Origin of the sequence: Nonomuraea sp. WAC 01424, assembly GCF_003947315.1 — a bacterium.
Lineage (GTDB): Bacteria > Actinomycetota > Actinomycetes > Streptosporangiales > Streptosporangiaceae > Nonomuraea > Nonomuraea spiralis.
Window position 1 is genome coordinate 338,601 of sequence record NZ_QHHZ01000002.1, and the last position, 55,274, is coordinate 393,874.

Annotated in this window: 55 protein-coding genes and 1 pseudogene (2 of these 56 cut by a window edge); 37 read left to right on the top strand and 19 right to left on the bottom strand. The window is 71.3% G+C overall.

What is annotated here, in order from left to right:
- Positions 1–646 carry the 3' portion of an SAM-dependent methyltransferase gene (locus DMB42_RS06910; protein ID WP_125631789.1) on the top strand. The gene continues 161 nt to the left of window position 1, outside the view, so 646 of the gene's 807 nt are visible here — the last part of the coding sequence; its start codon lies beyond the left edge, outside the window; it ends in the stop codon at positions 644–646.
- 9 nt (positions 647–655) lie between these two features.
- Complete coding sequence (locus DMB42_RS06915; RefSeq protein WP_125631791.1) at positions 656–1,555, top strand: TIGR03619 family F420-dependent LLM class oxidoreductase; 900 nt, start codon at positions 656–658, stop codon at positions 1,553–1,555.
- A gap of 30 nt (positions 1,556–1,585) precedes the next feature.
- On the opposite strand, the gene tpx is transcribed toward DMB42_RS06915, so the two are convergent.
- Complete coding sequence (gene tpx / locus DMB42_RS06920) at positions 1,586–2,086, bottom strand: thiol peroxidase (RefSeq protein WP_125631793.1); 501 nt, start codon at positions 2,084–2,086, stop codon at positions 1,586–1,588.
- Positions 2,087–2,272: 186 nt separating this feature from the next.
- Between tpx and DMB42_RS06925 the strand changes: the two genes are divergently transcribed.
- Positions 2,273–2,599, top strand: coding sequence for a hypothetical protein (locus DMB42_RS06925; protein WP_125631795.1), 327 nt, complete (start codon positions 2,273–2,275; stop codon positions 2,597–2,599).
- A gap of 77 nt (positions 2,600–2,676) precedes the next feature.
- Here DMB42_RS06925 and DMB42_RS06930 read toward each other — a convergent pair whose 3' ends face one another.
- The gene (locus DMB42_RS06930; RefSeq protein ID WP_125631797.1) at positions 2,677–3,516 is read right to left on the bottom strand and encodes a LysR family transcriptional regulator; all 840 of its coding nucleotides are present in this window, start codon (positions 3,514–3,516) and stop codon (positions 2,677–2,679) included.
- A 105-nt stretch (positions 3,517–3,621) separates the two neighbouring features.
- Here DMB42_RS06930 and DMB42_RS06935 point away from each other — a divergent pair, with 105 nt between their 5' ends.
- Positions 3,622–4,347, top strand: a complete 726-nt coding sequence (locus tag DMB42_RS06935) for an SDR family NAD(P)-dependent oxidoreductase (RefSeq protein ID WP_125631799.1) — start codon at positions 3,622–3,624, stop codon at positions 4,345–4,347.
- A gap of 154 nt (positions 4,348–4,501) precedes the next feature.
- Here DMB42_RS06935 and icmF read toward each other — a convergent pair whose 3' ends face one another.
- Positions 4,502–7,708, bottom strand: a complete 3,207-nt coding sequence (gene icmF / locus DMB42_RS06940; RefSeq protein ID WP_125631801.1) for a fused isobutyryl-CoA mutase/GTPase IcmF — start codon at positions 7,706–7,708, stop codon at positions 4,502–4,504.
- A 124-nt stretch (positions 7,709–7,832) separates the two neighbouring features.
- Between icmF and DMB42_RS06945 the strand changes: the two genes are divergently transcribed.
- On the top strand, positions 7,833–8,885 hold the full coding sequence (locus DMB42_RS06945; RefSeq protein WP_125631803.1) for a glucose 1-dehydrogenase: 1,053 nt from the start codon (positions 7,833–7,835) through the stop codon (positions 8,883–8,885).
- Positions 8,886–9,034: 149 nt separating this feature from the next.
- Here the strand turns inward: DMB42_RS06945 and DMB42_RS06950 are convergent, their stop codons facing one another.
- A complete protein-coding gene (locus DMB42_RS06950) occupies positions 9,035–10,030 on the bottom strand; it encodes a CHAP domain-containing protein (RefSeq protein WP_125631805.1) in 996 nt (331 codons plus the stop codon).
- A gap of 123 nt (positions 10,031–10,153) precedes the next feature.
- A complete protein-coding gene (locus DMB42_RS06955) occupies positions 10,154–10,924 on the bottom strand; it encodes a PP2C family serine/threonine-protein phosphatase (RefSeq protein ID WP_125631807.1) in 771 nt (256 codons plus the stop codon).
- 76 nt (positions 10,925–11,000) lie between these two features.
- On the opposite strand from DMB42_RS06955, the gene DMB42_RS06960 reads away from it, so the two are divergent.
- The 8 genes from DMB42_RS06960 (at position 11,001) to DMB42_RS06995 (ending at position 20,276) form a co-directional block, all read left to right on the top strand.
- Positions 11,001–12,839 (top strand): class I SAM-dependent DNA methyltransferase, encoded by a 1,839-nt coding sequence (locus tag DMB42_RS06960; protein ID WP_125631809.1) that lies wholly within the window; start codon positions 11,001–11,003, stop codon positions 12,837–12,839.
- A 39-nt stretch (positions 12,840–12,878) separates the two neighbouring features.
- On the top strand, positions 12,879–13,769 hold the full coding sequence (locus DMB42_RS06965; RefSeq protein ID WP_125631811.1) for a serine/threonine-protein kinase: 891 nt from the start codon (positions 12,879–12,881) through the stop codon (positions 13,767–13,769).
- A 180-nt stretch (positions 13,770–13,949) separates the two neighbouring features.
- Positions 13,950–15,242: an ABC transporter substrate-binding protein gene (locus DMB42_RS06970; RefSeq protein WP_125631813.1), complete on the top strand. Its 1,293-nt coding sequence runs from the start codon at positions 13,950–13,952 to the stop codon at positions 15,240–15,242.
- Positions 15,239–16,198 (top strand): carbohydrate ABC transporter permease, encoded by a 960-nt coding sequence (locus DMB42_RS06975; RefSeq protein ID WP_125631815.1) that lies wholly within the window; start codon positions 15,239–15,241, stop codon positions 16,196–16,198. Before DMB42_RS06970 ends, DMB42_RS06975 begins: the two co-directional genes overlap by 4 nt.
- Positions 16,195–16,998 carry a carbohydrate ABC transporter permease gene (locus tag DMB42_RS06980; RefSeq protein WP_125631817.1) on the top strand — a complete coding sequence of 268 codons (804 nt, stop codon included), beginning with the start codon at positions 16,195–16,197 and terminating at the stop codon, positions 16,996–16,998. The genes DMB42_RS06975 and DMB42_RS06980 overlap by 4 nt, the downstream gene beginning before the upstream one ends.
- Complete coding sequence (locus DMB42_RS06985; protein WP_125631819.1) at positions 16,995–18,365, top strand: GH1 family beta-glucosidase; 1,371 nt, start codon at positions 16,995–16,997, stop codon at positions 18,363–18,365. The genes DMB42_RS06980 and DMB42_RS06985 overlap by 4 nt, the downstream gene beginning before the upstream one ends.
- 32 nt (positions 18,366–18,397) lie before the next feature.
- On the top strand, positions 18,398–19,393 hold the full coding sequence (locus tag DMB42_RS06990) for a LacI family DNA-binding transcriptional regulator (protein ID WP_125631821.1): 996 nt from the start codon (positions 18,398–18,400) through the stop codon (positions 19,391–19,393).
- A complete protein-coding gene (locus tag DMB42_RS06995) occupies positions 19,380–20,276 on the top strand; it encodes an aminoglycoside phosphotransferase family protein (protein WP_125631823.1) in 897 nt (298 codons plus the stop codon). Before DMB42_RS06990 ends, DMB42_RS06995 begins: the two co-directional genes overlap by 14 nt.
- A gap of 28 nt (positions 20,277–20,304) precedes the next feature.
- Here the strand turns inward: DMB42_RS06995 and DMB42_RS07000 are convergent, their stop codons facing one another.
- Positions 20,305–20,619: an SDR family NAD(P)-dependent oxidoreductase gene (locus DMB42_RS07000; protein ID WP_125631825.1), complete on the bottom strand. Its 315-nt coding sequence runs from the start codon at positions 20,617–20,619 to the stop codon at positions 20,305–20,307.
- Positions 20,620–20,750: 131 nt separating this feature from the next.
- Between DMB42_RS07000 and DMB42_RS54125 the strand changes: the two are divergent.
- Positions 20,751–20,849: pseudogene (locus tag DMB42_RS54125) on the top strand (LysR family transcriptional regulator); the annotation flags it as partial.
- A 280-nt stretch (positions 20,850–21,129) separates the two neighbouring features.
- Here the strand turns inward: DMB42_RS54125 and DMB42_RS07010 are convergent.
- The 3 genes from DMB42_RS07010 to DMB42_RS07020 all read right to left on the bottom strand — a co-directional run bounded on the left by DMB42_RS07010 (position 21,130) and on the right by DMB42_RS07020 (position 23,877).
- Positions 21,130–21,765 carry a tetratricopeptide repeat protein gene (locus DMB42_RS07010; RefSeq protein WP_125631827.1) on the bottom strand — a complete coding sequence of 212 codons (636 nt, stop codon included), beginning with the start codon at positions 21,763–21,765 and terminating at the stop codon, positions 21,130–21,132.
- Between the two features lie 59 nt (positions 21,766–21,824).
- Positions 21,825–22,814 carry a LacI family DNA-binding transcriptional regulator gene (locus DMB42_RS07015; RefSeq protein WP_125631829.1) on the bottom strand — a complete coding sequence of 330 codons (990 nt, stop codon included), beginning with the start codon at positions 22,812–22,814 and terminating at the stop codon, positions 21,825–21,827.
- A gap of 190 nt (positions 22,815–23,004) precedes the next feature.
- Positions 23,005–23,877: a sugar kinase gene (locus DMB42_RS07020; RefSeq protein ID WP_125631831.1), complete on the bottom strand. Its 873-nt coding sequence runs from the start codon at positions 23,875–23,877 to the stop codon at positions 23,005–23,007.
- Positions 23,878–24,067: 190 nt separating this feature from the next.
- Between DMB42_RS07020 and DMB42_RS07025 the strand changes: the two genes are divergently transcribed.
- The 4 genes from DMB42_RS07025 (at position 24,068) to DMB42_RS07040 (ending at position 26,638) form a co-directional block, all read left to right on the top strand.
- Complete coding sequence (locus DMB42_RS07025) at positions 24,068–24,805, top strand: hypothetical protein (protein WP_125631833.1); 738 nt, start codon at positions 24,068–24,070, stop codon at positions 24,803–24,805.
- A 170-nt stretch (positions 24,806–24,975) separates the two neighbouring features.
- Positions 24,976–25,659: a DUF4344 domain-containing metallopeptidase gene (locus DMB42_RS07030; protein ID WP_185844497.1), complete on the top strand. Its 684-nt coding sequence runs from the start codon at positions 24,976–24,978 to the stop codon at positions 25,657–25,659.
- A gap of 16 nt (positions 25,660–25,675) precedes the next feature.
- Positions 25,676–26,377 (top strand): maleylpyruvate isomerase N-terminal domain-containing protein, encoded by a 702-nt coding sequence (locus DMB42_RS07035; protein ID WP_125631837.1) that lies wholly within the window; start codon positions 25,676–25,678, stop codon positions 26,375–26,377.
- A 12-nt stretch (positions 26,378–26,389) separates the two neighbouring features.
- Complete coding sequence (locus DMB42_RS07040; protein WP_125631839.1) at positions 26,390–26,638, top strand: DUF6343 family protein; 249 nt, start codon at positions 26,390–26,392, stop codon at positions 26,636–26,638.
- 31 nt (positions 26,639–26,669) lie between these two features.
- On the opposite strand, the gene DMB42_RS07045 is transcribed toward DMB42_RS07040, so the two are convergent.
- From DMB42_RS07045 to DMB42_RS07055, 3 genes are all read right to left on the bottom strand, one after another.
- Positions 26,670–26,909, bottom strand: a complete 240-nt coding sequence (locus DMB42_RS07045; RefSeq protein WP_125631840.1) for a DUF3040 domain-containing protein — start codon at positions 26,907–26,909, stop codon at positions 26,670–26,672.
- 165 nt (positions 26,910–27,074) lie between these two features.
- On the bottom strand, positions 27,075–27,320 hold the full coding sequence (locus DMB42_RS07050; protein ID WP_125631842.1) for a type B 50S ribosomal protein L31: 246 nt from the start codon (positions 27,318–27,320) through the stop codon (positions 27,075–27,077).
- A gap of 28 nt (positions 27,321–27,348) precedes the next feature.
- On the bottom strand, positions 27,349–28,110 hold the full coding sequence (locus tag DMB42_RS07055; RefSeq protein WP_125631844.1) for an SDR family NAD(P)-dependent oxidoreductase: 762 nt from the start codon (positions 28,108–28,110) through the stop codon (positions 27,349–27,351).
- Positions 28,111–28,162: 52 nt separating this feature from the next.
- Between DMB42_RS07055 and DMB42_RS07060 the strand changes: the two genes are divergently transcribed.
- Positions 28,163–29,404 carry an MFS transporter gene (locus tag DMB42_RS07060; RefSeq protein WP_185844550.1) on the top strand — a complete coding sequence of 414 codons (1,242 nt, stop codon included), beginning with the start codon at positions 28,163–28,165 and terminating at the stop codon, positions 29,402–29,404.
- 64 nt (positions 29,405–29,468) lie between these two features.
- On the top strand, positions 29,469–31,310 hold the full coding sequence (gene recQ, locus DMB42_RS07065) for a DNA helicase RecQ (protein WP_125631846.1): 1,842 nt from the start codon (positions 29,469–29,471) through the stop codon (positions 31,308–31,310).
- Between the two features lie 246 nt (positions 31,311–31,556).
- On the opposite strand, the gene DMB42_RS07070 is transcribed toward recQ, so the two are convergent.
- A complete protein-coding gene (locus tag DMB42_RS07070) occupies positions 31,557–32,177 on the bottom strand; it encodes a TIGR03086 family metal-binding protein (RefSeq protein WP_125631848.1) in 621 nt (206 codons plus the stop codon).
- A gap of 715 nt (positions 32,178–32,892) precedes the next feature.
- Between DMB42_RS07070 and DMB42_RS07075 the strand changes: the two genes are divergently transcribed.
- Positions 32,893–33,105, top strand: a complete 213-nt coding sequence (locus tag DMB42_RS07075; RefSeq protein WP_125631850.1) for a hypothetical protein — start codon at positions 32,893–32,895, stop codon at positions 33,103–33,105.
- Here DMB42_RS07075 and DMB42_RS07080 read toward each other — a convergent pair.
- Positions 33,102–33,941 (bottom strand): alpha/beta hydrolase, encoded by an 840-nt coding sequence (locus tag DMB42_RS07080; protein ID WP_260477539.1) that lies wholly within the window; start codon positions 33,939–33,941, stop codon positions 33,102–33,104. The two genes, DMB42_RS07075 and DMB42_RS07080, sit on opposite strands and share 4 nt — an antisense overlap.
- Before the next feature lie 50 nt (positions 33,942–33,991).
- On the opposite strand from DMB42_RS07080, the gene DMB42_RS07085 reads away from it, so the two are divergent.
- The 4 genes from DMB42_RS07085 to DMB42_RS07105 are packed head-to-tail and all read left to right on the top strand — an operon-like array spanning position 33,992 to position 36,517.
- On the top strand, positions 33,992–34,483 hold the full coding sequence (locus tag DMB42_RS07085; RefSeq protein ID WP_125631852.1) for a methylated-DNA--[protein]-cysteine S-methyltransferase: 492 nt from the start codon (positions 33,992–33,994) through the stop codon (positions 34,481–34,483).
- Positions 34,480–35,184 carry a 2OG-Fe(II) oxygenase gene (locus DMB42_RS07090; protein ID WP_125631853.1) on the top strand — a complete coding sequence of 235 codons (705 nt, stop codon included), beginning with the start codon at positions 34,480–34,482 and terminating at the stop codon, positions 35,182–35,184. The genes DMB42_RS07085 and DMB42_RS07090 overlap by 4 nt, the downstream gene beginning before the upstream one ends.
- Positions 35,181–35,879, top strand: a complete 699-nt coding sequence (locus DMB42_RS54810; RefSeq protein WP_260477540.1) for an Ada metal-binding domain-containing protein — start codon at positions 35,181–35,183, stop codon at positions 35,877–35,879. The genes DMB42_RS07090 and DMB42_RS54810 overlap by 4 nt, the downstream gene beginning before the upstream one ends.
- Positions 35,880–35,890: 11 nt before the next feature.
- On the top strand, positions 35,891–36,517 hold the full coding sequence (locus DMB42_RS07105; protein ID WP_125632666.1) for an alpha-ketoglutarate-dependent dioxygenase AlkB: 627 nt from the start codon (positions 35,891–35,893) through the stop codon (positions 36,515–36,517).
- Here DMB42_RS07105 and DMB42_RS07110 read toward each other — a convergent pair.
- Positions 36,489–37,181 carry a helix-turn-helix domain-containing protein gene (locus tag DMB42_RS07110; protein ID WP_260477541.1) on the bottom strand — a complete coding sequence of 231 codons (693 nt, stop codon included), beginning with the start codon at positions 37,179–37,181 and terminating at the stop codon, positions 36,489–36,491. The two genes, DMB42_RS07105 and DMB42_RS07110, sit on opposite strands and share 29 nt — an antisense overlap.
- A 72-nt stretch (positions 37,182–37,253) precedes the next feature.
- A complete protein-coding gene (locus DMB42_RS07115; RefSeq protein WP_125631855.1) occupies positions 37,254–38,468 on the bottom strand; it encodes an amidohydrolase family protein in 1,215 nt (404 codons plus the stop codon).
- A 59-nt stretch (positions 38,469–38,527) separates the two neighbouring features.
- Here DMB42_RS07115 and DMB42_RS07120 point away from each other — a divergent pair, with 59 nt between their 5' ends.
- From DMB42_RS07120 to DMB42_RS07130, 3 genes are read left to right on the top strand one after another with little or no spacing between them, the layout of a single operon-like run.
- Positions 38,528–39,295: a bifunctional 2-polyprenyl-6-hydroxyphenol methylase/3-demethylubiquinol 3-O-methyltransferase UbiG gene (locus DMB42_RS07120; protein ID WP_185844498.1), complete on the top strand. Its 768-nt coding sequence runs from the start codon at positions 38,528–38,530 to the stop codon at positions 39,293–39,295.
- A 36-nt stretch (positions 39,296–39,331) separates the two neighbouring features.
- Complete coding sequence (locus DMB42_RS07125; RefSeq protein WP_125631859.1) at positions 39,332–40,507, top strand: MFS transporter; 1,176 nt, start codon at positions 39,332–39,334, stop codon at positions 40,505–40,507.
- Between the two features lie 37 nt (positions 40,508–40,544).
- Positions 40,545–40,997, top strand: coding sequence for an SRPBCC domain-containing protein (locus DMB42_RS07130; protein ID WP_125631861.1), 453 nt, complete (start codon positions 40,545–40,547; stop codon positions 40,995–40,997).
- A gap of 4 nt (positions 40,998–41,001) precedes the next feature.
- On the opposite strand, the gene DMB42_RS07135 is transcribed toward DMB42_RS07130, so the two are convergent.
- Positions 41,002–44,127, bottom strand: coding sequence for a BTAD domain-containing putative transcriptional regulator (locus DMB42_RS07135; protein ID WP_125631863.1), 3,126 nt, complete (start codon positions 44,125–44,127; stop codon positions 41,002–41,004).
- Positions 44,128–44,216: 89 nt separating this feature from the next.
- On the opposite strand from DMB42_RS07135, the gene DMB42_RS07140 reads away from it, so the two are divergent.
- A complete protein-coding gene (locus DMB42_RS07140) occupies positions 44,217–45,695 on the top strand; it encodes an MFS transporter (protein WP_125631865.1) in 1,479 nt (492 codons plus the stop codon).
- A gap of 104 nt (positions 45,696–45,799) precedes the next feature.
- Here the strand turns inward: DMB42_RS07140 and DMB42_RS07145 are convergent, their stop codons facing one another.
- Entirely contained in the window at positions 45,800–46,153 is a 354-nt protein-coding gene (locus DMB42_RS07145) for a nucleotide pyrophosphohydrolase (protein ID WP_260477542.1), read from the bottom strand.
- A 71-nt stretch (positions 46,154–46,224) separates the two neighbouring features.
- Here DMB42_RS07145 and DMB42_RS07150 point away from each other — a divergent pair, with 71 nt between their 5' ends.
- The 3 genes from DMB42_RS07150 to DMB42_RS07160 all read left to right on the top strand — a co-directional run bounded on the left by DMB42_RS07150 (position 46,225) and on the right by DMB42_RS07160 (position 48,443).
- Entirely contained in the window at positions 46,225–47,565 is a 1,341-nt protein-coding gene (locus tag DMB42_RS07150; protein WP_125631867.1) for an FAD-binding oxidoreductase, read from the top strand.
- Between the two features lie 216 nt (positions 47,566–47,781).
- Positions 47,782–48,021 (top strand): hypothetical protein, encoded by a 240-nt coding sequence (locus tag DMB42_RS07155; protein WP_125631869.1) that lies wholly within the window; start codon positions 47,782–47,784, stop codon positions 48,019–48,021.
- Complete coding sequence (locus DMB42_RS07160; protein ID WP_125631871.1) at positions 48,018–48,443, top strand: type II toxin-antitoxin system VapC family toxin; 426 nt, start codon at positions 48,018–48,020, stop codon at positions 48,441–48,443. Before DMB42_RS07155 ends, DMB42_RS07160 begins: the two co-directional genes overlap by 4 nt.
- Before the next feature lie 277 nt (positions 48,444–48,720).
- Here DMB42_RS07160 and DMB42_RS07165 read toward each other — a convergent pair whose 3' ends face one another.
- Complete coding sequence (locus DMB42_RS07165) at positions 48,721–49,731, bottom strand: LacI family DNA-binding transcriptional regulator (RefSeq protein ID WP_125631873.1); 1,011 nt, start codon at positions 49,729–49,731, stop codon at positions 48,721–48,723.
- 152 nt (positions 49,732–49,883) lie between these two features.
- On the opposite strand from DMB42_RS07165, the gene DMB42_RS07170 reads away from it, so the two are divergent.
- The 5 genes from DMB42_RS07170 to efeU all read left to right on the top strand — a co-directional run.
- The gene (locus tag DMB42_RS07170; RefSeq protein WP_125631875.1) at positions 49,884–51,158 is read left to right on the top strand and encodes an extracellular solute-binding protein; all 1,275 of its coding nucleotides are present in this window, start codon (positions 49,884–49,886) and stop codon (positions 51,156–51,158) included.
- On the top strand, positions 51,155–52,114 hold the full coding sequence (locus tag DMB42_RS07175) for a carbohydrate ABC transporter permease (RefSeq protein ID WP_125631877.1): 960 nt from the start codon (positions 51,155–51,157) through the stop codon (positions 52,112–52,114). The genes DMB42_RS07170 and DMB42_RS07175 overlap by 4 nt, the downstream gene beginning before the upstream one ends.
- Entirely contained in the window at positions 52,111–52,956 is an 846-nt protein-coding gene (locus tag DMB42_RS07180; protein ID WP_125631879.1) for a carbohydrate ABC transporter permease, read from the top strand. Before DMB42_RS07175 ends, DMB42_RS07180 begins: the two co-directional genes overlap by 4 nt.
- A 2-nt stretch (positions 52,957–52,958) precedes the next feature.
- On the top strand, positions 52,959–54,326 hold the full coding sequence (locus DMB42_RS07185; RefSeq protein ID WP_125631881.1) for a glycoside hydrolase family 5 protein: 1,368 nt from the start codon (positions 52,959–52,961) through the stop codon (positions 54,324–54,326).
- Between the two features lie 123 nt (positions 54,327–54,449).
- Positions 54,450–55,274: the 5' portion of an iron uptake transporter permease EfeU gene (gene efeU, locus DMB42_RS07190; protein WP_125631883.1), read on the top strand. 9 nt of this gene lie beyond the right edge of the window; the window shows 825 of its 834 coding nt (coding positions 1–825); it begins with the start codon at positions 54,450–54,452; its stop codon lies off the right edge, out of view.

Below are 55,274 nucleotides of genomic sequence, written 5' to 3' on the forward strand. Positions count from 1 at the left end.
CGCCTTCCTCGGTCGTGCCGTACGCCACCTCGCCGAGTCCGGGATCAGGCAGTTCCTCGACATCGGCACGGGGCTGCCGACCCAGGGGAACGTGCACGAGGTGGCCGCCAAGATCGCCCCGGGGGCCCGGGTCGTCTACGTCGACCGTGACCCCGTGGTGCTGGTGCACGCCAGGGCGCTGCTCACCGGCCACGGCGAGGACACGACGGTGGTCGAGGGCGATCTGCGCAACCCGGGCGACATCCTGCGTGATCCCGAGGTGCTGCGGACCATCGACTTCAGCCGGCCGGTCGCCGTGCTGCTGGTGGCGATCATGCACTTCGTCGAGGAGTCCGACAATCCGGAGGAGATCCTCAAGACCCTGCGTGAAGCCATGGCACCGGGTAGTTACCTGGTCATGTCCCACGGCACCAGCGACGCCCGTCCCGACGCGGTCAGCACGGGCACCGAGGTCTACCGCAACGCCACCGCGCGCCTCGCGCTGCGCAGCCGGGCCAGGATCAGGGAGCTGTTCGAGGGGTTCGAGCTGGTGGAGCCCGGTCTGGTGTGGCTGCCCGAGTGGCATCCCGACCAGGCGGACACGATCGACTTCATGGACCGCCCCGAGTCGTCGCTCATCGTGTGCGGCATGGGCAGGAAGATCTAGGACGCGTTCATGGACCTCGGCCTCGCCGTCCCGCAGTACGGCAGGTTCGCCGCGCTGTCCAGCGTGACCCGGGTGGCCCGCGAGGCCGAGGCGACGGGGTTCGCGAGCCTGTGGGCGGGCGACCGGCTGCTGACGCCGTTGCGGCCGAAGGATCGCTATCCCGGCGGCGACGGCAGCGTGCCGGAGGCGCACCGGGTGTTCCTGGACCCGTTCGCGGTGCTGACGGTGGCCGCGTCCGTGACCTCGTCCGTACGGCTGGGCACCAGCGCGCTCAACGCCTGCTGGTACCCGCCGCCGCTGCTGGCCGAGTCGCTCACCACGCTCGACCACCTGAGCGGCGGCCGGCTGGCCGCCGGGCTCGGCCTCGGCTGGTCCTCCGACGAGTACGCCGCCGTCGGCGTGCCCTGGAAGAGCCGAGCCGAGCGGTACGAGGCCACCCTCGACGCCCTGGAGGCCATCTGGGGCGGCGACCCGGTGACGTTCGAGCACGAGCTGTGGACGATCGCGCCCAGCCACATCGACCCCAAGCCCGTACGCCGCCCGCCGCTGCTGCTGGCCGGGTTCGCCCCGGAGGCGCTGGGCAGGATCGGCCGCAGGGGCGACGGCTGGCTGACGGCCACCCTGCCGATCCCGGCGCTCACGTCGATGTGGCAGACGATCAGGCAGAGCGCCGAGCAGGCCGGACGCGACCCGGACGCCCTGCGCATGATCCTGCGCTCCAACCCGGTCGTCACCGGGAACGGCACCCCGCCGCGCAGCGGCACGGTGGCCGAGATCGCGGAGTATCTGTCGCGGGCGGCGGAGGCCGGCGTCCACGAGATCATCCTGGACCTCCAGCACACCGCCGCCGACGACGACCACCTGCTGGAGCTGGCCGCCGAGTTCGCGGAACGCCTCGGCGCCGGTTGAGCCCCGGCGCCCCGGTCGCTTGGGCGCCGGTTACTTGAGCGCGGAGAGCGCGCCCTCGTAGTCGGGCTCCTGGGTGATCTCGGGCACCAGCTCGGAGTAGACCACGTTGTCGTCGCCGTCGAGCACCACGACCGCGCGGGCGGCCAGGCCGGCCAGCGGGCCGGACTCCTGGGCCACGCCGTAGTCGGCGAGGAACTCACGGCCGCGCATGAGCGACAACATGGTCACCTTGTCGAGGCCCTCGGCGCCGCAGAACCGGTTCTGGGCGAAGGGCAGGTCGGCCGAGACGCAGAGCACGACCACGTCGGGGTGCTCGGCGGCCACCTCGTTGAAGCGGCGCACGGAGGCCGCGCAGACGCCGGTGTCGACGCTCGGGAAGATGTTGAGCACCTTGGTCTTGCCGGCGAAGTCGGCCAGCGTACGGTCGGCCAGGTCGGTGCCGACCAGCTTGAAGGCGGGCGCGGCGTCGCCGGGCTTCGGGAAGGCGCCGCCCACGGTGATCGGGTTGCCCTTGAAACTGACGTCGGACATGAATGCCTCCTGATAGCGATGTTCCCCGACCAGCGATCCTAGCGGCGCGATCTCCCCCGGCAGTTGGCGGCTCGGGACGGGCCACGCCGGGCCGGCCCGTCCCGCCCAACGGATCCTCAACAAAGGCTCAACCCGCGCCGCCCTACGGTCTGGTCAACAGCTCCGCACGACGAGAGGAACGGGAACATGACCAGCATCATCCGTACGTCGCTCGCCGGCATCACGCTCGCCGGCATCACCTCGCTCGGGCTGATCGCGCCGGGTGCGGCCCCGGCCGGCGCCTCGACCTCCACCACGCTCGGGAACGTCCCCGGCTGCGTCGCCGTGTGGCGGACCACCGGCTGGGTCCGCCAGACGGGACACGCCCGCAACGACTGCGGCTCCCGCATCCGCATGCGCATCGACTGGGCCTTCGGCCCCGACGGCTCGTGCCGCACGGTGGACCCCGGCCGGACGCTGACCAGCCGGGTGCCCAAGGCGCCGCGCCGCTTCAACGGCGCCGTGTACTGCTAGCGCCGGGAGAACCTCGGATCGGCCGGGCGCTCCGGAGCGGTCGGCGCCGCGTACGGCGGTGTCGCAGCGGGTATCGGCTACAGGCGTGTCGCGGTGCGGACGAGGTCGGCGACGGCTTTGGACGTGCTGTGTGGCGGCCAGGCGATGACGGCCGTGACGGCCGGCGCGTCCGGCACCGGCACGATGGCGTGGTCGTCGCGTAGCTGGTCCCGGAGCGACTCGGGTACGACGGCGCAGGCCAGTCCGAGCGCGATCAGTTGGAACAGTTGGGTATGGTCGCGCACCTGCGGACCGGGGCCGTCCGGATGGCCGCCGTCCCGTCCGGGCCAGCGCGGCAGGGGCAGGTCCGTCTGGGCGTTGACCTCGGCCAACGACAGATGCGCCCGGTCGGCGAGGGGGTGCCCCTTGGGCAGGACCACGACCTGCTGTTCGGTGTGCAGATCCTCGGTGTCGAATCCGGCTGTCGTGTCGTAGGGCTGGTGGAGCAGAGCGACGTCGGCAATCCCGGTGCGCAGCAGACTTTCCGGCTCGCCCGGCCCGCACAGCATCACCTCGACGGCCACCGAGCCCGGTTCGGCGGCGTAGGCGTGCAGAAGCTTCGACAAGAGTTCCCTGGACGCTCCGGCCTTGGTGGCCAGGACCACACCGGGCTGGTCGGCCGCGCGGCGGCGGGTGCGGCGCTCGGCGGCTTCGACCGCGTCGAGCACGAGCCGGGCCTCCCGCAGCAGCACCGACCCGGCCTCGGTCAAGGTGACGGCGCGAGCGGTGCGGTGCAGCAGAACGACTCCGAGCCGCCGTTCCAGCTGCTGGATCGCCCGCGACAGTGGTGGTTGCGCCATCGTGAGCCGTTGTGCCGCCCGCCCGAAGTGCAACTCCTCGGCGACGGCGACGAAGTATCGCAACTCCCGCGTCTCCACCGGCTCATCGTATTCAGCGCTGACCACGACCGATACCCGTGCGGTATCGCCGCCCACCTGACCGGTCTTGGACGCCCCACCCGGCCCCGCAACATGATCGACCGCATGAGTGAACGGACGATCGCGCTGGTGACCGGCGCGAACAAGGGAATCGGATACGAGATCGCCGCAGGCCTGGGCGCCCTCGGCTGGCGAATCGGTGTGGGCGCGAGGGATCGGCAACGCCGCGACACCGCGGTCGGGAAGCTGCGCGCGGCCGGGACCGACGCGTTCGGCGTGCCGCTCGACGTCACCGACGACGCAAGTGTCGCCGCCGCGGCCGAGCTGATCGCCGGCCATGCCGGAGGGCTCGACGTCCTGGTCAACAATGCCGCGATCACCGGCGGTACGCCACAGACACCGACCACGGTCGGGCCCGCGACCGTGCGAGCTGTCGTGGAGACCAACGTGATCGGCGTCATCCGGGTCACCAACGCGATGCTGCCGATGCTGCGCGACTCGGCATCACCGCGGATCGTCAACATGTCCAGCAGCGTCGGCTCGCTCGCCCTGCAAACCACACCGGGCATCGACATGGGCCCGGTTCCCGCCGCCTACTTGGCCTCGAAGACCTTCCTCAACGCCCTCACCATCCAATACGTCAAGGAACTGAGCGACACCCACATCCTGGTCAACTCCGGCTGCCCCGGCTTCACCGCCACCGACCTCAACGGCTTCCAGGGCGTCCGCACACCACAACAGGGCGCGGCCATCGCGATTCGCCTCGCAACCCTTCCCGACGACGGACCGACCGGCGGATTCTTCGACGACGCCGGAACGGTGCCCTGGTAGCAGCCACACCGGCACGAACCATCCCCGTTCTCGACGTCAGCCGCGCATCGCGCCGCCCGAGTACGGGCAGGTCCTCGAGCGACGCGCGGCGATCGAAGTGTGAAACCTGCACCACAACCATCACCGGCGTCGCTGACGTACTGGCCTCACACAGCTAGACGTTGCGCCGGTACTGGCCGCCCGCCTCGAACAGCGCGTCGGTGATCTGACCGAGCGAGCAGACGCGGGCCGCCTCCATCAGCACCGCGAACGCGTTGCCGTCGGACATGGCGACCTCGCGCAACCGGGACAGCTCCACGGGGGCCTGCGCCCGGTTGCGCTCGTGGAAGGCGCGCAGGCGGTCGAGCTGCGAGCGCTTCTCCTCCTCGGTGCCCCTGGCCAGCTCCAGCTTGTGCGGGTCGGACTGCTCGGCGCCAGGGTTGCGGAAGGTGTTGACGCCGATGATCGGCAGGGATCCGTCGTGCTTGCGCATCTCGTACAACATCGACTCGTCCTGGATCTTGCCGCGCTGGTAGCCGGTCTCCATGGCGCCCAGCACGCCGCCCCGGTCCGACAGCCGTTCGAACTCGGCCAGCACCGCCTCCTCGACCAGGTCGGTCAGCTCGTCGATGATGAACGAGCCCTGCAACGGGTTCTCGTTCCTGGCCAGGCCCCACTCGCGGTTGATGATGAGCTGGATCGCCATCGCGCGGCGCACCGAGTCGGCCGACGGGGTCGTGACGGCCTCGTCGAAGGCGTTGGTGTGCAGGCTGTTGCAGTTGTCGTAGATGGCGATCAGGGCCTGGAGGGTGGTGCGGATGTCGTTGAAGGACATCTCCTGGGCGTGCAGGGACCGTCCCGAGGTCTGGATGTGGTACTTGAGCTTCTGCGCGCGCTCGGCCGCGCCGTAGCGCTCACGCATGGCGACCGCCCAGATCCGGCGCGCCACCCGGCCGAGCACGTTGTACTCGGGGTCCATGCCGTTGGAGAAGAAGAACGACAGGTTCGGCGCGAAGTCGTCGATCTTCATCCCCCTGGCCAGGTACGCCTCCACGTACGTGAACCCGTTGGCCAGCGTGAACGCGAGCTGGCTGATCGGGTTGGCCCCCGCCTCGGCGATGTGGTAGCCGGAGATCGAGACCGAGTAGAAGTTCCTGACCGCGTTCTGGATGAACCATTCCTGGATGTCGGCCATCATCCGCAACGAGAACTCTGTGGAGAAGATGCAGGTGTTCTGCCCCTGGTCCTCCTTCAGGATGTCGGCCTGGACCGTGCCCCTGACCGTGGCCAGCGTGCGGGCGCGCAGTTCGGCGGACTCCCGCTCGTCGGGCTCGCGGCCCTGCTCGGCGCGGAACCGGTCGTGGGCCTGGTCGATCGCGGCGTTGAGGAAGAAGGCCAGGATCGTGGGCGCCGGGCCGTTGATCGTCATGGACACCGACGTGTTGGGCGCGGCCAGGTCGAACCCGTCGTAGAGCACCTTCATGTCGTCGAGCGTGGCGATGGAGACGCCGGAGGTGCCGACCTTGCCGTAGATGTCGGGGCGCAGGTCGGGGTCGTGGCCGTACAGGGTGACCGAGTCGAAGGCGGTGGACAGCCGGGTCGCGGGCTGGCCCTCCGACAGCAGCTTGAAGCGCCTGTTCGTACGGAACGGGTCGCCCTCCCCCGCGAACATCCTGGTCGGGTCCTCGTCGTCCCGCTTGAACGGGAACACCCCCGCGGTGAACGGGAACGACCCCGGCAGGTTCTCCGAGCGCAGGAACCTCAGCAGGTCGCCGTGGTCGCTGAAGCGCGGCAGGGCCACCCGCGGGATGCGGTTGCCCGACAGCGTCTCGCGCCAGAGCGGCGTGTGGATCTCCCGGTCACGGATCTTCACGACCAGCTCGTCGCTGCTGTACGCCTCCTTGACCGCGGGCCAGCCGTCGAGCAGCCGGCGGCTATCCCCGCTCAGCTCCTCCTCGGCCTGCTCGGCGAGCCCCGCCAGCCGCGCGTCCTCGCCGCCCAGGAGCTCCTGTACGGCGGCGAGCTGCTGACGGCGGCGGGCGATCTCCGCCTGGGTCAGCGTCTCGGCGTGGTAGGTCCGGACGGACTCGGCGATGTCGGCCAGGTAGCGGGCCCTGGCGGGCGGGACGATCGCCGCGGCCGCCTTGGAGGTGCGCTCGGTCACGGTGGGCAGCAGCCCCGGCCCGGCGTCCTCCAGCAGCAGGCCCTTGAGGTGCTGGTAGAGGGCGGTGACGCCGGCGTCGTTGTAGCGGGCGGCGATCGTGCCGAAGACCGGCATGTCCTCGGGCGACTGACCGAACGCCTCGCGGTTGCGCACGAGCTGGCGGCGTACGTCGCGCAGGGCGTCCTCGGCGCCGCGGCGCTCGTACTTGTTGATGACGACGGCCTCGGCGAAGTCGAGCATGTCGATCTTCTCAAGCTGGGAGGCGGCGCCGAACTCGGGGGTCATGACGTAGATGGGCACGTCCACGTGCGGGACGATCCCGGCGTCGCCCTGGCCGATGCCGGGCGTCTCCACGATCACCAGGTCGTAGCCGGCCGCGCGGCAGGCGGTGACCACGTCGTCGAGGCAGGCCGGGACCTCGCTGGCGGCCCCTCGGGTGGCCAGCGAGCGGAAGTAGGTCTGGGGTCCCAGGCTGTTCATCCTGATGCGGTCGCCGAGCAGCGCTCCGCCGCCGCGCCTGCGGGTGGGGTCGATGGCGAGGATGGCGATGCGCAGCTTGTCGTCGTTGTCCACCCGGAACCTGCGGACCAGCTCGTCGGTGAGCGAGGACTTGCCCGAACCGCCCGTACCGGTGATGCCGAGCACGCGCGCCGGGCGCTCCTGGACGGCCACCGCGGCCTTCAGCCCCTCGACCAGCTCGGCCGCGCGGTGCCCGGACTCCATGAACGTGATCGCGCGGGCCAGCGCCGTCTGGTCGCCCGAGAGCACGGCCTCCAGCGGCGGCGGGTCGCCGAGCTCGTGGTCGCAGTCCTCGATCAGCTTGTTGATCATGCCGGGCAGGCCGTACTTCTGGCCGTCCTCCGGCGAGAAGATGCGCGTGACGCCGCGCTCGTGCAGCAGCTCGATCTCCTCGGGGACGATCACGCCGCCACCGCCGCCGTACACCTTGACGTGGCCGGCGCCGCGCTCGCGCAGCAGCTCGACCAGGTACGTGAAGAACTCTACGTGGCCGCCCTGGTAGGAGCTGATGGCCACGCCCTGGACGTCCTCCTGGATGGCGGCCGTGACGACCTCGTCGACCGACCGGTTGTGGCCGAGATGGATCACCTCCGCCCCCTGCGTCTGGAGGATGCGCCGCATGATGTTGATCGCCGCGTCATGGCCGTCGAACAGGGCCGCGGCGGTCACGAAACGGACAGGGTACGCCGGGACGTGCACGCCTGATCACTCCTTTGTGCAGGGACCTACTGCGAAGATACTAGGACGTCCAACTATTTCGATAGTAGGACGTCCTAGTAGGGCCCTGCGGTCTGGGTAAGGACTGCCCCAGGGGGTGACGCCGATGCGCGCGTTGACGTTCGAGCCGGGTCGGCCGGGGACGCTTGAGGTGGAAGAGGTGCCCGAGCCCGAGCCGGGACCAGGGCAACTGCTCGTCCAGGGGCTGGCCCTGGGGGTCTGCGGGACCGACAGGGAACTGGCCGCGGCCGAGTACGGCTGGGCGCCGCCCGACAGGAAACGTATGGTCATCGGCCACGAGTCGCTGGGCCGGGTGCTGGAGGTGCCCGACGGGTCCGCCTTCTCCCCCGGCGACCTGGTGGTGGGCGTCGTACGCCGGCCCGATCCCGTACCGTGCGGCGCCTGCGCGCGGGGCGAGTTCGACATGTGCCGCAACGGCCTCTACACCGAGCGCGGCATCAAGGAGCTCGACGGCTACGCCAGCGAGCGGTGGGCGGTCGAGGCCGGGTACGCCGTACGCCTCGATCCCTCGCTGGAGAGCGTGGGGATGCTCGTCGAGCCGACGTCCGTGGTGGCCAAGGCGTGGGAGCACATCGAGCGGATCGGCGCGCGGGCCTGGTTCGAGCCGCGCACGCTGCTGGTGACCGGCGCGGGGCCGATCGGGCTGCTGGCGGCGCTGCTCGGGCGGCAGCGGGGGCTGGAGGTGCACGTACTGGACCGGGAGGCGGGCGGGGTCAAGCCCGCGCTGGTGGCCGACCTGGGGGCGACGTACCACGTGGGCAGCAGCCTGGAGGCGTTCACCAAGGACAAGCCGGACATCATCATCGAGGGCACCGGGGTGGGGCAGCTCGTCATGGAGGCCATGACCTGCACGGCCGCGGCCGGGGTGTTGTGCCTGGCGGGGCTGGCGGCGGGCGGGCGTACACACCGGCTGGACGTGAGCGAGGTCAACCGGGACATCGTCCTGGAGAACGACGCGATCTTCGGCACGGTCAACGCCAACCTCCGCCACTTCAGGGACGCCGCGACCGCCCTGGCCCAGGCGGACCGGAGCTGGCTCGAACGCCTCATCACCCGCCGCATCCCCCTGCCCCAGGCGGAAGACGCCTTCACCCACGCGCCGGACGACGTAAAGGTAGTCCTGGACCTGACCTCCTGACCCGCAGGTCACACCGCCCCCACAGGGCGCCCCCTCTGAGAGGACGCGGCCCTCGCGGAGGGCTCGGCCTCTGAGGGATCGGGCTCCGTGGGGCGCCGATCCTCAGCCCGGTCCTGAGGGGGTGCGGCCCTTGCGGAGGGGCAGGAGGGTCAGGGCTTGGGGGTGTACGGGTTGCGGCGGGTGGAGCCGGGGGTTGGGCTGCCGGCGCCTGCGGGGACGCGTGCGCGGCCTCCCGCGGCCAGCTGTGCCTCGATCGCGTCCGGCGAGCCCGTCCCACCGAGCGCCGCCTGAGCGGCGGAGGGCGTCGCCTTCCCGGCACGGGGACCGGCACCGCCCGAGGGGGCGGCCCTTCGGGTCCGAGGAGAAGGCTGCGGCGGGGAGTGCGACGTGCTCTTGGCGGGCACGGCGCCGACGCGCTCTGGGCGTTCGGGGTTGGGGGTTGGTGCGTTCCAGGGGTGGGGCCAGGTGAAGCGGCGGTGGGTGCCGCGGCGGCGGCCGGTGAGGCGTAAGGAGAGTACGACGGTCACCAGCACCATCGCGGCCAGCAACGCGGGCGGCGTGCCCAGGACGTCCAGGGGCGAGTTCCGGCCCACGTCGGTCCGCGGCGCGGGCACGAACGGCTGCTCGGTCGTACGGATCTCGGCCGCCTGGTCGGCGCCGGCCTTGACCAGCCGGGGAAGGCCGTACCCGACGACCTTGTCGGTGTCCCTGACCTTGCGCTTGAGCCATACGCGATCGACGTTCGCCTCGATGGTGTGGAGCTTCTTGCCCTCGACCCGTTCCACGATCCCGACGTGGTCGATGCCTTTGTAGCTCTTTCCGCCACTCCAGTCGAAGAAGACCAGCGCGCCGGGCTCGGGCCGCTGCGCCCAGGCGTTCTGTTTGATGAACCAGGCGGCATGGGAAGGCGTCCAGGCGAATTGCCCGACGTACGAACCGATATCGGCTTTGTCGGCCGCCCAGGCGATGAACATGTCACACCAGGGCGCGTCACGGTATTGGGTGTCCTGGACGCGATCCGCGTACCAATGGCCGAATTTGGTGGTCTGGCCGCTCTTCTCCTTGTAACCGAGTTCCTGCCGCACCTGCTTCAGCAGCGCGTCCGCGATCGGGTCCAGGGTGACTCCTCCCCGAAAAACCGACAAATCACGATGGACTGTAGTAGCGCCATCGCGAAAGTGCTCGAATCATTCAGAAAGTGTCTATATATGAGCCGAAATTTCGGCATTGGGACCGATGTGACGGCTGAGGCTGCGGTGAATTCGAACTCAGGCGCCCGCGCCCACGCGGTACACGCTCACCTCGCCGGCCCCCGGCGCGACCACGTCGGCCACGATCACGGTGACGTTGTCGGGCGAGCCGCCCTCGTTCGCCAGATCGATGAGCCGCTGGACGGCGGCGGCCGGGTCTGCCACCGTGGTCAGCACCTCGTGCAGGACCTCGGGCCCGAGCACGGTCGTGAGCCCGTCGGAGCAGAGGAGGTAACGGTCATCAGGCTCGGACTCGCGCAGCGCCATGTCCGGTTCGGCCCGGCCCTCGCTGCCCAGCACACGCAGCACCATGGAACGGCGCGGGTGCACCGCGGCCTGGTCCTCGGTTATCCGGCCTTCGTCCACCATCGACTGCACAAGTGTGTGATCCTTGGTCATCTGATAGAGCGCGCCATCACGAAGCAGGTATCCGCGGGAGTCACCGAGATGAGCAAGGGCGAACCGGTAGCCGTCCCACAGCATGGCGGTCACCGTGGTCCCCATCCCCCGGCGGGCGGGGTCGATGTCGGCCAGTTCGACCAGTCTGCGGGCCGCCTCGTGCACGGCGCCCTCCAGGGCCGCCTCCAGGTCCGAGCCGGTCTCGGGAAGCGTGGCATCCAGCTCGCGCATGACGGCGATCGCCGCCGAGCTAGCCAGCTCGCCGGCCGCGTGGCCGCCCATGCCGTCGGCAACGACGAGCAACCGGCCACTCGCATAGCCGGAATCCTCGTTCTGCTCCCTGCGACGGCCCACATCTGATCCGGCGGCATAGCGGATGTTGTGCTTCATACCCAGCAGTAAATCATTGGTTGAAAGACTTCACAAGCAGATGCGCTGAAGACTCTTGTGAACTACTGTGGGCCTCATGAGCCACGACCCGACCGTGAACGCCGGGGACATCGCCCGGCTCGCGGGTGTCGGGCGTGCCGCGGTGAGCAACTGGCGCCGCCGCCACGACGACTTCCCCCAGCCGATCGGCGGAACCGCCAATCAGCCGCTGTTCTCGCTGCGTCAGGTCGAGTCGTGGCTGCGCCGCTACGGGAAGTCCTACCAGGTCTCGCTGGGAGATCGGGTGTGGCAACGCCTGAAAGCCGCCGGCGATCTGCGGCTGGGCGAGCTGGTCGCCCAGGCTGGAACGTTGCTGACCAGCGGCGAGAGCGAGTTGGAGCCCGAGCTGGCCGGGCTGGTTCTGGAGCTCGCCGAGCGGCACGACCCGCTGACGGCGTACGAGTTCCTCTGCGAGCGTTACCTGGAGGCGCACTCCCGCCAGCTGTCGGTGACCCGCGACGACGTGGCCGAGCTGATGCTGCGGATCGTACGCGCCGACGGCATCACGGTCCTCGACCCCGCCTGCGGCGTCGGCACGCTGCTCCTGCCCCCGGCCGGCGCGCTGCCCGACCCGCCGGAACGGTCCGAAGCCGTCCCGGCCGATCCCGCGCCCGGCGAGCCCGGCAACGGGACGAGCCGGGGCCGGCCCGCCCGGGTGCTCGGGCAGGAGCTCAGCGCGACCTCGGCCGCCATCACCGCGGCCCGCCTGCGGTTGCGCGGCATCCAGGCCGAGATCGTGGCCGGCGACTCCATGCGGGTCGACGGCTTCCCCGAGGTCAAGGCCGACGCCGTGGTGTGCGACCCGCCGTTCAACGAGCGGGCCTGGGGCTACGAGGAGCTGACCGGCGACCCGCGCTGGGAGCACGGCCTGCCGCCGCGCGGCGAGCCCGAGCTGGCCTGGGTGCAACACTGTCTCACCCACGTCAGGCCCGGCGGGCTGGTCGCCGTGCTCATGCCCCCGGCCGCCGCGAGCCGCAAGGCCGGCCGCCGGATCAGGGCCAACCTGCTGCGCGCCGGCGCGTTGCGGGCGGTGGTGGCGCCGCCGGGCTCCGACCTGTGGCTGCTGCGCCGTCCGAAGGCGGGCGAGCGGCCTCCGTCCGAGGTGCTCATCCTCGACGCGACGGCCGATCTGACGCTGGTGGAGCCCGCCTGGCTGGCCTATCTCGACGACCGCTCCGACCAGACCGTACGCATCATCGACCTGCTGGCCGACGAGGTCGACATGACCCCGGCCCGCCACCAGCGGCGCGACGACGTGGGCCGGGCGTTCGCGCAGGCCCGTGACCGCTTCCTCGCCGCCGCCGCGCGCCCGCCCGACCTCCAGGTGCTGGACCAGCCGCTCGTCCAGCCGTCCACGACGCTGGGCGACCTGATCAAGGAGGGCCTGGTCATCACGTCGCAGGCGCCGCCCAAGATGGCCGCCGACGGCGGTGACGTGGCCGTGCTCATGGCCGACGACGTGCTGAGCGGCAGCGCGCCCTCCGGTCTGACCGTCATGCAGCCCGGCCTGATCGTGATCCGGCCCGGCGACGTGGTGGCCTCCTACTCCAGCGTGCGGGTGATCGCCGACGGCGGCGCGGTGCTCGGCCCCCACCTGACCCTCTACCGGGTCGACGTCCGCAGGCTCGACCCCGACTTCCTGGCCGGCTTCCTGCGGGCCGCGGGCGGCCGGGTGACGACCGGCTCCAGCAGGTTCGACGTGCGCCGCACCCGCGTGCCGCGGTTGTCGCTGAAGGAGCAGAAGGCGTACGGGGAGGCGTTCAGGGCCCTGGCCGTGCTGGAGGACTCGTTGCGCGAGACCTCGACCCTGGGCCGTACCCTGATCAGACTCGGGCTCGACGGGCTGGCCGACGGCCACCTGCACCCGCAGTCCTGACGGTGTAGTTTTTCCCGAAAAGGCTGCGGGGAGGGGCGAATGGTCATCGGCGACCGCTATGAGCTCGACGACCTCCCTCTCGGTCAGGGCGGCATGGGAGCGGTCTACGCGGGCCACGACCGCCACCTCGACCGCAGGGTCGCGGTGAAGCTGCTCAGGCTGCCGAGCGGGCCCGATCACGAGCTGGAGCGCCGGTTCATCCGGGAGGCGCGCATCCTGGCCAGGCTGGAGCACCCGGGAGCGCCCGTGCTCTACGACTTCGGCACCCACGAGCAGCGGCTCTACCAGGTGATGCAGTTCATCGAGGGCGTCACCGTGGCCGACGTGGTCAGCGAGCACGGCCCGCTGCCGGTGCCCTGGGCGGCGGCCATCGCGGCGCAGGCGTGCGCGGTGTTGTCGGCGGCCCACGCCCTGGCGATCTGCCACCGCGACCTCAAGCCGACCAACCTCATGCTCTGTCCCGACGGCAGCGTCAAGGTGCTCGACTTCGGGCTCGCGCTGCTCAGGGACGCCGACGTCACCACGTTCACGAGGATCGGCCAGATCCTGGGCACTCCGGCGTACATGGCTCCCGAGCAGATCCAGCACGGTGTGGCCGAGCCGCGCAGCGACCTGTACTCGCTCGGCTGCGTCCTGCACGAGATGCTGACCGGGCGGCAGCTCTTCACCGGGCCGACCGACTACGTGGTCTTCGAGCAGCAGGTCAAGGAGCGCCCGCCGGCGATTCCCGGCCTTCCCGTCAAGCTGGGCGCGCTGCTGGCCGAGCTGCTGGAGAAGCAGCCCGAGAACCGCCCCGCCGACGCCAACGAACTGTACGAGCGGCTCACCCCCTTCGCCGTCGGGCTACCGATGTTGCCCGGCTTCCTCGCCGAGGCCCCGAGCCCCGGCCGCATGTACGCCCGCATGGTCGGCCGGGTGCTCAGCCGCTGACCGGCCACGCCCGCCCACGGCCGGCCGACCCCACCGTAGCGCACCGCCGCCGGTCCTGAACGCGCTCTCTCGCATAACGCCGATCGTTACTTAACCTCCGTTGACAGAGCCATGTGAGGGCCGCGAATCTGACGAGAGAGCGCTCTCTCACATCCCCCCGTTCTACCCAGGAGGGTTTCCATGACCCCTCGTATCCGGCGGCTCGCCCTGCCCGTGCTCACCGCGTCCCTGCTCGCGCTGGCGACGGCCTGCGGCGGCGGCGGAAGCCCGACCACGGAGGCGAGCGCCAAGCCCGGCGAGAAGATCAAGCTGACCATCGGCCTCTTCGGCGACTTCGGCTTCAAACCGCTCTACGAGGAATACAAGAAGACCCACCCGAACATCGAGATCGCCGAGGCCGTCACCCAGTTCAACGACCACCACAACAACCTGGTCAAGCGCCTGGCCACGAACGCCGGCGCGGCCGACGTCGAGGCCGTCGAGGTGGGCTACATCAGCACGTTCACCTCGCAGGCCGGCAAGTTCGTCGACCTCAAGCAGTACGGGCTCGACAAACGCCAGGGCGACTACCTCGACTGGAAGTGGCAGCAGGGCCTGAGCAAGGACGGCCGGCAGGTGCTGGGCCTCGGCACCGACGTCGGCGGCCTGGCCATGTGCTACCGCAAGGACCTGTTCAAGAAGGCCGGGCTGCCGGACGACCGGACCGAGGTCGCCGCGCTCTGGCCGACCTGGGAGCAGTACATCGAGACCGGCAAGAAGTTCGCCGCCGCGGACGTCGCCGGGGCCAAGTTCGTCGACTCCCCCGGCGAGATCTTCCGGGCCATGGTCAACCAGGCCCCCACCGGCCTGTACGACGCCCAGGACACCATCATCGTGGCCTCCAACCCCGACGTGAAGAAGGCGTGGGACCTGTCCAACCAGCTCACGCAGGAGGGCCTGACCGCCAAGCTGGCCGCCTTCTCCCCGCCGTGGAACACCGGCTTCGCCAAGGGCTCGTTCGCCACGATCATCTGCCCGGCCTGGATGACCGGGTTCATCCAGGAGCAGGCCAAGGACGCCTCCGGCAAGTGGGACATCGCGACCGTGCCGGGCGGTTCGGGCAACAGCGGCGGCTCGCACCTGATGGTGCCCAAGCAGAGCAAGCACCCGAAGGAGGCGGCCGAGCTGATCGACTTCCTGACCTCCAAGGAGAACCAGGCCAAGGTGTTCAAGGAGGAGGGCACGTTCCCGTCGATCCCGTCGCTGTACGACGACCCCTCGATCCAGAACTTCACCAAGCCGTTCTTCGGCGACGCCCCGATCGGCAAGATCTACTCCGAGGCCGCCAAGGCGCTCAAGCCGCAGCACCTCGGCCCCAAGGAGGCCGACGTACGGGTCGTGATCGGTGACGGGCTCGGCCGGGTCGAGCAGGGCAAGCAGACGCCCGACCAGGCATGGGCACAGGTCCTCCAGGACGTCCAGAAGATCAAATGAGTACGCTCCCGCTGTCGGCGCCGGCCCGGCGCCGGCGGCGTAGCGTGCGGCACACCCTCGACGTGAGGGTGTCGCCGTACGCCTACGTCGCCCCCTTCTTCCTGCTGTTCTGCGCCTTCGGGCTGTTCCCGCTCATCTACACGGCCTGGGTCAGCCTGCACGACTGGACCCTGCTGTCGGAGGAGCACACGTTCGTCGGCGCGAAGAACTTCCGCACGCTGCTGGCCGACGGGTACTTCTGGAACGCCACGTTCAACACGCTGTCCATCGGCGTGCTGTCCACCGTGCCGCAGCTCCTGCTGGCCATCTGGCTGGCCCACCTGCTGAACCGGCGGCTGCGTTTCCAGACCTTGTTGCGCGTCTCGATGCTGCTGCCGAACGTCACCAGCGTGGTGGCCGTGGTGGTGATCTTCAGCCAGCTCTTCGGCCGCGACTTCGGGCTGATCAACTGGGTGCTGTCGTGGTTCGGCATCGGGAACATCGACTGGGCGGCCGGCACCGCGACCTCGCACGTCGCGCTCTCCGTGATGATCATGTGGCGCTGGACCGGCTACAACGCGCTCATCTTCCTGGCCGCCATGCAGGCCGTACCGCGCGACCTGTACGAGGCCGCCACCCTCGACGGCGCGAGCAACCTCACCCAGCTGCGCCGGATCACCATCCCGATGATCCGGCCGACGATCATCTTCGTCGTCATCGTCTCCACGATCGGCGCGATGCAGATCATCGCCGAGCCCCTGCTGTTCGGCCAGAGCAGCGGCGCGGGCGGCGGCGTGGCCCGCGGCGGCCCCGACCGGCAGTTCCAGACGCTGGCGCTGTTCGTCTACGAGCAGGGCTTCACCAAGTTCGACTTCGGGTACGCCTCGGCGGCGTCCTGGCTGATGTTCCTGGTCGTGGTCGTCGCCGCCGGGGTCAACTTCCTGATCAGCCGGCGGGTGAAGGGCGGCACGCTGTGAGGCTGCGCTACCTGACCCTGATCGCGGTCGCCTTCTTCTCCGCCTTCCCGCTCTACTACAGCGTCGTGGTGGCCTCGCGGCACAACTCGGCGCTGGCCGAGGTCCCGCCGCCGCTGCTGCCCGGCGGGAACTTCGTCGCCAACGTCTCCCGCGTGTTCGACACCGTGCCCTTCGGGCTGGCGCTGCTGAACTCGGTCATCGTGGCGGGCTCGATCGCGGTCGCGGTGATGTTCTTCTCGACGCTGGCCGGGTTCGCCTTCGCCAAGCTGAGGTTCCGGGGCAGGAACGCCATGCTGGTGGTCACCGTGGCGACCATGATGGTCCCGGCCCAGCTCGGCATCATCCCGCTCTACCTGCTCATGGTGAAGCTGGAGTGGACCGGCACGGACTACGCGCTCATCGTTCCGGCGCTGGTCAACGCGTTCGGCGTGTTCTTCATGACCCAGTACCTGACGCGGGCGCTGCCGGACGAGCTGCTGGAGGCCGGGCGGGTGGACGGGTGCACGACGTGGGGGCTGTTCTGGCACGTCGTGCTGCCCGCCGCGCGGCCGGCGGCGGCCGTGCTCGGCATGCTGACGTTCATGTCGGCCTGGAACGACTACTTCTGGCCGCTGGTCGTGCTGAACCCGGACAACCCGACCGTCCAGGTGGCCCTGTCCACGCTGGCCAGCGGGTACGTCAACGACTACGTACTGGGCCTGGCGGGCACGGCGGTCGGCGTGCTACCGCTCGTGGCGGTATTCGTCCTGTTCGGCAGGCAAATCATCGGTGGAATCATGCAAGGAGCTGTTAAGGGATGATGTTTCCCGAGGAATTCGTCTGGGGAGCCGCCACGGCCTCGTACCAGATCGAGGGGGCGGTCAAGGAGGACGGGCGCGGCCAGTCGATCTGGGACACCTTCTCCCACACCCCCGGGAACGTGGCCGGCGGCGACACCGGTGACGTGGCCTGCGACCACTACCACCGCTACAAGGACGACGTCGGGCTGATGCGCGAGCTGCGACTCGGCGCCTACCGGTTCTCGGTGGCCTGGCCGCGCGTCCAGCCGGACGGTACAGGACCGATCAACGCCCGCGGTCTGGCCTTCTACGACAAGCTCGTAGATGAACTACTAGCCGCCGAAATTTCGCCGTATGTCACGCTCTATCACTGGGACCTCCCCCAAACCCTCGAAGACCGCGGCGGCTGGACGGACCGCGACACGGCCCACCGCTTCGCCGACTACGCCCAGGCCGTGCACGACCGGCTCGGCGACCGGGTCGGCGACTGGGCCACGCTCAACGAACCCTGGGTGTCGGCCTTCCTCGGCTACGGCAACGGCGTGCACGCGCCGGGCCGCCGCGACCCCGGCGCGGCCATGCGCTCGGCCCACCACCTGCTGCTCGGCCACGGCCTGGCGGCGCGCGGGCTGCGGGCGGCCGGGGCGCGCAGCATCATGCTCGTGGTCAACTCCGCGCCGGTGCTCACCCCGGCCCAGGTCAACGACCCCTCGGCGGTCGCCGGCGAGGCGGACGCCGCCGCCGCCGAACGCATCCACGCCCTGCTGACCAGGCAGTTCCTCGACCCCGCGCTGTACGGCAGGTACCCGGAGGAGGTCCTGGTGGCGGCGGCGCGCAACGGCGGTACCGAGCACATCCAGGACGGCGACCTGGAGCTGATCAACGCGCCGATCGACCTGGTCGGGGTCAACTACTACAACCCGTGCGTGGTCGAGTCCGGCCCCGGGCTGCCGGCCGACGCCGCCTGGCCGGGCTCGGAGGGGGTGCGCTTCGCGACGGCGGACGCGCCGGTCACCGCGATGGGCTGGCCGATCGTGCCCGACGGCCTGTCCCGGCTGCTCGTCCGGCTCTCGAAGGACTATCCGCAGGTCGGGCTCATGGTCACCGAGAACGGCGCGGCCTTCGACGACCTGGTCGAGGACGGGCGGGTGCACGACGAGCAGCGGGTGGCGTACCTGGACGGGCATCTGCGCGAGGTGCACCGGGCCGTCGAGCTGGCCGCCGACCTGCGCGGCTACCTGGTCTGGTCGTTGCTCGACAACTTCGAGTGGGCGGAGGGCTACCGGCGCAGGTTCGGCATCGTGCACGTGGACTACGCGACGCAGACCCGGGTGCCCAAGGACAGCGCCCTGTGGTACCGGGACGTGATCAGCAGGAACGGCCTGTAGATTTTTTCCGTGCTCTCCCTCTTGGTGCAGTCATGAGACGCCCGACGCTGGAGGCGGTCGCCGCCCGCGCGGGCGTCTCGCGCGCGACCGCCTCCAGGGTCGTCAACAACCAGACGACCGTCGCGCCGCACATCCGCGACGCCGTGCAGCGCGCGATCGACGAGCTGGGCTACGTGCCCAACTCGGCGGCGCGCAGCCTCGTCACCCAGCGCACCGACTCGATCGCCCTGGTCGTCAGCGAGCCGGGCACCCGGGTCTTCTCCGAGGACCCGATGTTCTCCACGGCGATCAGGTCGGCCAGCTACGAGCTGGAGGCGGTGAACAAGCAGGTCGTGCTGATGCTGGCCTCCTCGCCCAAGAGCCACGCGCGGGTGGAGCGGTACATCTCGGGCGGCCACGTCGACGGCGTCATGCTGATCTCGATGCACGGCGCCGACCCGCTGCCGACCGCGCTGTCACGCCTGCGCGTCCCCGTGGTCTCGTACGGGCGTCCGGCGGTGCCGGTCGACATCCCGTACGTCGACAACGACAACGTGGGCGGGGCCGAGGCCGGCGTACGTCACCTGGTCGGGTCGGGGCGGCGCAGGATCGCCACGATCGCCGGCCCGCAGGACATGATCGCCGGCCAGGACCGCCTGACCGGCTACCGCAACGTGCTGCGCGACTCCGACCGCCGTTCGATCGTGGCCGTGGGCGACTTCACGCGGGAGTCGGGCGCGGTCGCAATGCGCCAGCTCCTCGGCGACGACCCCGCCCTCGACGCGGTGTTCGTGGCCAACGACCTGATGGCGGTCGGCGCGCTCCAAGCGCTGCGCCAGGCGGGGCGGCGGGTGCCCGACGACGTGGCGGTGGTGGGGTTCGACGACATCGAGGCGGCCAAGTACACCGAGCCGCCGCTGACCACGCTGAGGCACCCGATCGCCGAGCAGGCGGCGGCCATGGTCCGGCTGCTGCTCGGCCTGTTCGAGGGCGGCTCGCGGGAGCCGGTGATCCTGCCCACGGAGCTGGTGGTCCGTGAGTCTGCCTGACCCCGCCGGGCCCCCGCGCGCGATCCCCGCGGACGAGGCCGTCGCCGCCGCCGTCGCGGTGGCCGAGGAGCACGGTGTCGCGGTGCGCGAGCCCGTGGTGCTGACCGACTCCTACAACCTCCGGATCCACCTGCGGCCGGCGCCGGTCGTGGCGCGGGTGCCCACGGTCACCGCCCTCGCCCGGCTCCGGCCCGCCGAGGCGATGCGGCGGGAGCTGGCGGTCGTGTCGTACCTGCACGGGCGGGGGGTGCCGGTCGTGCCGCCGAGCGATCTGCTGCCCGCGCGGGTGCACGAGCGCGGCGGGACGCCGGTGTCCTACTGGCGGTACGTCGAGCACGACGGGGCGCGGGCGGTCACGCCCGAGGTGTTCGGGCGGGCGCTGCGCGACCTGCACGAGGCGTTGCGTGGTTACCCGGGCGCGTTGCCACGTCTCGGGCCCGTTCTCGACGAGCCCGAGCACCTGCTCGGACTGCTCGCGGGCGAGCTGGAGCCGGACGTGCTGGCCCGGCTCGCCGGGGCCCGCGCCGGACTGGCGGCCCGGCTGCCGGACGGCGGGCAGGCCGTCCACGGCGACGCCCATCCGGGCAACCTGCTGGCCACCCCCGGCGGATGGTTGTGGAACGACTTCGAGGAGACCATGTCCGCGCCCGTGGGCTGGGACCTGGCCTGCCTGCTGCGGACCGTACGTCTCGACGGGCGCGCGGCCGTGCGCGCCTACGGCGCCGACCCCGGCGATCCCGGCCTGGCGGTGTTCACCGAGGCGCGCGCCCTTCAGGGGGTGTTGTGGACGCTGGTCAGGACGCTGCGCTTCCCCGAGGAGCGGCCCGAGGCCCGCGCCGCCCTCGACATGTGGCTGCGCGACCCCAGCGGCCGCACCCGCTGACCGCCCTCCCCTGTTTCCGGGTCAGCTCTCAGACGGGGACCACGCCGCCCGCCGGGCCGAGGAAGTAGCCGCCGGTGGCGTCGAGCACGTGGCCGGTGATCCAGCCGGCCTCCGGGCGGGCCAGCAGCGCCACGGCGCCGGCGATGTCGTCCGGCCGGCCGATGCGGCCGAGCGCGGTGACCTCGGTGACGCTCCGCTCGGCCGCGCCGTCGTGGTCCTCGCGCAGCCAGGCGTTCATGTCGGTCTCGGTGACGCCCGGGGAGACGGTGTTCACGGTGATGCCGCGCGGGCCGAGGATCGGGGCCAGGGTGAAGCCGAGCGTGTCGAGCGCGCCCTTGGTCATCGAGTAGACGACGTCCCGCCGTCCTCGAACGCGGCCTTGACCGCGTACGCCTGCCCGCCGGCGTTCTCGATCTCGGCGACCGTCTCCTTGGCCAGGTCGTCTATGCCCATATCCGGGATCTGCGGTATTTCGTGGCGGTCGCGGAGGAGCTGAGCTTCACGCGGGCGGCCACCGAGCGGCTGTTCATCTCCCAGCCCTCGCTGAGCAGGCAGATCAGGCAGCTTGAGCTGTCCATGCGGGCCAAGCTGTTCGACCGTGACCGGCGGACCGTGGCGCTGACCCCGGCGGGGCCCGCCGTGCTGCCGCTGGCCCGGCAGATCATCGAGCAGTGGGAGGGCGCGCGGCGGGCGGTGGCCTCGGCGCGTGAGGAGCGCTTCCGCCAGGTCGCCTGGGGTGACCCGACGGTCGGGCTGGGCGACGGGCAGGTGGACGTGGCCGTCGCCTGGCTGCCCGTACCGGACGACGGCGCGTACGACTGGACGGTGGTGAGCAGAGGTGCGGCGGGCCCGATCAGGTGGGGATGGTGGCGCGGGCCTCCTCGACATGGGCGGCGATACGGGTGGCGCCGCAGGAGTCGGCCAGGGCTCGGGCCTCGTCGGCGAGCGCCCGCGCCTCGTCGTGGCGCCCCTGGGCGGCGGCGATACGGATCAGCCCGACCTGGTTGGAGGCGACCCCGGCCGGAAGCCCGAACTCCCGCCGCAACCGGGACGACTCGGTCAGCTTCTCGCGTGCCTCGTCGAGCCGCCCGGTCCGGTGGGCCGCGATGCCCTGGTGCCTGAGCACCTCCGCGAGCGTGGCCTGGTCCCCCGCCTGCGCGGCCAGTTCCGCCGCACGTTCGAAGAGGGGCAGAGCGGTGTCGAGGTCGCCGTTCACGAGCTGGTGGTAACAGCCCTCCCAGAACGACGACTCGCCCTCTCCGCGCCGGTCGCCGAGCTCCCTGAACAGCCGGGTGGCCCGTTCGAACAGCGGCAGCTCGCGCGGGTCCGCCTCCTGGCCCGTCAGGAACCGCAGGTGCAGGATCCGGCCTCTGGCCAGGGACAGCTCGGCCTCCACCGCGTCCAGCTCGCGGTCGGCCGTGGCCGGCACTGTGTCGTCGCCGGCGTAGATGGCGCGCTCGTAGAGCTCTCTGGCCCGTTCGATCCACATTTTTCCAAATTTACGGGACGCAGTCGGCGGCGCGGGGGCGTACGAGGGAGGCGGACCCGTCAGTCGCGGGCCCGTGCCGTCGAGGCCCTGACCACCAGCTCCGGCTCGAACAGCAGCTCGTCGGCGGGCACGACCGCCTTGTCGATCTGGGCCACCAGCAGGTCGACCGCGGCCCGGCCCATCGCGTCGATCGGCTGGCGGACGGTGGTCAGCGGCGGATCGGTGCAGTTCATCAGCGCCGAGTCGTCGAATCCGATGACCGAGACGTCGCCCGGCACGGTCAGGCCCGCCCGCCTGGCCGCCCTGACCGTGCCGAGCGCGAGCAGGTCGCTGGCGCAGATCACGCCGGTCACACCCTGCTTGACCAGCCGGGCCGCGGCGGCGTGGCCGCCTTCGAGCGAGAACATCGTGTGCTCGACGAGCCCCGGGTCGCCGCCGCCGGCCTGGAACGTCTCAAGCTTGCGCCTGGAGGGCATGTGGTCCTTCGGGCCGAGCACCATGCCGACACGTTCGTGGCCGAGGGCGCGCAGGTGGGACAGGGCCATCTCGGCGGCCACCACGTCGTCGCAGGAGACCTGCGGGAAGTCCAGCCGCTCGACGGCGGCGTTGACCAGGACGGTCGGCAGCTTGCGCTCGTGCAGCAGCTCGTAGTGGTCGTGCGAGGCGTCGGCCTGGGCGTAGAGGCCACCGGCGAAGACCACGCCGCTGACCTGCTGCTGGAGCAGCAGATCGACGTAGTCGGCCTCGGAGACGCCGCCGACGGTCCTGGTGCACAACACGGAGGTGAAACCCTGCTGGGCCAGGGCGCCGCCGACGACCTCCGCGAAGGCGGGGAAGATGGGGTTCTGCAGCTCGGGGAGCACCAGGCCGACCAGGCGGGCGCGGTCGCCGCGCAACTGGGTGGGGCGTTCGTAGCCGAGCACGTCGAGCGCGGTCAGCACGGCCTCTCGCGTGGCGTCGGAGACACCCGGCTTGCCGTTGAGCACGCGACTGACCGTCGCCTCGCTCACCCCGACCTTCTTCGCCACCTCTGCGAGTCGTCGCGTCATGCGCAAACTATACGGCCTTCAGCGCAAGTGTTTGCGATCACTTACGTAGCCCCACCTGGCACTCCAACCCCGCCCGAGTACGGCCTTCAGCCCCGTTTTCCCGCGCCCACCGGGAAAAGTAAGGGCCACCTCACGACAATCGCCAGTCAAATGTTTGCGCAATCACGTCAAACGGTTGCAGAGTTCTGCGTCACAGCTCCGTCCTGGTCGGCAAACCCTGCCAGTCACTCACGCTCGTCATCGCCGCCGCGCTCAGCAGCGCGCCCCGGTGCAGCCGCTCCTGCGGGGTCAGCCCGTCGAGCGCGGCGCTGATGTAACCGGCCGCGAACGCCTCTCCCGAGCCCGCCATGTCCACGACGGGCACCTGAGGGGCGGTCACGTCGTAACGCATGCGGTCGGCGCGTACGCTGGCGCCCTTCACGCCCCGGTTGACCACGACCTCACGCTCGGGGGTGAGCGCGGGCTTGACCAGGTCGAGCTCGTCCTGGGCGAGGAAGAGCAGGTGGGCCTCGCAGGCCAGCTCGCCGAGCACCTCCTCGGCCTCGCGGACCGACGGCCACAACTCGGGCACGTAGTCCACCGAGAAGGAGATCATGATCCCGGCCGTCCTGGCCGCGCCGACGGCGGTGTGGACGGCGTCGAGCGCGTCCGGGCCCAGGGCCGCCGTGACGCCGGTCACGTGCAACATCTTCGCCGCGGCCACCCGGTCGACCGGCACGTTGCCCGGCGTCAGCCGCGACCCGGCCGAGCGGGTGCGGTACTGGGCCGTCACCGGCTCACGGCCGACGCGCACCTCCCTGAGCAACATCCCGGTACGCGCCCCCTCGACCACGCGCACGTCCCCGACGTCCACGCCCTCGCCCTTGAGCACGGTCAGTGCCCTGGCGCCCAGTTCGTCGTCCCCGACCCGGCCGGCGTACGCGCATCTGTGCCCGAGCCTGGACAGGGCGACGACCAGGGTGAGCTCGGGGCCGCAGACGTCCAGTCTGGCCTCGTTCTCGTGGCGCACCCGGCCGCTGGAGACAACTCCGAGGGGCTCACCGAGCGTGTAGACGTCCGTCATGGGCCAGACTGTAGTTGGTCACGCATGGGGCGATTGATTTTCTCGCATAACACCTGGTTAAGACCGTGATCAAATATTTTCTGTAACTTTAGCGAACCTTTCTCCCAATCTGTGGCTCAAAGTAGTAGAGGAAGCCGGCGCGCCCCGGTGCCGGCTTCGAGTCGATACGGGGAGAGGAATCAGCACCCTCATGAGAAAGATCGCAGTAGGAATCATCACCGCCTTCGTGGGCGGGGCCATGTTGGTCTCCGGCGCGGGCGCCGCCTCCGCCACCGCGACCAAGCACGCGACCGAGCTCAAGATCCGCGACATCACGCCCAACCCCGTCGTGGTCAAGGCCGGCAGCGAGACCACCGCGTACTTCGACATCGGCGCCAGCTCCGACGTCGAGAAGGTCACCCTGAGCGTCGCCCCGCAGGGCGAGTTCCGTACCTTCCGTGCCAAGGACGTCAAGGACCTTGAGGGCTGGCGCTTCGCCGTTCCGTTCAACGAGAACGACTTCGCCGGCAAGTGGAAGGCCACCGCCGTGGCCTTCGACAAGGACAACAAGCAGGTCGCCACCGACTCGGCGTTCTTCAGCGTCGAGGTCCAGAAGGGCAAGGCGGACACCCGCGTCTCGCGCTTCACGGCCGACCCGTACAAGGTCCGCCAGGGCCGTTCGATCTACTTCTCCGGTCGCCTTCAGGTCGACGACGAAGGCTGGGAGGGCCTGCGCGGCGAGAAGGTCAACGTCTACTACCGCGCCAACGGCTCCAGCGGCTGGAAGTGGGTCGCCTCCACCAAGACCAAGTGGGGCGGCAAGTTCTCCACCAAGACCCGCGCCTGGAAGAGCGGCACGTTCAAGGCCGTCTACGAGGGCAACGACGAGCTCAACGGCTCCGAGAGCCGTCAGGACTACGTCAAGGTCTACCGCTCCTGGCACCGTTGATCAATAAAGATCGACACTGATTGATCATTTCGAAGGCCCGGTCCCCCTGGTGGGGGGCCGGGCCTTCGCCATTCCCCGGCTCCTTTACCTTTACGCAGGTTTATCGATCAGTTGATCGCCGCATGGACAGTCCCATTTGCAAGCGCGCGTCGATCGACAGGAGCCCCCACATGCCGAACCCCCTGATCGCCCTCGTCCTGAGCCTGACGAGCACGTTGGGGACGGCGCCCTCGGTGCGGTACGAGCCCGCCGGCACGGCCCGCGACCAGCACGCCAGGAAGCTGCTGAAGGACAGCGGCGTGCTGCGGACCCGCCTCGACGGGGTCGAGGTGGTGGCACGTGGCTGCGACTCCCCCCGCGCCACCTGGAACGACGGCAAACGGCGGATCACGATCTGCTACTCGCTGGTCACCAAGATCAACCGTACGATCACGGGCATCTCCGAGACCGAGGAGGCCGACAGCCGTACCACCCCCGCCCGCGTCGACGGCGCCCTGGCCGCGCTCTACCACCACCAGCTCGGCCACGCCCTGGCCGCCCTCAACGGCCTGCCGGGCGACGGCGAGCAGGCCGACCGGTTCGCCGCGCTGACGCTGACCGCGCGCGACAGCCGTCACGTCGTGGCCGCCGCCGAGGCCCGCCACCTGCTGGCCGCGCACACCGACGCGGACCACCTGTCCGGGACCGCCGCGTCCGCCACGTTCGCCTGCCTCCTGTACGGCGCCGACCCGGCCAAGTACGCCCGCATCGCCAAGGGCGGCTGGGTTCCGGCCGAACGCGCCCCCTCCTGCCGGGCGGAGTACGACCGGGCCAGGTCGGATCTGGGATCCCTCGCCGTGAAAGTCGGGGCCTAGGGGGTACGTGCGGTGTATGGCTGAGGAGCTGCTCAGGGACTTCGACCCGTTCGACATCTTCGACACCGAGGCGGCCCGCCTCGACCGGTTCTTCGACGGGCTGGACGAGGCGGGGTGGGCGCGTCCCTCCCGCTGCGCGGGGTGGTCGGTGCGCGACGTGCTCGCCGACCTGGCCGGTGAGGAGGCCTACAACCACGCCTGCCTCGACGGGACCGTGCAGGAGCTGCTCACCCATGTGGCCGCCGAGGGGGTGACCGGGTTCAACGACTTCAACGAGTGGTCCGTACGGGAGCGTCGCGGCCTGCCCGTCGAGGAGGTGCTCCAGGAGTGGCGCACCAAGAACGGCGAGACCCGCGAGCGTATGCGCGCCCTCGGGCCGGACGCCCTGATCGACACCATGGCGGGCGCGTACCCGGTGGGCCTGCAGACCTTCCACTACGACTCCGAGTACGCCACCAACGCCGACGACGTCGGCGCGCCGGTGCGGGCGGAGGAGATCGACTACAGGACGTTCTGGCGAGTGGCCGTCGGGCGGTTCGTACTGGCCGAGCAGGATTCGAGGGCCCAGGTCGAGCAGACGGCCGAGCAGATCTGGGTGAGCGTCGACGGGGGCAGCACGTCGCTGTCGTACCCGGACTTCGTGGAGGCCACCGTGGGACGGCTGCCGACCGACGGGCTCGACCCGCGGGTCGCCGCCGCCCTGCGGTGCCTGGCGTGAGAGGAGACCGGCATGTGGCTGCGTAACCGCGAGGGCACCGAGCCGGTGACCGCGCGCAGCCCGCTGCGCGCGAGGCGGATCCTGTCGTGGATCGCCCTGATCGTCGCCGTGGTGGCGACGATCTTCTTCGTGGCCCGCGCGATGGCCACGGGAGAGCAGGTGTGGGTCTGGGAGGCCGCCATCGGCGCCGGCGCGGCGGCGGTGGCGGCCGTGGACCTGGCGGTGCTCAGGCACCGCCGCGACCGCGACGGACCGCGCTAGGCCGTCACGCGGTGAGCACCGCGCGGGGACGTCATGTGGTGAGCACGGCCAGCAGGAGCAGCACGATCACCACGCCCGCGACCGCGAAGATGATCCAGACGTGGGTCAGCGCCCACACCCGCAGCCGGTCACTGTAGGCCCGAGGGTAGTCGATCCCGTCGGACTCGATCTTGTTGATCGCCGCCACGCGCCGGGCCAGTTCGGGGTCGTCCCGTTCGAGGCCCTGCTCGATCTCAGCGAGGATGCGGCGTTCCCTTCCAGAGAGACCCATAGCGATCACCATTGCTCCCACGCCGGTGAGAGCCTTGTACCCACGAGTAGCCTCAGCATGCCCGCCGGCTTCCGCAGGTCCTCAGATGCCCCCCACATGCCGACGCCCCGGCCGCTCCGGCCTGAAAGGCAAGGAACGGGCGGGGGCGGGTCAAGTCTTGTACGACTATTTCCTGCCGTAGCGCTGGTTGAAGCGCTCGACGCGGCCCTCGGTGTCGAGGACGCGGCTGCGGCCGGTGTAGAACGGGTGGCTGGCCGACGACACGTCGACGTCCACGACCGGGTAGGTCCTGCCGTCCTCCCACTCGACGGTCCTGTCGCTCGTCAGGGTCGAGCGGGTGAGAAGGGCGAAGCCGGCGCTCGGGTCGCGGAAGACGACCGGACGGTACGAGGGGTGCTGGTTCTTCTTCATGCCCCCCTCAACCGGGTGACAATGGTTTTCATTCCCTTGCTTCCGGGTCCATTCCGAGCACGCTCCGGCCGCCGTCCACGGGGATCGTGGCCCCGTTGACGAACGAGGCGTCCGGCGAGAGCAGATGCGCCACGACCGAGGCCACCTCCTCCGGGGCTGCGACCCGGCCCAGGGGGTGCAGCCTGGCCATCTCTCGCTCGACGCCCACCACCTCGTCGGCGCTCCTGGAGGCCAGGAAGTCCTCGTAGCGTTCCGTGGCCACCGAGCCGGGCGCGACGGCGTTGACCCTGATGCCGTACCGGCCGTACTCGACGGCCAGCGACCTGGTCAGCCCCTCGATCGCGGCCTTCGCCGTGGCGTAGGGCAGGCTGCCGGGGACCGCCCTGGTGGCCTGGTGCGAGGTGACGTTGACGATCGCGCCGGGCGTGCCCGACGCGAGAAAACGGCGGACGGCGACCGCGCAGCCCACCAGCGCGAGGTCCAGGTTTGCCCCGATCAGCTCACGTACCTCGGCGGTCGGGGCGTCGTGCACGGAGGCGTCACGGAAGATCGCCGCGTTGTTGACCCAGCCCGCCAGCGTGCCGGCCTCCTGGGCCCGGTCGGCGGCCCAGGAGACCAGCTCCTCGTCGGCCGCGTCGCCGACCACCGGGACGACCCTGGGGCCCGTCCAGGACAGCGAGCCGCCGTCACGGTCGATGACGACGACCGTGTCCTTCTCGCCCAGGAGCCGCTGGACCACGGCCTTCCCGATGCCACGCCCGCCGCCGGTCACCACGTAGGAAAGACTCATGCCTCCGACGCTACTGCGCCCGGGGTGACCCGCATCACCGTGTTCCCAGGTGATGAACGGGCACGAACCAGGCGTGATCGCCGTACCCGGTCCGAGGTCGCAGGCCCGTGTGGTCGGCGCGCTCGCGATCACGCAGACGGCCGGTTACGGCGTGCTCTACTACGCCTTCTCCGTGTTCATCCCCCCGATGGCCCGGGACCTGCGGGCCGGGGTGGCCCAGCTCACCGGCGCGATCACGCTGTCTGTGCTGGTCTCCGCCCTGGTCGCGCCCGCCGTCGGACGCCTGCTGGACCGGCACGGCGGGCGTGCGCTGATGACCGCCGGGTCGCTGCTGGGCGGGCTCGCGGTGCTGGCGTGGTCGCAGGTGCGCACGGTGGCGCAGCTCTACCTGGTGTGCGCGGTGCTCGGGATCGCCTCGGCCATGGTGCTCTACGAGGCCGCCTTCGCGGTGATCGTCGCCACCTTCGACGCGCCGCGGCGGGCGCGCGCGCTGCTGGCCGTGACCGTGGTGGCCGGGTTCGCCTCCACCGTCTTCCTGCCGCTGACCGGGCTCCTCGTGGACCGGTACGGGTGGCGTCACGCGCTGGCCGTCCTGGCCGCCGGGTACACGCTGACGGCCGTGCCGCTGCACGCGCTGGCCGTACGGGGGCGGGGCTCGCCGTCGCCGCCCGCCGAGAGGCGGGAGATCGTCGGCTCGGCGCTGCGCGAGCGGCCGTTCTGGCTGCTCGTGGCCGCCTTCCTGGCCCAGACGGGGGCGGTGGCGGTCATGGGGGTGCTGCTGGTGACGTACCTGATCGCGCTCGGGCATCCGCCGGTGTTCGCGGCGGGCGTGGCCGGGCTGCTCGGGGTGCTGTCGGTGACCGGACGACTGGTCACGACGGGGTTGCAGGGCCGGTGGCCGGTGGCGCTGATCACGGCGGCGATGTTCGCCGTCCAGGGGGTGGCCGCGCTGCTGCTGCCGCTGGCGGGAGACAGCCGGGCGGGGGCCGTCGCGGGGGTGGTGCTGTTCGGGCTGGGGTTCGGGGTGGCCACGATCGCCCGTCCCGCCCTGCTCGCCGACCGGTACGGCACGGCCGCGTACGCGACGCTGAACGGCACGCTCGCCCTGCCCGTCACGATGGCCAAGGCGGTGGCCCCGCTGCTGTCGGCGGCGGTGGCGCAGGTCGCCGGGTACCCGGCGGTGATGGCCTCGGTGGCGGCGGCCTGCGTGCTCGGAGCGCTCTCGCTGGTGGCCTACGATCGTTACGGACGGGCGCGGGAGCAGGGCGACGCGCTGCCCGCCGAGCCGACCTGAGGCCCCCGGTCCGCCGTCGGCGGAACTGACGGAACGTCGGCCGACGACCACGTAAGGTAGCCGCATGGATACCCCCACCGAGGTTCTGCACCGCGTCTTCGGTTACGACTCGTTCAGGCCGGGTCAGCAGGAGATCATCGACCACGTCGTGGACGGCGGCGACGCGCTGGTGCTGATGCCCACCGGCGGCGGCAAGTCCCTGTGCTATCAGATCCCGGCCCTGGTGCGCCCCGGCGTGGGGGTCGTCGTCTCGCCGCTGATCGCGCTCATGCAGGACCAGGTCGACGCGCTGCGCGCGCTCGGCGTGCGGGCCGGTTTCCTCAACTCCACGCAAGACTTCGACGAGCGCCAGCTCGTGGAGGCCGAGTTCCTGGCCGGCGAGCTCGACCTGCTCTACCTCGCGCCCGAGCGGCTGCGCGTCGAGGCCACGACGCGCCTGCTGACCAAGGGCGAGATCTCGATGTTCGCCATCGACGAGGCCCACTGCGTCTCCCAGTGGGGCCACGACTTCCGGCCCGACTACCTCGCGCTGTCGGAGCTGCGCGAGCGCTGGCCGCAGGTGCCGCGCATCGCGCTGACCGCCACCGCCACCCCGGCCACCCACGCCGAGATCTCCAGCCGGCTCGGGCTCGACCAGGCCCGCCATTTCGTGGCCGGCTTCGACCGGCCCAACATCCACTACCGCATCACCGCCAAGAGCGACCCCAAGCGGCAGCTTCTCGACTTCCTGCGCACCGAGCACCAGGGCGACTCCGGCATCGTCTACTGCCTGTCGCGCTCGTCCGTGGAGAAGATCGCGGCCTACCTGGCCGACAACGGCATCGCGGCGGTGCCGTACCACGCGGGGCTCGACGCCCGTACCCGTGCCGCCCACCAGGCCCGCTTCCTACGCGAGGACGGGCTGATCGTGGTGGCCACGATCGCGTTCGGCATGGGCATCGACAAGCCCGACGTGCGCTTCGTCGCCCACCTCGACCTGCCCAAGTCGGTCGAGGGCTACTACCAGGAGACCGGCCGGGCCGGGCGCGACGGCCAGCCCGCGACCGCCTGGATGGCCTACGGCCTCCAGGACGTCGTCCAGCACCGGCGCATGGCCCTGGAGGGCGACGAGGCCCACCGCCGCCGCCAGGTGCTCCACCTCGACGCCATGCTGGCGTTGTGCGAGACCGTCGGCTGCCGCCGGGTCATGCTGCTCGACTACTTCGGCCAGAAGGGCGCCGAGCCCTGCGGCAACTGCGACACCTGCCAGACCCCGCCCGAGTCCTGGGACGGCACGATCGCCGCCCAGAAGGTGTTGTCCACCGTGCTCCGGCTGAAGCGGGAGCGCGGCCAGAAGTTCGGCGTCGGGCAGGTGGTCGACATCCTGCTCGGCAAGACGACCGCCAAGGTGCTCCAGCACGGCCACGACTCGCTGACCGTGTTCGGCGTGGGCACCGACCTCGGCAACGCCGAGTGGCACGGCGTGGTGCGGCAACTGCTGGCGCAGGGGCTGCTCGCGGTGGAGTCCGACCACGGCACGCTGGTGCTCACCGACGCCAGCGCCGACGTGCTGCGCGGGCAGCGGGAGGTGCCGCTGCGCCGCGACCCGGTCCGTCCGGCGTCGCGGGCGTCCAGGTCGTCCGGCGCTTCCGGGGCTTTCGGAGCCAAGGGCCAGCCGCCCGCCGACCTGCCCGCCGAGGCGGCGGCGGTGTTCGAACGACTGCGCGCCTGGCGGGGCGCCGTCGCCAAGGAGCAGGGCGTGCCCGCCTACGTCATCTTCCACGACGCCACGCTGCGCGAGATCGCCACGCTGTCGCCGTCCTCGCTGGCGGAGCTGAGCCGGGTCAACGGGGTCGGGGAGAACAAGCTCGCCAAATACGGGGAACAGGTGCTGGAGGTGCTCCAGGCCACCGCCGAAGACAGCTGACCGCCTCTCGCGGCCGGCTGGGCGCGGGTGCGGGGCGGGACGGGAGCGCGCGGTGGGAGTGCTGCGTGGGAGTGCTGCGTGGGAGTTCGGGGTGATGGCGACGGCCGCACGAAGAACGGTCGTCGCCACCACGTTGGCCGACCTGGTCGAGGCTCCTGGCCCGCGACCGGCCGGATGAATGCCGGGCCCCGTGTCCCTCTTTGATCGTACGGGGTGCCGCCGCCGATTGGGGGCCCGGTCACCCCGTCAGTTGGGGTCGCGGCCGAGGTAGGCGAGGAGGTGGTCCTGCGCGCTCCCGAGTGCGGGAGGCCGTCTCCGGGCGGCGAAGCGGACCGGGCGGTCCTGGTCGGTGACGAAGAGGTGGACCATGTCCAGCAGCTCCTCGGCCAGCGCGGGCGGGATGGGACGGCGTTCTCCGCAGGCGCGCGCGATGTCCCAGCCGTGCACGGCGATCTCGATGGCGCCCGCCACGGCCACCATCGGCGCCGTCATGGGCACGTTCCCCACGGAGATCACCTCGGTCCGGATCGTGCCGGCCCATGCCCCGAGCACTTCCGTGGCGCCGTCTCTGAGCAGCAGGGCGGGGTTGCACAGGGCAGGGTTACGCAGGGCGGGGCCGCCGACGGGAGCGGGGCCGCCGACGGGGACGGGGCTGCGGGTGGGGGCGACGTGGCCGAGGGCGGCCTCGTTCAGGGCCTCGAAGGAGTCCTGCATGTGGTCGAGCAGCGCCTGGAGATTCCAGCGGGCGCATGGGGTGGGGCGGCAGAGCACGGCGGGGCTGACCACGCGCAGGCTGCCCAAGGTGTAGTCGATGGCCCGCTCAAGCAGCGCCACCCCTGCCGTCAATGCCCGTGCCCGTTCGTTCATGTCGCCTCCTTCGGTGATGGAGACCGGGGGGAGGGTGGAAAATCATCGGCGCTGTCGGGGTTGGGGGCCGTTCCTTGTGGCGGCGGGAGGGGCGGCGCGAGGGTGCTGTCGGGGTTGGTGGGGGGCGCTTTCGAGGGCGGGGCCTTTCGTGACCTGCGGATCTTGTGCCAGGGGGTGACGGTGGTTCTGGCGGGCGTGGGCGCCATACGGCTGCGGGGAACCTTTCGGCCGGGTGGGCGGTAAGTGGGGCATGAGGATGGTGACGATGAGGCTGGCGGCCGTCCCGGTGGCGGCGTTGCTGCTGGTGGTGGCGGGGTGCGGGCCGGACGGCGACCATGCAGGCGCACCTGCGGCAAGCAACGGCACCACCGGCTCCGGAGCCGCGAGTGAGAGCACCGCAGGTTCCCGCGCTGTGGACGACCGTGCCACCGCCCCGGCGGCGACCTCGGGTCAGGCGCTCTCTCCGGGCATCAGCGTGAGCCCGAGCTCGGGACCCTGGGGTGGGACCGACCCGAGCGCAGCCCCCAGCGCCGACCCCACTGGCCGGACGGACTCCGGCCCTCCGACCGGTCCTGATTGCCGGGGTGGGCGTCGTGCGGAGGGTGGTGGGTTTCCGGAGGTGCGGGGAGTTTCTGGGGATGCGGAGGTGTGGGGGCTGGTGTTTGTTGATCGGCTCCCGGTTGCGCACGGTAAGCCGGTCAAGATTGTTTGGCGGATGACCGGGGAGGGGCCGCTCACGGTCAGGGCTTCCCTGCCCGACGGTACGACGGCCCGGCTCGACTGGGGGCCGGAGGAGCACGACGGATCGACGTGGCACCGTCCCGGGGACGAGTGGGGCACCGGGATCGTGTTCCCCAAGCGCGGCTGCTGGCGGATCGAGCTCAGCCGCACCCGCGGTACGGGCCACCTCTGGCTGCCGGTCGCCTAGCCGCGTACGCCCAGCGCCCGGTCCACGAATTCCTGGACGTCGTCGAGCACCTCGTCCTTGTTGGTCTCGTTGAACACCTCGTGCCGGGCTCCGGCGTAGATGCGTTCGGTGAGGTCGGTTCCCTTGACCGCCTCCACCCCGGCCCGGCTCCCGGCCGGCGGTACGAGGCGGTCGTCGTCGCCGTGCACCCACAAGGTGGGCAACGACCCGAACGTGCCGCCCTTGGCGATGGCGTCCAGCGTCGCCGCGAACGCCTCCACCGTGGCCCGCTTGAACGGCCCGTGCCAGACCAGCGGATCGTCCGCGTACGCCGCCCCGACCGACGGGTCGCGGGAGAGCGTGGCCGGGTCGATGGGGATGTCGGGCAGCTCGTCGAGGCCCATCAGCGCGGGGATGACCTCCCACTCGCCGATCACCGGGCCCGACAACACCAGCGCGGTCAGGCCCTCGCCGTAGCGCTGGGCGTACCGGCCGGCGATCAGGCCGCCCATGGAGTGGCCGATCACCACGACCGGTACGCCTGGATGGTCGGCCCTGGCGCGTTCCTCGACGGCGTGCACGTCGGTGACGACGTCCTCGAAGTCCTCGACGAGCACGCGTTCGCCCGCCGATCTGCCGTGGCCCATGTGGTCGAGGCCGTAGACGGCGGCGCCGTGCCGGAGCAGGCGGTCGGCGACATGGTCGTAGCGGCCGATGTGCTCGCCGTACCCGTGGACCAGGAGGGCGAGGTAGCGGGGGTGGTCGTGCGGCCATTCGCGGACGACGTTGAGCCCCCGCGTGCCGGTGAAGGTGTGCTCTCGCGACTCGGCCGTGATCGTCCTCTCCCATGCTGCCACGACGTCCGAAAACCGCTGACTTCCGCGGACGCGCCGGTGTTGTAGAGAGTATGGACATCCACACCATCATCGACAGCCCGCTGGGCGAGATTCTCCTCGTCGGCGACGGCACGGGACGTCTGACGCGCGTGTCGTTCGACGTCGGCGCGCCGCCGCCCGGACGCCGGGATCCGGCCGCGTTCGGGACGGCCGCGCGGCAGTTCGAGGAGTACTTCGCGGGCGGGCGTACCGCGTTCGACCTGCCGCTCGCCGCTCACGGGACGGCGTTCCAGCAGCGGGTGTGGGCAGAGGTGGCGGCGCTGCCGTACGGGAGCACGACGAGCTACGGCGAGCTGACCGCCCGCGCCGGAGCGGCGCGGGACCGCGTCCGCGCGGTCGGCGCGGCGATCGGCGCTAACCCGCTGCTCGTCGTGGTCCCCTGCCACCGGGTGGTCGGCGCGTCCGGCGCGCTGACCGGCTACGCGGGCGGCCTCGACCGCAAGCGCGACCTGCTCACCCTCGAAGGCGCGCTCCAGCCGCAGCTCTGGAGCGTGTTGTCATGACCGGTACGCAGGTGGCGCGAGCCGACTGGCAGCGGCTGGCCGGGGAGCTCGACGCCCACGGCTGCGCGCTGACGCCGCAGTTGCTCTCGCCGCAGGAGTGCGCGGAGATCTCCGGTCTGTACGACGAGCCGGGACGGTTCCGTTCCACGATCGACATGGCCCGCTACCGGTTCGGTTCGGGCCAGTACCGGTATTTCCGTCAGCCGTTCCCGCCGCTGGTGGAGGCGTTGCGGGCGGCGTTCTATCCCCATTTGCTGCCGATCGCCCGCGACTGGGCGGCCCGGCTGGGACAGCCCGCGCCGTGGCCGGACGACTTCGGCGAATGGCTGGACATGTGTCACGCGGCGGGCCAGACCAAGCCGACGCCCATCCTGCTGCGCTACCGCGAGAACGACTGGAACGCCCTCCACCGCGACCTGTACGGCGACCTCGTGTTCCCGCTCCAGGTCGTGATCGGGCTCGACCGGCCCAATGAGGACTACACCGGGGGCGAGTTCCTGCTGGTGGAGCAGCGGCCCAGGGCCCAGTCGCGGGGCACGGTGACCGTGTTGCCGCAGGGGCACGGGCTGATCTTCACGACCCGCGACCGGCCGGTGCGCTCCTCGCGCGGCTGGTCGGCCTCGCCGGTGCGGCACGGGGTCAGCACCGTACGTTCGGGGTTGCGGCACACCCTCGGCCTGGTCCTCCACGATGCGGCATGACGTACGGACACGATGCGGCGTACCAGCTGGTCGGCGTGGACGGCCGCGCCTACCTCAGCCCGGTGCCGGGGACGCTCGGCGGACACCGGCGCGCCCGGCTGTACGGACGGCTCGACTGCCCCTCGGCGCTGCGGGCCGTGGCGCGCGGCGGGTACGTCCGGCACCGCGTCTTCTTCGCCGACGCGGCCACGGCGGTGGCGGCGGGATACCGGCCGTGCGCGGTGTGCCTGCCCCGCGAGTACGCGGTCTGGAAGGCGGCCGGAGACCGGCGCGAGCTGGACGGCGTGCTCACCCTGCTGCGTGCCCAGCGACCGAGGGCGGAGGCCGTCGTGATCGGGCACGGTCGGGACGGCGCGCACCTGGGCGCGGCGTTCGCGGCCGCCTGGGAGGGGACGGTGCTGGCGGTGGTCGCCTGGCCGGAGACGGCGGCGTCGTGGTTGCGCCAGGCCAGGCGGTTCACGGCGGGCGCCCCCGACGCCTGGGTGGTCGCGGGCGCCCCGGCGGGATGGGCCGGGATGAGCGAACGCCTGCGGCGCAGCACGGACTGGGACCCGGACCGCACCTACGGCTTCGCGGCCACGGCCCGCGCGGTCGCCCTGGCCGGCCCTGGAACACTGGAAGGCATGCGCGGAGCCGACACGAGCGGCGAACCCTGGAAAATAGGACGAAACCTGATATATCGGGAACCATCGTGATCCCCAACCCCATGCGCGAGATCGCCCCAGGCGCGGTGCACGTCCCCGGCTGGCTGACCCTCGGCGAGCAGCAGGACCTGGTCCGCGCCTGCCGTGCCTGGGCCACCGGCCCGGTGCCGATCCGGCACACCGTCCTGCCCAGGGGCGGCGTGATGTCGGTGCGAACGGTGTGCGTCGGCTGGCACTGGCAGCCGTACCGCTACACGCGCGAGGCCCACGACGTGAACGGGCGGCGGGTCGCCGAGTTCCCCGCCTGGCTGGGCGACCTCGGCCGCCGCGCGCTCGCCGACGCCTACGGTCACCCGGACGACGGGTACGACCCGGACACCGCGCTGGTCAACTTCTACGACGGCCAGGCCAAGATGGGCATGCACCAGGACAAGGACGAACGTTCCGACGCCCCGGTGGTGTCACTGAGCATCGGCGACACGTGCCTGTTCCGGTTCGGCAACACCGAGACGCGCGGGAAGCCGTACACGGACGTCGAGCTGGCCTCGGGGGACCTGTTCGTGTTCGGCGGCGCGTCCCGGTTCGCCTACCACGGCGTGCCGAAGGTCTACCCGGGCACCGGCGACCCCGCCACGGGGCTGGCCGCCGGTCGCCTCAACATCACGATGCGGGTGACGGGTCTTCGATGAAGTAGTCGAACTGGTCGTCGGTGAGGGTGCGGCGCAGGATGCGCAGCACCTTGCCGGGGTCGTCGTGCGGGCCCGGGGTGTAGAAGGGGCGGCCGTCGCGGCCGAAGGTGATGGCCGAGCCGCCCTCCCACTTGCCCAGCAGGTCGCTGACCGGCGCGAAGTCCTCGTGGGGCTCGAAGCCGAGCGTGCGGGCGTGGTCGACGGAGCCGAAGACCAGGTGCTGGGCCAGCTCGATCGGCACTTCCTGGTAGGCCGCGTACTCGCCGAAGAAGTATTCGCGGAACCGGCGCAGGTCGCGCTCGTCGAGCACGTCGGGGCCGATGGTGTTCTTCACGCCGAGGCAGTAGACGTCGGCGAGGTAGCCGCAGACCGTCATCCTGTCCCAGGTGTGACGCCGGGCGACCAGCACGCACACCATGCCGCCCGCGCCCGACTCCGGGGCCTCGTCGATCCAGCCCTTGGACGGGTCGACGCCCAGCCCGGCGCTCCAGCCGACGTTCATCCAGCACCCGACGACCTCGGGCTCGCCGGTGGTCACGTTCTCGGCGGCGATGGCGCGCACGAGGGGCGCGACGACCGACGGCGACACCTTGAGCGCCCGGGCGATCTCCTTCGGGGACCTGCCCTGGGCGCGCAGCTCGCGTACCTGCTCCTTCAACTCCACACGCGGCAGCCTAGCGCGCCGGTGCGCCCTCAGGCGGACAGGCGGCGGGCGAGCCGGGCGGACATCGGCGGCTCAGCCGACCGACGAGGTCACGGTGTCCACGTGCCGCTGGCCGACCGAACGCCCCGACACCAGGACGAGTTCGAGCTCGCGCAGGTCGGCCAGGCGGTCGAGCGGGTTGCCGCGCACCGCGATGAGGTCGGCGCGCTTGCCCGCCTCCAGGCTGCCGGTCTCCGTCCCCACCCCGCACGCCTCGGCGGCGCGTACGGTGGCCAGCTCGACGATCTCGGCGTTGCCGAACCCGGCCTCGGCGAAGACCTCCAGCCCCGACACGTAGTCGTCGGTGCGCTTGTCGAGCCCGGCGATGGCGAACCCGGTGTCGGTCCCCGCGACGAGTTTGATCCCGGCCGCGCGCATGGCGGCCACGTTGCCCAGCCAGCGGTCCATGGGCTCGGCGCCGATGAGCGCGCGCAGGTTCCAGAACTGCCCGTGAACGGTGGGGCACACGTACGTGCCGCTCTCGGCGATGGCCTCGGCCAGCCGCGCATCGTACGCCGGGCCCTGCGTGGTGTGGAACGTGCAGTGCTCGATCGTGGTGACCCCGGCCTCCAGCGCGTTGCGGATCGACTCGGGGGCGTGGGCGTGCGCCGCGACGGTCTCGACGCGCGCCGCCGCCTCCTCCACGGCGACCCTGATCAGGGCGGCCGGGTACTGGGCCCGCCAGCTCGGCACCGAGCCGGGCGACATCTCGCCGCCCGAGGCCATGACCTTGAGGCAGTCGGCGCCGGCCCGCAGGTTCTCCCTGGCCACCCGGCGCACGGACGGCTCGTCGTCGGCCTCGCCGCCCATGTACCAGCAGTGGCCGCCGGTGACGGTGATCGGCCGGGTCGCGGCGAGCAGGTGCGGTCCGACGGCCAGGCCGTCCTCGACGGCGTCGCGCAGGGTGAGGTCGAGGAAGGAGCGCCCGCCGAGGTCGCGGGCGGTGGTGACGCCGGCGGAGACGAGCTTGCGGGCGTTCTCGGCCATGCGCAGCAGCAGGCGGCCGTCGTTCTCGGCGCTGCGCCCGGTCACCCGGTCGACCCGGGCGTCGAACCCCAGGTGCACGTGCGCGTCGACCAGGCCGGGCAGGAGGGTGTGGCCGCGCAGGTCGAGCACCTCGGGCGCCTCTCCGGCGCTGCCGCGGGGGCCCACCGAGAGGATGCGCGAGCCGTCGATCAGCACCTCGCCGTCCGCGATGACCTCTCCGGGACGCCCGGTGAGCACCGTGTCGGCACGGATGATCCGCATAGCTCCCACATTGCCACACGGGCATGGACCGCGCCCGCCCCTCGTGCGACGATCGCGACATGCGGGACTATTACCGCGATCTCGCCGCCGACTACCACTGGATCTTCCCCGACCGGGTCGTCCTGCCTCCCGGCACGCCCGGCGGCACCTCGCCGGGCAACGAACGGCTGGTGGAGGCCGTGGTGGACGCCCTGCCGCCGGGGGCGTCCGTGCTGGACTGCGCGTGCGGGATCGGCACCGACGTGATGGCCCTGGCCGGGCGCGGCCTGCGGCTCCTGGGCTCCGACGGCAGCGCCGCTATGGTCGAGGAGGCCGCTCGCCGGGTCTCCGGCGTGGAGTTCGCGACCTGCCTGTGGCAGGACCTGCCGGGGTCGCTGCCCGGCCCGTTCGACCTGGTGTTCTGTCTCGGCAACTCGCTCGTGCACACCGGCTCGCGGGCGGCCATGGTGGCCGCGCTCGCGGGCATGCGCCGGGCGCTCGCGCCCGGCGGCACGCTGGTCGTGGACTCCCGCAACTGGGAGCTGCTCCAGCGCGAGCGGCAGCGGATCGTCGCCGCCGAGGAGTTCAGGGAGCGCGACGGCGTGCGCTGCCTGTGCCTGTACGTCTGGACGTTCCCGCCCGAATTCGGCCCGCCGATCCAGGCCGAGGTGGTGCTCGTGCTGGAGGGCAAGGACGGCCGGGTCGGACACCGCCGCTACACCCTCGACTTCGTCCCGTTCACGGAGGCGGAGCTGCGCGGGCGCGTCGAGGAGGCGGGCTTCGCCGTCGCGGAGTCCACCTACCACCCGGACGCCGGCCGCTACGCCCTCGTAGCTCACCCCATCTGATAAGAAGCTTTACTTATTAGGGCATGATGGCCGTCCATGTGGACGCGGGAATTCATGCTCTTCTTCACCGCCCGTACGGTGTCGATGCTCGGCTGGGCGATCACCCCCGTGGCGACCGCGCTGGCCCTGCACGACGCCGGCTACGGCGCGACCGGCGTGGGGCTGGCCCTGGCCGCCTGGACCGTGCCGATGGCGGGGCTCATCCTGTTCGGCGGCGTGCTCATGGACCGTTTCACCCCCCGCCGGATGATGATCGGCGCCGACGTCGTCAGGGTGGCCACGCAGGCGGCCATGGCGGTGCTGTTCCTGCTGGGCAGGCCGGAGTTGTGGCAGGTGCTGGCGTTGTCGGCGATCGCGGGGGCGGCGTCCGCCATGTACCAGCCCGGCGTGGCGGGGACCGTCGCGCGGGTCGCGCCCGACGTGCAGCGGGCCAACGCCACGCTGCGCATGTCCGAGGCGATCATGCAGCTGCTCGGGCCGGGGCTGGCCGGCGCGCTGGCCGGGCTGGCCGGAGTGGGTGTCGTGTTCGCCATCGACTCGGCCGGGTTCGCGATCAGCGCCGTGTGCCTGCTGCTCATGCGGACGCGGGTGACGGGCTCGGGCGAGGAGCCGGTGCTCGTACGACTGCGGGAGGGCTGGCGGGAGTTCCGCTCGCGTACGTGGATGTGGAGCGTCATCCTGATCTGGGTGATCTTCGGGATCACGTTGTTCGGGCCGCTGATTCCACTGGGCTCGGTGATCGTCACCGACACGTACGGGCAGACCGCGTACGGGCTGGTCATGTCGGCGAGCGGGGCGGGCACGATCGTCGGCGGGCTGCTGGCGCTGCGGGTCAGGCCGGCCAGGCCGCTGGCGGCGGGCGGGATCGGCATGTTCCTGTTCGCGCTGGAGCCGCTGAGCTTCGCCGCCGGGCTGCCGCTCGGCGTGATCATGGCCTGCCACGTGCTGGGCGGGGCCGGGTGGGCGTTCTGGTCGGTGATGTGGGCGACGAGCGTGCAGACGCTGGTGCCGGCCGAGGCCCTGAACCGGGTCAGCGCGTACGAGATCGGCGGCTCGACCATGGCCGTCCCGATCGGGCAGGCGCTGGCCGGGCCGATGGCGGGCCTGGTGGGCGCGCGCGAGCTGCTGACCGTCTCCGCGCTGGTCGCGGTCGCCGGCTGCCTGGCGCTGCTGTCCGTACGGCCGGTGCGGCAGATCTCCGTAAGGCCATGAGAAGCCGACCTTAAGTCCGTTCCCGCATCGTGGAGGCATGAGCACGACACAGACCGCCCAGTACGAGATCGTCCGCACCTTCGACGCCCCCCGCGAGAACGTCTACGCCGCCTGGACCGAGCCCGAGCGTTTCTCCCGCTGGTTCGGCCCCCGCATGCTGGCCGCCCCGGTCGGCCGGATCACCCTCGACGCCCGCCCCGGCGGCCGGTGGCGCGCGACGCTCGTCGGCGAGGACGGGTTCGAGGTCACCCTGGACGGCTCCTACCGCGAGGTCGAGGCGCCCGCGCGGCTGGTGTTCACGACCGGCGACCCCGACGCCCCCGGTGACGGCCCGGCCTCGGTGGTGACGCTCGACCTGCTCGACCGGGACGGCCACACCGAGATGCGCTTCCACCAGTACGGCGTCAACACCGACCAGGAGCACGCCGAGCAGGCCAGGGCCGGCTGGGACGAGTTCTTCGACCGCCTGGCCGAGCAGGTCGGCCGCTGACACGTCAGAGCAGGCCCAGCGCGTCGTCCAGCTTGCACGCCCCGCCCCGCGCGTACGCCTCCGAGAAGGCCCGCTCGCCGAGCGCGTCGCGGACCCTCGCCGTCACGCGCTCGTCCTCCTCGCGTTCCGAGGCGGTCGACGGCGTCCGGATCTGCTCGCGGACCGCGGCGGCCAGCCCCAGCAGCACCGCCGCCCGCTCGGTCGGCCCCGCCGCCGACGCCGCGCCCGCGACGGCCGCCGCCGCCGTACGCGGGTCGCCGATCCTGACCGCGGCGGCCAGCGCCTCCCGGTGCAGCTCCATGGCCGCGGCCGGGTCGCCGCGCCGCTCGGTGACGTGGCCCAGCTCGATCAGCAGGTCCGGCAGGTGCAGCGGCGGCTCGACGGCGGGGTCGCGCGGCAGGCCCTCCAGCAGGTGGAGCAGGTGCGTCTCGGCCAGGTCGAGCAGCCCGGCTCGGCGCGCGGCGAAGCCCAGGCCCATCTCGGCCATGGTCTCGCCCATCTTGTTGCCCTGGCCGACGGCCAGCTTCATCGCCCGTCCGCACAGCTCCATGGCCTGGTCGTACGAGCCGCCGTGCAGCGCCATCCAGCCCAGCCACGCGATGCGCCCGGCCACCTCCGGCCACAGGCCGAGATCCTCGGCCATCCGCAGCCCCTCGGCGAACAGCCGGCTCGCCCGCTCGTGGTCGCCGGCCATCTCCGCCGCGCCGGCCAGCCATTCGGTGGCCTGCAACATGCCCCAGCGGTCGCCCAGCTCGCCGAACAGCCGCGCGCTCTCCTCCGCGTCCCGCTCCAGCGCCTCGCCGTCCCGCAGGGTGAACGCGTCGCGCGCCTGCCTGGACAGCGCCACGGCGACGCCCCACGTGTCGCCGTGCGCGCGGCAGGCCGCCAGCGCCCGGCGGGTCAGCTCCTGGCCGTTGACCATGTCGGGCACGCTCATGCCGACGAACAGCTCGGCCCTGGCCCGCTCGCCCGGATCGGCGATCCGCTCCAGCAGCGGCTCCCACACGACCTGCTCGCCCAGGATGAGCGCGAACCCGGCGTGCCAGGCCGCCGCCCGGTGCCGCGCCGGGCCGTCCGGCCCCTCGACGGCCAGCGCCGCGGCCAGCGAACGCCTGCCCTCGGCCAGCCGGCCGCGCAGGAACCAGTACCAGGCCAGCGCGTTGACCAGGCGCGCGGCGGTCTCGGCGGCCCCTTCGGCGATCGCGGTGTCGAGCGCGGCCCGCATGTTGGCCGACTCGGCGTCCAGGAGCAGCAGCCGGTCACGCTGGTCACCGCCGTACAACCCGGGCTCCGCCCGTACGGCCAGGTCCAGGTAGTGGTCCAGGTGCGCGTGGCGTACGGCGGCCAGCTCGCCGGCGTCGGCGAGGCGGCCCACGCAGTACTCCGACACCGATTCGAGCAGCCGGTACCTGACCCCGGCCGTACCCTCGGCGACGACCACGAGCGAACGGTCGACCAGCCGGGCCAGCAGGTCGAGCACGTCGAGCCCCGGCTCGGCGCAGACGGCCTCGGCCGACTCCAGCGTGCAGCCGTCGGCGTGCACGGCCAGCCGGCGCAGCACCACCCGTTCCTCGTCGGACAGCAGGTCCCAGCTCCAGTCGATCACCGCGGTGAGCGTCTGCTGCCTGGCGGGCGCGCCCCTGCGGCCCGAGGCCAGCAACCTGAACCGGTCGTCCAGCCGGTCCACCACGCCCTGGACGCCGAGCGCCCGCACCCGCGTCGCGGCCAGTTCCAGGGCCAGCGGGATGCCGTCGAGCCGCCGGCAGAGCTGGGCCACGGCCTGCGCGTTCCCCGCCTCCAGCGCGAACCCGCGCGCCGACGCTGCCGCCCTGGCGACGAACAGCCGGACCGCGTCCGAGCGGGCCATCTCCGTCAGGTCCGTGCCCGTGGGCAGGTCGAGGGGCGGGACGCTCCACAACACCTCGCCGTCCACGCCGAGCGGCTCGCGGCTGGTGGCCAGGACGGTCAGGTGGGGCGCCGCGGCCAGCAGCGTCTCGGCCACCTCGGCGACCTGCTCGACGACGTGCTCGCAGTTGTCCAGCACGAGCAGCACGCGCCTGGTCCGCAGCGCCGCGGCCAGCCGCTCGTGGACGGCGCCGCCGGACGGGTCCTCCCGGATGTCCAGCGCGGCCGTGATCGCCTCGGCGGGTGAGTGGGTGGCCTGGTCGAGCGCGACCAGCCAGGCGCCGTCGGCGAACCCGTCCAGCAGCCGGTGGGCCGCCTCCAGCGCCAGCCTGGTCTTGCCGACGCCGCCGGTGCCGGTGAGCGTGACCAGCCGCTCGGCGCTCACCAGCGAGCAGAGCTCGGCCAGCGCCTCGTCCCGGCCGACGAGCTTGCTGACGGGGGTAGGCAGGTTCGTCGTGGGCCGCTCGGCGGGCAGGCTCAGCGCCGGGTCCTGGCCCAGGATCGCCTGGTGCAGCGCGACCAGCTCGGGGCCGGGGTCGAGGCCCAGGTCCTCGGCCAGGCGCTCGCGCAGCTCGGCGAAGCCGGCCAGGGCGTCGCTCTGCCGTCCGGCGCGGTAGAGCGCGCGCATGTGCACGGCGCGCAGCCGTTCCCGCAGCGGGTGCCGGGCCACCAGGTCGCCCAGCTCGCCGACGAGCAGCCCGTGCTCGCCCAGGTCGAGCCGGGCCTCGGCGTGCTGCTCCAGCGCCGTGAGCCGCTGTTCCTCCAGCCGTACGATCGCCGACCTGGTGTACTCCTCGTCGGCGAAGTCCGCGTACGCCGGCCCCCGCCACAGCGCCAGGGCGTCGGCCAGCAGCCCCGCCCTGGCCCGTGGGCTGTCGGCCGCCTCGGCCCGGGTCAGCAGCTCGGCGAAGCGGGCCGCGTCCAGGGCGCCGGGATCGGTACGCAGCAGGTAGCCGGGCGCCCGCGAGACCACGAGGTTCTTGCCGCCGGGCTCGGCGTCCTCCAGCGCCTTGCGCAACTGGGAGACGCGCACCTGGAGCGCGCCCGCCGGGTTGCCCGGCGGCTCCTCTCCCCACAGGTCGTCGACCAGCCGGTCGGCCGAGACCGGATGCCCCTCGTGGACGAGCAGGTCGGCGAGCAGCGCCCGGACCTTGAGCCCGGGGATCGTCACAGGCTCCCCCGCGTCGGTCCACACGGCCAGCGGACCAAGCACCCCAAAACGCATGTCCGTCACCTTATGCGGCGCCGTAAGCGCACGAGAAGAACACCTGAAGCGGGCTCCAGCACCGTGGAGACGACGGAAAGGGGAATGACATGACAACCAGCACCCTCGCGGGACGGCGGGAATGGACCGGCCTCGCGGTCCTGGCCTCGGTGGCCCTGCTGCTCTCCATCGACCTGAGCGTGCTCTACCTGGCGCTGCCGCACCTGAGCTCCGGTCTCGGGGCCTCCGCGCCGCAGCAACTGTGGATCCTGGACATCTACTCGTTCATGCTGGCCGGGTTCCTCGTCACCATGGGGACGCTGGGCGACCGGATCGGACGCCGCAGGTTGCTGCTGATCGGCGCCGTGGCCTTCGCCGCCGCCTCGGTGGCCGCCGCGTACTCGGTGAACGCGGAGATGCTCATCGTGGCGCGGGCGCTGCTCGGGATCTCGGGGGCCACGCTGCTGCCGTCGTCGCTGGCGCTGATCCGTACGATGTTCACCGACGGCCGCCAGATGGGGACCGCGATCGGCCTCTGGTACGGCTGCTTCATGCTCGGCATGGCGGTCGGGCCGCTGGTGGGCGGGCTGCTGCTGGAGCACTTCTGGTGGGGGTCGGCGTTCCTCATGGGGGTGCCGTTCATGGCGGCGGTGCTGGTCGCCGGACGGCTGCTGCTCCCCGAGTACCGCGCCCCGAACGCCGGCCGCCTCGACCCGGCCAGCGTGGCCCTGTCGCTGGCGACCATCCTGCCGGCCATCTACGGGCTCAAGGAGGTCGCGCGCGGCGGGTGGCAGCTCGTTCCCGTGGCGGCGATCGTCGCCGGGGCCGTCTTCGGCGTGGTGTTCGTCCGGCGGCAGCGCGGGCTCGCCAATCCGCTGCTGGATCTGCGGCTGTTCGGCAACCGGGCGTTCGCGGCGACGCTGGGGATCATGTCGCTCGGCGGGATCGTCATGGCCGGGACCACCCTCATGACCACCCAGTACCTGCAGACCGTGGAGTCGCTGTCACCGCTGCGCGCCGGGTTGTGGCTGGTGCCGCAGAACCTGGCCATGATCGTGGCCCTGACGGCCGCGCCACGGCTGGCCTCCCGGGTCGGCACCGCGTACGTGATGGCCGCCGGGCTGGGGCTGGGCGCGGTCGGGCTGTTCCTGCACACCCTGGTCCCGAGCGCCGGCGGGACCGGGCTGGTCGTCACCGGGCTGGTCCTGGCCTCGGCGGGCATCGCGCTGCCGATGGGCGCGGGCAACAGCGTGATCATGACGGCCGCGCCCGCCGAGAAGGCCGGGTCGGCGGCGTCGCTGACCGAGACCAGCGGCGAGTTCGGGGTGGCGCTGGGGGTGGCCGTGCTCGGCAGCCTCGGGACGGCCGTCTACCGCGACCGGCTTCCCGAGCACCTGCCGGTCGAGGCGGTCAGGGAGAGCATCAGCGCGGCAGTGACCGCCGCCAAGGACCTGCCCGACCTGCTGGAGCCGGCCAGGGCCGCGTTCACGGCGGGGTTGAACACGGTGGGGGCCGTGAGCGCGGTGGTCTTCGCGGGCCTGGCCCTGTTCGCCCTCCTCACCCTCCGCGGCCACCGCCCCACCTCTTGACGCCCCTCTGCCCCGCCTCGACCGCCGGCCCGCCCGGCGGTCTTCCGCGTCCTCCCCCAGCGGGTTCCGGACGTAGAACGAGGGGTTCTGGACGCGGAACGGCGTCAGGCGGACGGGGGCGCCTTGCGCGCCGAACCGCGGTAGCCGGTGGCGTCGTAGCGCCGTTCGTTGTCGGCCAGCTTGTCCGTGGCCGCCGCCACCAGGTCCACCCCCAGGACGTCGGCCAGCCGGACCAGGTACAACGTCACGTCACCCAGCTCGGCACGGATGCGGGCCAGCGTGTCGGTGTCCGGGCTCGCCGACTCCTCGGCCGTCAGCCACTGGAACTCCGCCACCAGCTCCCCCGCCTCCCCCGCCAGCGCCATCGCCAGGTTCTTCGGCGTGTGAAACCTCTCCCAGTCACCCTCCCGCGCGAACTCCCGCAGCCGTACGGCCAGCGACTCCAGTTCCTCGTTCACGCCACCCGCCCCTAACGGCCACGCCCGGTCCCCTCCCACAGGCGAGGCCGCCCGATTCATCACGACGCGTGATGACAGTCCGGACGAACCCCGTCTGGTTCCCCGCCCGCTTCCGCGATCGACTGGCTGCCGTGATCTCCCACTTCAACGGCCCGGTCCTCGTCCCGGACGAACCCGGGTACGACGACGAGACGGCCCGCTTCAACACCATCGCCGCCTCGGCCCGCCCCGCCGTGGTCGTCGGCGTACGGGACGTGTCCGACGTGCGGAAGGCGCTCGCGCACGCGCGGTCGGCCGGGCTGCGCGTCGCGGTCCAGGCGACCGGCCACGGCCTGTCCGCGCCCACCGACGGCGCCCTGCTGATCAACACCCGCAGGATGACCGGGCTCTCCGTCGACCCCGCCACCCGGGTCGCCCGCGTCGAGGCCGGGGTGCGCTGGAGCCAGGTCGTGGACGCCGCCGCCGAGCACGGCCTCGCCCCGCCGAACGGCTCATCTCCCCTGGTCGGCGCGATCGGCTACACGCTGGGCGGAGGGCTGCCCGTGCTCGGCCGCACACTCGGCTGGGCCGCCGACCGGGTCAGATCCCTGGACCTGGTCACGGCCGACGGCACCCTGCGCACGGTGACGCCGTACGAGAACCAGGACCTCTTCTGGGCCCTGCGCGGCGGCCGGCCGGGCGTCGGCGTGGTGACCGCGATGGAGCTGGACCTGGCCGCGATCCCCCGCTTCCACGGCGGCCTGCTGCGCTTCCCCGCCGAACGCGCGTCCGAGGTGCTGGCGAGCTGGCTCGCCTGGAGCCGCGACCTGCCCGACACGACGAGCACGTCCATCGCCCTCCTACGCCTCCCCGACACCCACGTCACCGCCATCCGCATCGCCCACGTGGCCTCCCCCGCCCCGGACAACCTGATCGCCCACCCGTCGTCACTCCCCACCCCGGACGACCTGATCGCCCCGCTGCGTGCCCTGGGTCCGATCGGCGACACCGTCAGGGACCGCCCCTACACCGAGATCGCCGCCGTCCACGAGGACCCCACGGAACCCGCCGCCTACCGCGAGCTCTCCCTGATGCTCCACACCGTCGGCGCCGACCTGTTCGACCACGCCGACCCGGACCACGCGATGGTCGAGATCCGCCGCCTGGGCGGCGCCCTGGCCGCGCCCCCGGACGTCCCGAACGCGATCGACCACCGCGCGGCCGCCTACAGCCTGTCCACGATCGCGATGGCCGGCACGAACCCGAAACCACCCCTGGACCTCGCCGACCCGTCCAGCACGGGCCTCCGCTTCCGCAACTTCCTCGCCGGCCCGGAAGCCCCGGCCCAGGCCGCCGACGCGTACACCCCGGCCACCTGGCACAGACTCACCACCCTGAAGACCACCCACGACCCCCACAACCTGTTCCTGTGAACATCCGGCGTCCGAGGGCATCGGCGCCCCCTGCTCGTATCTCGGCTCGCCGAGGCCGAGGCCGAAGCCCTGGGCCGGGCCAGCACACCTGACGTGCTGATCGGCGTGATGACAGTGGGTGACGCGCCCCTGGGTCCAGGTCTCGCCCGATCCGGCCGCGACCCAGTTGGCCGAGGGGTTGGCTGTCGGCGCTTCCGCCAACGTACACTCGCAGGTATGAGCGCCGGACATGCGCACGAGGAGCTTCATCACCTGGTCGACCGGCTGTCGTCCGACCAGGCGCGGCGCCTCCTGCGGCTGGTCAAGACCGACCCGGAACTCGCCGATGTTTCGGGCGAAGACGACAAGCCAGTACGTCGTCGGCTCTCGATCGCCGGGATTGGCGCCTCAGGTGAGGGCAATCTTTCGGAACGTGTCGAAGATCTGTTGGCCGAACGGTTCAATCGCTCAGTGTGACCGCTGTTCTTCTCGATACAGGCCCCTTGATCGCGGTGGTCGACCGCGACGACAAGCACCACCTCTCCTGTCTGCGGCTGCTGGAAAGCGCGAGCGGGCCACTGCTGCTGCCGACGACGGTCCTGATCGAGGCCGGTTGGATCATCAATCGACACATGGGAGCGTCCGTACACGCCCAGTTCCTGGATCTCGTGACGGAAGAGTTCGAGTTGGTCAACCTGATCCCAGCGGATGTACGCCGCATGGCACAACTTGTGCGTCTTTATAGGGACTCATGCCTCGATCCGGCAGACGTATCTGTCGTAGCGATCGCCGAGCGGCTCTCCATCACGCACATAGCAACCCTCGATCGACGGGACTTCTCGCTGGTACGCCCACGTCATGTGGTGGCGTTCACGTTGCTGCCCGAGAAGTTGTCGTGAAACAGAGCCTGCGCAGCTCATACGTTCCCGCCCCCTGGTCCGCATGGCGTGCCCGTCCAGAAGGCCGTCGAGTGGACGTGCAGGGGGGCGTAGCAGGTCCACCCTCTCGTAGGGCAGGAGTCAGGGGTGGGTGGCCATGGCGCCGCAGGCGCGGGGGGGGTGCGCCGCAGGCGCTGGGGTGAACGGCGGCTGAGCCCGGAGGGCGAAGGCCGTTGGGCCGCAGGGTGATGAGCATCGGGCCGGGGGGCGAAGGCCGTCAGGGCTGTGAGAAGCCTCGTCACTCCACGGGTGCCGTGCTTTCCCGCACGATCAATTCCGTGGCCAGTTCCACCCGTTTCGTCTCCGGCACCTCGCCCTTCCCCATCCCCAGCACCGTACGGGTGGCCAGCGCCGCCATCTCCTGCAACGGCTGCCGTACGGTCGTCAGCGGCGGCCAGGCCGACTTGGACAGCGGCAGGTCGTCGAACCCCACGACGCTCAGATCCTCGGGCACGCGCAACCCCCGCTGCCGGGCGGCCTCGAACACGCCGAACGCCATCAGGTCGCACCCGGCGAAGATGGCCGTGGGCGGTTCGTCCAGCGACAGGAGTTCATGTCCCTGGTCGTGGCCGGAGTCGACGAGGAAGGTGCCCCGCCGGACCAGTTCGGGGGCCAGGGGCACGCCGGCCGTCTCCAGGGCGGCGCGGTAACCGTCCACGCGGGCCTGGCTGCACAACATGTCGGCGGGGCCGCTGATCACGCCGATGCGGCGGTGGCCGAGTTCGAGCAGGTGGCGGGTGGCGGCGAGGCCGCCGTTCCAGTTGGTGGCGCCGACCGAGACGACGCCGGGCGCCGGCTCGCCCTCCGGGTCGACCACCACGAACGGCAGCGACCGCGCGCTGAGCTGCGCCTGTACGCCGGTGGACAGGCGTGAGGCGACGATGACGACGCCGTCCGTACGGCGGGCGGCCAGCCGTTCGAGCCAGTCGCGCCCCGGACCGGCGTGGGTGTGGAGCACCGAGATGACGACGCTGGCCCCGGCCTCGTGGGCCGCGCTCTCCGCGCCGCGCACGATCTCCATGGCCCACGGCGACTCGATCTCGGCGAACACCAGGTCGATCAGCCCGGCGGGGGTGTCGTCCTGGCTGACGCGCCGCTGGTAGCCGTGCTCCTGGAGCAGCCGTTCGACCTTGTGACGGGTCGCCGGCGCCACCTCGGGCCGGCCGTTGATGACCTTGGAGACCGTCGGGATGGAGACCCCGGCCTCTTCTGCGATCAGTGCGATCGTCACGCGCCTCTTAGCTGACACGTTCGGGAGTGTATCCGAAACTTTCGGAACGGCACCGCTCCCACGACAGCTATTGACGCCTTGCGCAGCACATACCTATGCTCCGACCAACGAAATTATCGGGGGGACTACGAAACTTTCATACCGCTCGTGCCCGATGAAGGGACCCCTGAATGAAACGCGGTCTGACCCTCATGGCCACCGCCGTGCTCGTCGCCGGGTGCGGCAACAGCGGGCAGCCCACCGGCTCCCAGCAGAGCCAGAAACCCGCCAAGGTGACGCTCGAATGGTGGCACCTGTCCACGGCCGAGCCGCTGAAGTCCCTGTGGGCGCAGCGGGCCAAGGACTTCGAGGCCGCGCACCCGAACGTCACCATCAAGGCGACCGTCCTGGAGAACGACGCCTACAAGGCCAAGCTCACCACCATCACCCAGTCGGGCAAGGTGCCCGACGTCTTCGTGACCTGGGGCGGCGGCGTGCTCAAGCAGCAGATCGACGCCGGCCTGGTCAAGGACGTCTCCGGCGACGTCGCCCCGGTGCTGGACACGTTCACGCCGGCGGCGCTGAGCGCGTACCAGTTCGATGGGAAGACGTACGGGCTGCCCACGGACATCGGGCTGGTCGGCTTCTGGTACAACAAGCAGCTCTTCGCCAAGGCGGGCATCTCGGCACCGCCCGCCACCTGGGCGGAGTTCCTCGACGACGTCAAGAAGCTGAAGGCGTCCGGCGTCACCTCGATCGCGCTGGCGGGCAAGGAGAAGTGGCCGGGCCACTACTACTGGGCCTACCTCGCCATGCGCATCGCCGGGCTGCCCGCGCTCAAGCAGGCCGGCACGGACCACGACTTCACCAAACCCGACTTCGTGGCCGCCGGGCAGCAGGTCAAGGCGCTGGCCGACCTCCAGCCGTTCCAGAAGGGCTTCCTCGGAGCCGGGTACGGCACCCCTGACGGACAGGCGGCCACGATCTCCAACGGCAAGGCCGCGATCGAGCTCATGGGCCAGTGGGCGCCCGCCGTACAGAAGGACGCGGGCAAGGGGCTCGGCGCCGACCTGGGCTTCTTCCCCTTCCCGTCCGTCGAGGGCGGCAAGGGCTCGACCGGCGACGCCTTCGGCGGCGGCAACGGCCTCTCGGTGGGCGCGGACGCGCCCCCGGAGGCCGTGGAGTTCGTGAAGTTCATGACGCGGATGGACCAGCACACCAAGGCCGTGGAGGCGGGCGGCGTGCTGCCGGTGCTGAAGGGCGAGGAGAGCGCGGTCAAGGACGCCAACCTCAAGCAGGTCGCGACCCTGCTGGCCGGCGCCTCCGGCTACCAGCTCTACCTGGACCAGGCGTATCCGCCGGCCGTCGGCCAGCAGGTCAACGACAGCGTGGCCGAGCTGATCGCCGGCACCAAGACGGCCGAGCAGGTCGGCCAGGACATCAGTGAAGTGGCCAAGAGCGAATGACGACCCTGACCCGAGGGCCGGAGGCGCCCACGCTTCCGGCCCCCGCGCGGGCCGGGCGGCGGCGCGGGCGCGCGGTGACGATCGCGCTGTTCCTGCTGCCCGCGCTGGTCCTGTTCCTCCTGCTGGTGGTGAGCCCGATCCTGGTGGCGGTCTACGCCAGCGCGTTCAAGTGGAACGGCTTCGGCGGGCTGCCCACCGACTTCGTCGGCCTGGACAACTTCAGCAGGCTCTTCTCCTCCGCCATCTTCGCCACCGACCTGTGGCACCTGGCGGTCCTGGTCCTGCTCACGGTGGTGGTCCAGCTCCCGTTCTCGCTGGCCGTCGCGATGCTGCTCAACCAGCGCATCCGGGGGCGGGCGGTGTACCGGCTGGTGTTCTTCGCGCCGTACGTGTTGTCCGAGGTGATCACGGGCGTGCTGTTCTCGCTGATCCTGTCGCCGGGCAGCGGGATGGCGAACCAGATCCTGTCGGTGTTCGGGCTTGAGTCGGAGTTCCTGGCCGATCCGGGCACCGTGATGCCCTCGCTCTTCCTGGTCATGACCTGGAAGTACTTCGGGTTCCACATGATGATCTACCTGGCCGGACGGCAGGGCATCCCGAACGAGCTGATCGAGGCCGCGCAGATCGACGGCGCGACGCCCTGGGAGACGTTCCGGCACGTCACGCTGCCGCTGCTCGGGCCGACGATCAGGATCAGCGTGTTCCTGTCGGTCATCTACACGATCCAGCTGTTCGACCTGGTCTGGATCCTCACCGGGGGCGGCCCGTCGCACTCCTCGGAGACGATGGCCATCACCATGATGGAGTTCGGCTTCAAGCGCTCCCAGGTGGGTTACGCCAACGCGATCAGCGTCGTGATGTTCGCGCTCAGTCTCGTCTTCGCCCTCGTCTACCAGCGCGTGGTGATGCGCCGGGACCTGGAGGGCGCGACCACGTCCATGGGAGGCCGCCGATGAACCACGGGAGGCCGCCCGTACGGCGGCGCCGCCCCACCCTGCCCCTGCACGCGATCGCCTGGATCGTCGGCGCGTTCATCCTCGTCCCGATCGTGTACGCGCTGCTCGGCGGGTTCAAGAGCAACAGCCGGCTGTCGAGCGACCCGTTCGGCCTGCCCGACCCCTGGGTGGTCGCCAACTACACCGACGTGCTCGGGTCGGGGTCGTTCTGGCGGCAGGTGTGGAACAGCACGTTCATCGCGGTCGCCACGACCGTGGTGATGGTCGGGTTGTCGGCGCTGGCCGCGTTCGTTTTCGCCCGCTTCGCCTTCCGGGGCAGGGAGGTGCTGTTCACGCTGTTCACGGCGGGGCTGATGTTCCCGTTCGCGGTGGCCATTCTGCCGATCTTCGTGTTGCTGCGTACGTTCGGGCTGCTGGACAACCCGCTCGGCGTCATCCTGACGCAGGCCGCGTTCGGGCTGCCGCTGACGATCATCATCCTGCGGGGCTTCTTCCGCGGCATCCCGGGCGAGATCGAGGAGGCCGCGATCATCGACGGCTGCTCGCCGTTCGGGTTCTTCTGGCGGATCCTGCTGCCGATGGCCCGCCCGGCCGTCGCGACGGTCTCCGTGCTGGCCGTCGTGGGGAGCTGGAACAACTTCATGTTGCCCCTGGTGGTCTTCAGCGACGAGACGAGCTGGACGTTGCCGCTCGGCATCCAGCAGTTCCAGGGCCAGTACGCCGCCGACACCGCACGCGTCCTCGCCTACCTGATCCTGGCCATGTTGCCGGCGCTCGGGTTCTACGCCATCGCTGAACGTCACCTGGTCGGTGGGCTCACCGCGGGTGCGACGAAAGGGTGAACATGCTCCGAGTGTCCGGAAGCTCGCTCCGCACCTCCGACGGCACCCCGGTACGGCTCAGGGGGGTGGGTCTCGGGGGCTGGATGAACATGGAGAACTTCATCACCGGCCATCCCGCCAACGAGACCTCGATGCGCGCGGCCGTCCGCGGCGTGCTGGGCGAGGAGCGGGCCGAGCTCTTCTTCGACCGGCTGCTCACCTCGTTCTTCACCGAGGACGACGCCGCCCTGCTGGCCGGGCTGGGCATGAACTGCGTGCGCATCCCGGTCAACTACCACCACTGGGAGACCGACGACCGACCCATGGAGCTCGACCCCAGGGGCTTCCGGCACCTCGACCGGGTCATCGGCCTGCTGGGCGAGCGCGGCCTCTACAGCGTGATCGACCTGCACGCCCTGCCCGGCTCCCAGAACCAGCACTGGCACAGCGACAACCCCACGCACGTGGCGGCGCTGTGGCAACACCGCCACTTCCAGGACCGGGCCGTGCACCTGTGGGAGGCGCTGGCCGACCACCACCGCGGGCATCCCTGGGTGGCCGGGTACAACCCGGTGAACGAGCCGGGCGACGTCTCGGGCAAGGTGGTCGGCCCGTTCTACGACCGGCTGGTGAAGGCCGTACGGGCCGCCGACCCCGACCACGTCCTGTTCCTGGACGGAAACACCTACGCCACCGATTTCTCGATATTTCGGGAGATGTACGAGAACACGGTGTTCGTCATGCACGACTACGCGCTGGCCGGGTTCGCCCACGGTGGCCCGTACCCGGGGTTCACCAGGGGTGAGTGGTGTGACCGGGGCCAGTTGGAGGAGGCCTTCGCCAAACGTTCGCGTTTCCAGCGGGAGACCGGCACGCCGCTGTGGGTGGGCGAGTTCGGGCCCGTCTACACCGGCGACCCGGAGCGGGACGCGCAGCGCTACCGGATCCTGCGCGACCAGCTCGACATCTACGACGGCCACGGCGCGGGCTGGTCGCTCTGGACGTACAAGGACGTGGGGTTGCAGGGGCTGGTGCACGCGTCGGGGGCGTACCTGAGCAGGTTCGGCGCGTTCATCGACAAGAAGCGGCGGCTCGGCGCGGACCGGTGGGGCTCGACCATGGAGGAGTACGCCGACGCGCTCGGCCCGCTGCACCGGCTGGTCGAGACCGAGTTCGCGGGATGGGAGCCGTACCCGTGGGGCGCGCGCTACCAGACCGACGACCTGATCAGGCACATCCTCATCGCCCAGGCCCTGCTGCCCGAGTACGCCGAGCTGTTCAGGGGCCTCGGCGACGACGACCTGCTCGCCCTGGCCGACTCGTTCGCGCGGGAGCAGTGCGTACGACGGGAGCCGCTGCTCGACCTGCTGGCCGACAATCTCAAGAGGTGACAAACCACTCAACCAGTCGGGTGCGTCACACCACCGGGCAAACTATCGCCATCACCGCTTGCACTAGGTATGCTTCGGCTGCCCTAATTTAGGTAAGCCTTTCCTCAGCGAGCGGGAGTGACGGTGTTCGCCAGCTACCTCATCGGACTGCGCGAAGGACTGGAGGCGACACTCGTCGTCTCCGTCCTCATCGCCTTCCTCGTCAAGAGCGACAGGAAGGACAAGCTGCCCCAGGTCTGGACGGGAGTGACCGCGGCGGTCGCGCTCTCCGTGGGCTTCGGCGCGCTGCTGACCTTCACCGCCGCCAACCTCGGGCACACCGGGCAGGAGCTGTTCGACGCGATCACCTCGCTGCTCGCCGTCGCGTTCGTCACCTGGATGATCTTCTGGATGCGGCGCACCGCCCGCGCGCTCTCCGGCGAGCTGCGGGGCAAGCTCACCGACGCGCTCCAGATGGGCTCGCTCGCGGTGGTCGTGATGGCCTTCCTGGCCGTGGCCCGCGAGGGGCTGGAGACGGCGCTGCTGTTCTTCGCCGCCGTCCAGGGCGCGACCGCCACCGCCGATCCGCTGATCGGCATCGCGCTCGGCCTGCTCACGTCCGTGCTGATCGGCTGGGGCCTGTACAAGAGCGCGCTGAAGATCAACCTCACCAAGTTCTTCACCTGGACGGGCCTGCTGCTGATCCTGGTGGCCGCCGGCATCTTCAAGTACGGCGTGCACGACCTCCAGGAGGCCAACCTCCTGCCCGGTCTGAGCACCTACGCCTTCGACATCAGCGCGATCCTGCCCGCCGATTCCTGGTACGGCGCACTGCTTTCCGGCATGCTCAACATCACACCGCAGCCGAGCGTCGTCGAGGCCGTGGCCTGGTTCGTCTACCTCGCGCCGACTCTCGTCCTCTTCCTGCTGCCCCAACGGGTGAAGACCACGCCCGCCTCCACCGCCCCC

Bases quoted from the DNA above. Each gene is read 5' to 3' on its own strand.
- DMB42_RS07090 (WP_125631853.1), top strand. From the start codon at position 34,480: ATGACCGGTACGCAGGTGGCGCGAGCCGACTGGCAGCGGCTGGCCGGG.
- DMB42_RS07170 (WP_125631875.1), top strand. From the start codon at position 49,884: ATGAAACGCGGTCTGACCCTCATGGCCACCGCCGTGCTCGTCGCCGGG.
- DMB42_RS06935 (WP_125631799.1), top strand. From the start codon at position 3,622: ATGAGTGAACGGACGATCGCGCTGGTGACCGGCGCGAACAAGGGAATC.
- DMB42_RS07015 (WP_125631829.1), bottom strand. From the start codon at position 22,814: ATGACGCGACGACTCGCAGAGGTGGCGAAGAAGGTCGGGGTGAGCGAG.
- DMB42_RS06915 (WP_125631791.1), top strand. From the start codon at position 656: ATGGACCTCGGCCTCGCCGTCCCGCAGTACGGCAGGTTCGCCGCGCTG.
- DMB42_RS07045 (WP_125631840.1), bottom strand. From the start codon at position 26,909: ATGGGTCTCTCTGGAAGGGAACGCCGCATCCTCGCTGAGATCGAGCAG.
- DMB42_RS07085 (WP_125631852.1), top strand. From the start codon at position 33,992: ATGGACATCCACACCATCATCGACAGCCCGCTGGGCGAGATTCTCCTC.
- DMB42_RS07025 (WP_125631833.1), top strand. From the start codon at position 24,068: ATGAGAAAGATCGCAGTAGGAATCATCACCGCCTTCGTGGGCGGGGCC.
- tpx (WP_125631793.1), bottom strand. From the start codon at position 2,086: ATGTCCGACGTCAGTTTCAAGGGCAACCCGATCACCGTGGGCGGCGCC.
- DMB42_RS06925 (WP_125631795.1), top strand. From the start codon at position 2,273: ATGACCAGCATCATCCGTACGTCGCTCGCCGGCATCACGCTCGCCGGC.
- DMB42_RS06970 (WP_125631813.1), top strand. From the start codon at position 13,950: ATGACCCCTCGTATCCGGCGGCTCGCCCTGCCCGTGCTCACCGCGTCC.
- DMB42_RS07075 (WP_125631850.1), top strand. From the start codon at position 32,893: ATGACCGGGGAGGGGCCGCTCACGGTCAGGGCTTCCCTGCCCGACGGT.
- DMB42_RS07125 (WP_125631859.1), top strand. From the start codon at position 39,332: ATGTGGACGCGGGAATTCATGCTCTTCTTCACCGCCCGTACGGTGTCG.
- DMB42_RS07180 (WP_125631879.1), top strand. From the start codon at position 52,111: ATGAACCACGGGAGGCCGCCCGTACGGCGGCGCCGCCCCACCCTGCCC.
- DMB42_RS07120 (WP_185844498.1), top strand. From the start codon at position 38,528: ATGCGGGACTATTACCGCGATCTCGCCGCCGACTACCACTGGATCTTC.
- DMB42_RS06990 (WP_125631821.1), top strand. From the start codon at position 18,398: ATGAGACGCCCGACGCTGGAGGCGGTCGCCGCCCGCGCGGGCGTCTCG.
- DMB42_RS06985 (WP_125631819.1), top strand. From the start codon at position 16,995: ATGATGTTTCCCGAGGAATTCGTCTGGGGAGCCGCCACGGCCTCGTAC.
- DMB42_RS07115 (WP_125631855.1), bottom strand. From the start codon at position 38,468: ATGCGGATCATCCGTGCCGACACGGTGCTCACCGGGCGTCCCGGAGAG.
- DMB42_RS07020 (WP_125631831.1), bottom strand. From the start codon at position 23,877: ATGACGGACGTCTACACGCTCGGTGAGCCCCTCGGAGTTGTCTCCAGC.
- DMB42_RS07185 (WP_125631881.1), top strand. From the start codon at position 52,959: ATGCTCCGAGTGTCCGGAAGCTCGCTCCGCACCTCCGACGGCACCCCG.
- DMB42_RS07060 (WP_185844550.1), top strand. From the start codon at position 28,163: ATGAACGGGCACGAACCAGGCGTGATCGCCGTACCCGGTCCGAGGTCG.
- DMB42_RS07000 (WP_125631825.1), bottom strand. From the start codon at position 20,619: ATGACCAAGGGCGCGCTCGACACGCTCGGCTTCACCCTGGCCCCGATC.
- DMB42_RS07070 (WP_125631848.1), bottom strand. From the start codon at position 32,177: ATGAACGAACGGGCACGGGCATTGACGGCAGGGGTGGCGCTGCTTGAG.
- DMB42_RS06975 (WP_125631815.1), top strand. From the start codon at position 15,239: ATGAGTACGCTCCCGCTGTCGGCGCCGGCCCGGCGCCGGCGGCGTAGC.
- DMB42_RS06965 (WP_125631811.1), top strand. From the start codon at position 12,879: ATGGTCATCGGCGACCGCTATGAGCTCGACGACCTCCCTCTCGGTCAG.
- DMB42_RS07040 (WP_125631839.1), top strand. From the start codon at position 26,390: ATGTGGCTGCGTAACCGCGAGGGCACCGAGCCGGTGACCGCGCGCAGC.
- DMB42_RS07105 (WP_125632666.1), top strand. From the start codon at position 35,891: ATGCGCGAGATCGCCCCAGGCGCGGTGCACGTCCCCGGCTGGCTGACC.
- DMB42_RS07035 (WP_125631837.1), top strand. From the start codon at position 25,676: ATGGCTGAGGAGCTGCTCAGGGACTTCGACCCGTTCGACATCTTCGAC.
- DMB42_RS07130 (WP_125631861.1), top strand. From the start codon at position 40,545: ATGAGCACGACACAGACCGCCCAGTACGAGATCGTCCGCACCTTCGAC.
- DMB42_RS07140 (WP_125631865.1), top strand. From the start codon at position 44,217: ATGACAACCAGCACCCTCGCGGGACGGCGGGAATGGACCGGCCTCGCG.
- DMB42_RS06955 (WP_125631807.1), bottom strand. From the start codon at position 10,924: ATGAAGCACAACATCCGCTATGCCGCCGGATCAGATGTGGGCCGTCGC.
- DMB42_RS54810 (WP_260477540.1), top strand. From the start codon at position 35,181: ATGACGTACGGACACGATGCGGCGTACCAGCTGGTCGGCGTGGACGGC.
- DMB42_RS07135 (WP_125631863.1), bottom strand. From the start codon at position 44,127: ATGCGTTTTGGGGTGCTTGGTCCGCTGGCCGTGTGGACCGACGCGGGG.
- DMB42_RS06945 (WP_125631803.1), top strand. From the start codon at position 7,833: ATGCGCGCGTTGACGTTCGAGCCGGGTCGGCCGGGGACGCTTGAGGTG.
- DMB42_RS06960 (WP_125631809.1), top strand. From the start codon at position 11,001: ATGAGCCACGACCCGACCGTGAACGCCGGGGACATCGCCCGGCTCGCG.
- DMB42_RS07010 (WP_125631827.1), bottom strand. From the start codon at position 21,765: ATGTGGATCGAACGGGCCAGAGAGCTCTACGAGCGCGCCATCTACGCC.
- DMB42_RS07055 (WP_125631844.1), bottom strand. From the start codon at position 28,110: ATGAGTCTTTCCTACGTGGTGACCGGCGGCGGGCGTGGCATCGGGAAG.
- DMB42_RS07175 (WP_125631877.1), top strand. From the start codon at position 51,155: ATGACGACCCTGACCCGAGGGCCGGAGGCGCCCACGCTTCCGGCCCCC.
- DMB42_RS07155 (WP_125631869.1), top strand. From the start codon at position 47,782: ATGAGCGCCGGACATGCGCACGAGGAGCTTCATCACCTGGTCGACCGG.
- DMB42_RS07150 (WP_125631867.1), top strand. From the start codon at position 46,225: ATGACAGTCCGGACGAACCCCGTCTGGTTCCCCGCCCGCTTCCGCGAT.
- recQ (WP_125631846.1), top strand. From the start codon at position 29,469: ATGGATACCCCCACCGAGGTTCTGCACCGCGTCTTCGGTTACGACTCG.
- DMB42_RS07030 (WP_185844497.1), top strand. From the start codon at position 24,976: ATGCCGAACCCCCTGATCGCCCTCGTCCTGAGCCTGACGAGCACGTTG.
- DMB42_RS07050 (WP_125631842.1), bottom strand. From the start codon at position 27,320: ATGAAGAAGAACCAGCACCCCTCGTACCGTCCGGTCGTCTTCCGCGAC.